This window comes from Nocardia sp. Root136 (assembly GCF_001427185.1).
GTDB lineage: Bacteria > Actinomycetota > Actinomycetes > Mycobacteriales > Mycobacteriaceae > Nocardia > Nocardia salmonicida.
Genome location: NZ_LMFE01000007.1, coordinates 574,708 through 631,843 on the forward strand (window position 1 = coordinate 574,708; position 57,136 = coordinate 631,843).

48 protein-coding genes, 5 tRNA genes and 1 pseudogene (2 of these 54 running past the window's edge) are annotated in these 57,136 nt (G+C 67.6%); 26 read left to right on the forward strand and 28 right to left on the reverse strand.

Annotation, left to right across the window (positions count from 1 at the left end; all coding sequences use genetic code 11):
• On the reverse strand, positions 1–66 hold the start of the coding sequence (hrpB, locus tag ASD42_RS19620; protein ID WP_056818660.1) for an ATP-dependent helicase HrpB. 2,424 nt of this gene lie to the left of the window's left edge; only the first 66 of its 2,490 coding nucleotides appear in the window; the start codon lies at positions 64–66; the stop codon falls past the left edge of the window.
• A 165-nt stretch (positions 67–231) separates the two neighbouring features.
• On the opposite strand from hrpB, the gene ASD42_RS19625 reads away from it, so the two are divergent.
• On the forward strand, positions 232–849 hold the full coding sequence (locus ASD42_RS19625; protein WP_056818661.1) for a LysE family translocator: 618 nt from the start codon (positions 232–234) through the stop codon (positions 847–849).
• Positions 850–900: 51 nt separating this feature from the next.
• Here ASD42_RS19625 and ASD42_RS19630 read toward each other — a convergent pair whose 3' ends face one another.
• Positions 901–1,989, reverse strand: a complete 1,089-nt coding sequence (locus ASD42_RS19630) for a 3-deoxy-7-phosphoheptulonate synthase (RefSeq protein WP_056818663.1) — start codon at positions 1,987–1,989, stop codon at positions 901–903.
• 267 nt (positions 1,990–2,256) lie between these two features.
• Here ASD42_RS19630 and ASD42_RS19635 point away from each other — a divergent pair, with 267 nt between their 5' ends.
• Positions 2,257–2,454, forward strand: a complete 198-nt coding sequence (locus tag ASD42_RS19635) for a hypothetical protein (protein WP_056818665.1) — start codon at positions 2,257–2,259, stop codon at positions 2,452–2,454.
• Here ASD42_RS19635 and ASD42_RS19640 read toward each other — a convergent pair.
• The 3 genes from ASD42_RS19640 to ASD42_RS19650 form a co-directional block, all read right to left on the reverse strand.
• Positions 2,442–2,912: a carboxymuconolactone decarboxylase family protein gene (locus tag ASD42_RS19640; protein ID WP_056818667.1), complete on the reverse strand. Its 471-nt coding sequence runs from the start codon at positions 2,910–2,912 to the stop codon at positions 2,442–2,444. The genes ASD42_RS19635 and ASD42_RS19640 overlap by 13 nt on opposite strands.
• An 81-nt stretch (positions 2,913–2,993) precedes the next feature.
• Positions 2,994–3,857 (reverse strand): oxidoreductase, encoded by an 864-nt coding sequence (locus ASD42_RS19645; RefSeq protein ID WP_056818669.1) that lies wholly within the window; start codon positions 3,855–3,857, stop codon positions 2,994–2,996.
• Between the two features lie 73 nt (positions 3,858–3,930).
• Positions 3,931–7,830 (reverse strand): non-ribosomal peptide synthetase, encoded by a 3,900-nt coding sequence (locus tag ASD42_RS19650; RefSeq protein WP_056818671.1) that lies wholly within the window; start codon positions 7,828–7,830, stop codon positions 3,931–3,933.
• 125 nt (positions 7,831–7,955) lie between these two features.
• Here ASD42_RS19650 and ASD42_RS19655 point away from each other — a divergent pair, with 125 nt between their 5' ends.
• Positions 7,956–9,620: a (2,3-dihydroxybenzoyl)adenylate synthase gene (locus ASD42_RS19655; RefSeq protein WP_056818673.1), complete on the forward strand. Its 1,665-nt coding sequence runs from the start codon at positions 7,956–7,958 to the stop codon at positions 9,618–9,620.
• 131 nt (positions 9,621–9,751) lie between these two features.
• Here ASD42_RS19655 and ASD42_RS19660 read toward each other — a convergent pair whose 3' ends face one another.
• The gene (locus ASD42_RS19660) at positions 9,752–11,017 is read right to left on the reverse strand and encodes a salicylate synthase (protein ID WP_413232934.1); all 1,266 of its coding nucleotides are present in this window, start codon (positions 11,015–11,017) and stop codon (positions 9,752–9,754) included.
• 280 nt (positions 11,018–11,297) lie between these two features.
• On the opposite strand from ASD42_RS19660, the gene ASD42_RS19665 reads away from it, so the two are divergent.
• Complete coding sequence (locus tag ASD42_RS19665) at positions 11,298–13,715, forward strand: glycerol-3-phosphate 1-O-acyltransferase (protein WP_056818677.1); 2,418 nt, start codon at positions 11,298–11,300, stop codon at positions 13,713–13,715.
• On the forward strand, positions 13,715–15,124 hold the full coding sequence (locus ASD42_RS19670; RefSeq protein WP_056818679.1) for an HAD-IB family hydrolase: 1,410 nt from the start codon (positions 13,715–13,717) through the stop codon (positions 15,122–15,124). Before ASD42_RS19665 ends, ASD42_RS19670 begins: the two co-directional genes overlap by 1 nt.
• A gap of 34 nt (positions 15,125–15,158) precedes the next feature.
• On the opposite strand, the gene ASD42_RS19675 is transcribed toward ASD42_RS19670, so the two are convergent.
• The 3 genes from ASD42_RS19675 to ASD42_RS19685 all read right to left on the reverse strand — a co-directional run bounded on the left by ASD42_RS19675 (position 15,159) and on the right by ASD42_RS19685 (position 17,540).
• Positions 15,159–16,355, reverse strand: a complete 1,197-nt coding sequence (locus tag ASD42_RS19675; RefSeq protein WP_056818681.1) for a Dyp-type peroxidase — start codon at positions 16,353–16,355, stop codon at positions 15,159–15,161.
• A complete protein-coding gene (locus ASD42_RS19680; RefSeq protein ID WP_056818682.1) occupies positions 16,348–16,896 on the reverse strand; it encodes a copper chaperone PCu(A)C in 549 nt (182 codons plus the stop codon). Before ASD42_RS19680 ends, ASD42_RS19675 begins: the two co-directional genes overlap by 8 nt.
• A gap of 95 nt (positions 16,897–16,991) precedes the next feature.
• Positions 16,992–17,540, reverse strand: coding sequence for a hypothetical protein (locus ASD42_RS19685; RefSeq protein ID WP_063893677.1), 549 nt, complete (start codon positions 17,538–17,540; stop codon positions 16,992–16,994).
• Between the two features lie 153 nt (positions 17,541–17,693).
• On the opposite strand from ASD42_RS19685, the gene ASD42_RS19690 reads away from it, so the two are divergent.
• Positions 17,694–18,128, forward strand: a complete 435-nt coding sequence (locus ASD42_RS19690) for a DUF6069 family protein (protein ID WP_056819313.1) — start codon at positions 17,694–17,696, stop codon at positions 18,126–18,128.
• 60 nt (positions 18,129–18,188) lie between these two features.
• Here the strand turns inward: ASD42_RS19690 and ASD42_RS19695 are convergent, their stop codons facing one another.
• Entirely contained in the window at positions 18,189–18,908 is a 720-nt protein-coding gene (locus ASD42_RS19695; protein ID WP_228536832.1) for a polyprenol monophosphomannose synthase, read from the reverse strand.
• A 123-nt stretch (positions 18,909–19,031) separates the two neighbouring features.
• Positions 19,032–19,718 carry a GAP family protein gene (locus ASD42_RS19700; protein WP_056818688.1) on the reverse strand — a complete coding sequence of 229 codons (687 nt, stop codon included), beginning with the start codon at positions 19,716–19,718 and terminating at the stop codon, positions 19,032–19,034.
• Between the two features lie 211 nt (positions 19,719–19,929).
• Here ASD42_RS19700 and ASD42_RS34460 point away from each other — a divergent pair, with 211 nt between their 5' ends.
• The 3 genes from ASD42_RS34460 to ASD42_RS19715 are packed head-to-tail and all read left to right on the forward strand — an operon-like array spanning position 19,930 to position 22,577.
• A complete protein-coding gene (locus tag ASD42_RS34460; protein ID WP_131816668.1) occupies positions 19,930–20,247 on the forward strand; it encodes a hypothetical protein in 318 nt (105 codons plus the stop codon).
• The gene (locus ASD42_RS19710) at positions 20,247–21,542 is read left to right on the forward strand and encodes a hypothetical protein (RefSeq protein ID WP_056818691.1); all 1,296 of its coding nucleotides are present in this window, start codon (positions 20,247–20,249) and stop codon (positions 21,540–21,542) included. Before ASD42_RS34460 ends, ASD42_RS19710 begins: the two co-directional genes overlap by 1 nt.
• A gap of 9 nt (positions 21,543–21,551) precedes the next feature.
• Entirely contained in the window at positions 21,552–22,577 is a 1,026-nt protein-coding gene (locus ASD42_RS19715; RefSeq protein ID WP_056818693.1) for a hypothetical protein, read from the forward strand.
• Between the two features lie 58 nt (positions 22,578–22,635).
• Here ASD42_RS19715 and ASD42_RS19720 read toward each other — a convergent pair.
• A tRNA-Asp gene (locus ASD42_RS19720) sits at positions 22,636–22,712 on the reverse strand.
• 346 nt (positions 22,713–23,058) lie between these two features.
• On the opposite strand from ASD42_RS19720, the pseudogene ASD42_RS19725 reads away from it, so the two are divergent.
• From ASD42_RS19725 to ASD42_RS19745, 5 genes and pseudogenes are all read left to right on the forward strand, one after another.
• Positions 23,059–26,275 (forward strand): annotated as a pseudogene (locus ASD42_RS19725) (carboxyl transferase domain-containing protein).
• A 228-nt stretch (positions 26,276–26,503) separates the two neighbouring features.
• Entirely contained in the window at positions 26,504–27,325 is an 822-nt protein-coding gene (locus ASD42_RS19730; RefSeq protein WP_056818694.1) for an SDR family oxidoreductase, read from the forward strand.
• 15 nt (positions 27,326–27,340) lie between these two features.
• On the forward strand, positions 27,341–28,555 hold the full coding sequence (locus ASD42_RS19735) for an acyl-CoA dehydrogenase family protein (protein ID WP_056818695.1): 1,215 nt from the start codon (positions 27,341–27,343) through the stop codon (positions 28,553–28,555).
• A 32-nt stretch (positions 28,556–28,587) separates the two neighbouring features.
• The gene (locus tag ASD42_RS19740; protein ID WP_056818697.1) at positions 28,588–29,571 is read left to right on the forward strand and encodes an NADPH:quinone oxidoreductase family protein; all 984 of its coding nucleotides are present in this window, start codon (positions 28,588–28,590) and stop codon (positions 29,569–29,571) included.
• 21 nt (positions 29,572–29,592) lie between these two features.
• Positions 29,593–30,282 carry a TetR/AcrR family transcriptional regulator gene (locus ASD42_RS19745; RefSeq protein WP_056818699.1) on the forward strand — a complete coding sequence of 230 codons (690 nt, stop codon included), beginning with the start codon at positions 29,593–29,595 and terminating at the stop codon, positions 30,280–30,282.
• Positions 30,283–30,347: 65 nt separating this feature from the next.
• On the opposite strand, the gene ASD42_RS19750 is transcribed toward ASD42_RS19745, so the two are convergent.
• From ASD42_RS19750 to ASD42_RS19765, 4 genes are all read right to left on the reverse strand, one after another.
• Positions 30,348–30,421: transfer RNA gene (locus tag ASD42_RS19750), tRNA-Phe, on the reverse strand.
• A gap of 30 nt (positions 30,422–30,451) precedes the next feature.
• Positions 30,452–30,525: transfer RNA gene (locus ASD42_RS19755), tRNA-Asp, on the reverse strand.
• Positions 30,526–30,565: 40 nt separating this feature from the next.
• A tRNA-Glu gene (locus tag ASD42_RS19760) sits at positions 30,566–30,638 on the reverse strand.
• A 91-nt stretch (positions 30,639–30,729) separates the two neighbouring features.
• The gene (locus tag ASD42_RS19765; protein ID WP_056818701.1) at positions 30,730–31,401 is read right to left on the reverse strand and encodes a TetR family transcriptional regulator; all 672 of its coding nucleotides are present in this window, start codon (positions 31,399–31,401) and stop codon (positions 30,730–30,732) included.
• 730 nt (positions 31,402–32,131) lie between these two features.
• Between ASD42_RS19765 and ASD42_RS19770 the strand changes: the two genes are divergently transcribed.
• From ASD42_RS19770 to ASD42_RS19780, 3 genes are all read left to right on the forward strand, one after another.
• Positions 32,132–32,207 (forward strand) — tRNA-Lys (locus ASD42_RS19770).
• 138 nt (positions 32,208–32,345) lie between these two features.
• A complete protein-coding gene (locus tag ASD42_RS19775; RefSeq protein ID WP_056818703.1) occupies positions 32,346–32,939 on the forward strand; it encodes a DUF937 domain-containing protein in 594 nt (197 codons plus the stop codon).
• A 230-nt stretch (positions 32,940–33,169) separates the two neighbouring features.
• Entirely contained in the window at positions 33,170–34,126 is a 957-nt protein-coding gene (locus ASD42_RS19780; RefSeq protein WP_056818704.1) for an acyl-ACP desaturase, read from the forward strand.
• A gap of 62 nt (positions 34,127–34,188) precedes the next feature.
• Here ASD42_RS19780 and ASD42_RS19785 read toward each other — a convergent pair whose 3' ends face one another.
• Positions 34,189–34,770: a hypothetical protein gene (locus ASD42_RS19785; protein WP_056818706.1), complete on the reverse strand. Its 582-nt coding sequence runs from the start codon at positions 34,768–34,770 to the stop codon at positions 34,189–34,191.
• Positions 34,771–34,973: 203 nt separating this feature from the next.
• Between ASD42_RS19785 and dusB the strand changes: the two genes are divergently transcribed.
• The 3 genes from dusB to phoU all read left to right on the forward strand — a co-directional run bounded on the left by dusB (position 34,974) and on the right by phoU (position 39,201).
• Positions 34,974–36,128, forward strand: a complete 1,155-nt coding sequence (gene dusB / locus ASD42_RS19790) for a tRNA dihydrouridine synthase DusB (RefSeq protein WP_056818708.1) — start codon at positions 34,974–34,976, stop codon at positions 36,126–36,128.
• A gap of 245 nt (positions 36,129–36,373) precedes the next feature.
• Complete coding sequence (locus tag ASD42_RS19795; RefSeq protein WP_056818709.1) at positions 36,374–38,449, forward strand: LCP family protein; 2,076 nt, start codon at positions 36,374–36,376, stop codon at positions 38,447–38,449.
• A gap of 86 nt (positions 38,450–38,535) precedes the next feature.
• Positions 38,536–39,201: a phosphate signaling complex protein PhoU gene (gene phoU / locus ASD42_RS19800; protein ID WP_056818711.1), complete on the forward strand. Its 666-nt coding sequence runs from the start codon at positions 38,536–38,538 to the stop codon at positions 39,199–39,201.
• A 114-nt stretch (positions 39,202–39,315) separates the two neighbouring features.
• Here phoU and pstB read toward each other — a convergent pair whose 3' ends face one another.
• The 6 genes from pstB to ASD42_RS19830 form a co-directional block, all read right to left on the reverse strand.
• Positions 39,316–40,092 (reverse strand): phosphate ABC transporter ATP-binding protein PstB, encoded by a 777-nt coding sequence (pstB, locus tag ASD42_RS19805; RefSeq protein WP_056818713.1) that lies wholly within the window; start codon positions 40,090–40,092, stop codon positions 39,316–39,318.
• Positions 40,093–40,111: 19 nt separating this feature from the next.
• Positions 40,112–41,017 (reverse strand): phosphate ABC transporter permease PstA, encoded by a 906-nt coding sequence (gene pstA / locus ASD42_RS19810; RefSeq protein ID WP_056818714.1) that lies wholly within the window; start codon positions 41,015–41,017, stop codon positions 40,112–40,114.
• On the reverse strand, positions 41,017–41,988 hold the full coding sequence (gene pstC / locus ASD42_RS19815) for a phosphate ABC transporter permease subunit PstC (protein ID WP_056818716.1): 972 nt from the start codon (positions 41,986–41,988) through the stop codon (positions 41,017–41,019). Before pstC ends, pstA begins: the two co-directional genes overlap by 1 nt.
• A 91-nt stretch (positions 41,989–42,079) precedes the next feature.
• Positions 42,080–43,195 carry a phosphate ABC transporter substrate-binding protein PstS gene (gene pstS / locus ASD42_RS19820; protein WP_156677509.1) on the reverse strand — a complete coding sequence of 372 codons (1,116 nt, stop codon included), beginning with the start codon at positions 43,193–43,195 and terminating at the stop codon, positions 42,080–42,082.
• Between the two features lie 296 nt (positions 43,196–43,491).
• Positions 43,492–44,400 carry a mycothiol synthase gene (gene mshD / locus ASD42_RS19825; protein ID WP_056818718.1) on the reverse strand — a complete coding sequence of 303 codons (909 nt, stop codon included), beginning with the start codon at positions 44,398–44,400 and terminating at the stop codon, positions 43,492–43,494.
• A 53-nt stretch (positions 44,401–44,453) separates the two neighbouring features.
• A complete protein-coding gene (locus tag ASD42_RS19830; protein WP_056818720.1) occupies positions 44,454–45,215 on the reverse strand; it encodes a winged helix-turn-helix transcriptional regulator in 762 nt (253 codons plus the stop codon).
• A 200-nt stretch (positions 45,216–45,415) separates the two neighbouring features.
• Here ASD42_RS19830 and ASD42_RS19835 point away from each other — a divergent pair, with 200 nt between their 5' ends.
• From ASD42_RS19835 to ASD42_RS19860, 6 genes are all read left to right on the forward strand, one after another.
• Positions 45,416–46,264, forward strand: a complete 849-nt coding sequence (locus ASD42_RS19835) for an LmeA family phospholipid-binding protein (RefSeq protein WP_056818722.1) — start codon at positions 45,416–45,418, stop codon at positions 46,262–46,264.
• Positions 46,261–46,695 (forward strand): thioredoxin family protein, encoded by a 435-nt coding sequence (locus tag ASD42_RS19840; protein ID WP_056818723.1) that lies wholly within the window; start codon positions 46,261–46,263, stop codon positions 46,693–46,695. The genes ASD42_RS19835 and ASD42_RS19840 overlap by 4 nt, the downstream gene beginning before the upstream one ends.
• Positions 46,696–46,974: 279 nt before the next feature.
• Positions 46,975–47,517, forward strand: coding sequence for a DUF4395 domain-containing protein (locus tag ASD42_RS19845; RefSeq protein WP_235569712.1), 543 nt, complete (start codon positions 46,975–46,977; stop codon positions 47,515–47,517).
• 29 nt (positions 47,518–47,546) lie between these two features.
• Entirely contained in the window at positions 47,547–48,380 is an 834-nt protein-coding gene (locus ASD42_RS19850) for a sulfurtransferase (RefSeq protein ID WP_056818725.1), read from the forward strand.
• 5 nt (positions 48,381–48,385) lie between these two features.
• A complete protein-coding gene (locus ASD42_RS19855) occupies positions 48,386–48,691 on the forward strand; it encodes a DUF1416 domain-containing protein (protein ID WP_056818727.1) in 306 nt (101 codons plus the stop codon).
• A 179-nt stretch (positions 48,692–48,870) separates the two neighbouring features.
• Positions 48,871–49,563, forward strand: a complete 693-nt coding sequence (locus ASD42_RS19860; RefSeq protein WP_056818730.1) for an FABP family protein — start codon at positions 48,871–48,873, stop codon at positions 49,561–49,563.
• 293 nt (positions 49,564–49,856) lie between these two features.
• Here the strand turns inward: ASD42_RS19860 and cydC are convergent, their stop codons facing one another.
• From cydC to ASD42_RS19885, 5 genes are all read right to left on the reverse strand, one after another.
• Entirely contained in the window at positions 49,857–51,590 is a 1,734-nt protein-coding gene (cydC, locus tag ASD42_RS19865) for a thiol reductant ABC exporter subunit CydC (RefSeq protein ID WP_156677510.1), read from the reverse strand.
• Positions 51,587–53,590, reverse strand: coding sequence for a thiol reductant ABC exporter subunit CydD (cydD, locus tag ASD42_RS19870; RefSeq protein WP_063893678.1), 2,004 nt, complete (start codon positions 53,588–53,590; stop codon positions 51,587–51,589). Before cydD ends, cydC begins: the two co-directional genes overlap by 4 nt.
• Before the next feature lie 129 nt (positions 53,591–53,719).
• Positions 53,720–54,748 carry a cytochrome d ubiquinol oxidase subunit II gene (gene cydB / locus ASD42_RS19875; protein ID WP_056818732.1) on the reverse strand — a complete coding sequence of 343 codons (1,029 nt, stop codon included), beginning with the start codon at positions 54,746–54,748 and terminating at the stop codon, positions 53,720–53,722.
• A gap of 9 nt (positions 54,749–54,757) precedes the next feature.
• A complete protein-coding gene (locus ASD42_RS19880) occupies positions 54,758–56,212 on the reverse strand; it encodes a cytochrome ubiquinol oxidase subunit I (RefSeq protein WP_056818734.1) in 1,455 nt (484 codons plus the stop codon).
• A gap of 135 nt (positions 56,213–56,347) precedes the next feature.
• Positions 56,348–57,136: the 3' portion of an aminodeoxychorismate lyase gene (locus ASD42_RS19885; protein ID WP_056818736.1), read on the reverse strand. 117 nt of this gene lie beyond the right edge of the window; the window shows 789 of its 906 coding nt (coding positions 118–906); its start codon lies off the right edge, out of view; the stop codon is at positions 56,348–56,350.

Here is a 57,136-nt window from a genome sequence, read left to right on the forward strand (position 1 = left end):
CAACGTCGCGGTGATCCGCTCCAGCTCCGGTCGCACCGGAAGGTCGGGAAGTTCGGGAAGCTTCATCACCGACCAGTCTGCCGCTCCGCCGGCCCGGCGCTTCCACCGCCCGACGACCCGTCATCACGCGGCCGACCGTGTCATCGGGGTGCGACACGGTACGACGGCCCCGTGACGAACCGACGCCGCGGGGTATTTCCCGGCGGTCGATCGGCAGTTACGCTGCGGGAGATGAGCATCGAGTTCGCGTTGACCACGCTTGTCATCGTCGCCACGCCGGGGACGGGCGCCCTTTTCACGCTCGCGGCCGGGCTTTCCCGGGGAACGAAGGCGAGCGTGATCGCCGCTTTCGGGTGCACAGTGGCGATCGTTCCGCACATGCTCGCGGCGATCACGGGGCTGGCCGCGCTGTTGAACACCAGCGCGGTCGCGTTCCAGACCTTGAAGTATCTCGGTGTCGCGTATCTGCTCTACATGGCGTGGAATACGTTGCGGGACAAGGGCGCGCTCGCGATTCCGGCGGAAAGCACCGAGGTGGAGCCTTCGGCGCGACAGGTCGTCACCTCGGCGGTGCTGCTGAATATCCTGAACCCGAAGGTGACGATCTTCTTCTTCGCGTTCCTGCCACAGTTCGTGCCGACCGGCGCGCCGAACGCGCTGGGCCGCATGCTCGAGCTCAGTGGGTTGTTCATGCTGGTCACGTTCGTAGTGTTCGCGGGTTACGGAGCCGTCGCCGCCGCGATGCGCACCTATGTGCTGTCGCGCCCGGTGGTGGTCCGGTGGATGCGGCGGGTGTTCGGCGTCTCCTTCGTCGCTCTCGCGGGGCGACTCGCGGTGCAGAACCAGTAGACACAGCAGTGCGGGCCCCGGAATCCGAGGCCCGCACTGTCGATCGAAGAACTAGCCCCGGCGCGCGGCCACGGCGTCTGCCAACCGGTCGAGCTGGGTGGCGGTGGTGTTCCAGTCGATGCACGCGTCGGTGATGGACTGGCCGTAGGTCAGATCGTCGGCCTTGCCGAGGGTCAGATCCTGGCGGCCCGCCACGAGGAACGACTCCAGCATCACGCCGACCACGCCCTGCTCGCCCGCGGCGATCCGGTCGGCGATGTCGGTGACGACGTCGACCTGCTTGTTGTGGTCCTTGTTGCTGTTGCCGTGGCTGGCGTCGACGACCAGGCGCTGAGCCAGCGACGACTTCTCCAGCCGCAGCTTGGCCTCGGCGCAGGAGGCGGCGTCGAAGTTGGTGCCGTTGCTGCCGCCGCGCAGGATGACGTGGCAGTCGGGGTTGCCCGAGGTGCGGATCAGCGCGGAGCGGCCGTCGAGGTCGGTGCCGGGGAAGACGTGGCTGGCGGCGGCGGCGCGCACACCGTCGACCGCGACCTGCACGTCACCGTCGGTGCCGTTCTTGATGCCCACCGGCATCGACAGCGCCGAGGACAGCTGCCGGTGCACCTGGCTCGCGGCGGTGCGAGCACCGATCGCGCCGTAGGAGACCAGGTCGGCGATGTACTGCGGGGTGATGGGGTCGAGGAACTCGCACGCGACCGGCAGGCCGAGGGCGGTGATGTCGACGAGCACCTTGCGGCCGATGCCGAGGCCGGTGTTCACGTCGAACGAGCCGTCCAGGTGCGGATCGTTGATCAGACCCTTCCAGCCCAGCGTGGTGCGCGGCTTCTCGAAGTACACGCGCATCACGATGTGCAGCCGGTCGCTGAGCTCGGCGGCCTTCTCGGCCAGCTTGCGAGCGTATTCCAGCGCGGCGGCGGGGTCGTGCACCGAGCACGGGCCGACGATCACCATGAGGCGGTCGTCGTCGCCGTTGAGCACGTCGACGGTGGCCTTGCGGCCCGAACGTACGGTGTCGGCGAGGGCATCGGTGATCTGGTGAACCATGCGGACCTCGGCGGGCGAGCGCAGCGGGCTCACGCTGAGGGTGCGCTGGTCGTCGAGATCAGAATGCCGCGAGTCGACATCGGCTGCGGTGGTCATGAGATGTGGGTCCTTTGCGTTAAGAGGCCGACCCACGGAAATCGCTACCGTCGAGCCGGGCGTTATCCGGCTCGAGGTGGAGGAAGTCAGCGCGCAGGGTCGCAGACCGGCCCACCCAGGGCCGGATAGCTAAACCAGAAATATGCGCGCTGCATGGGATGGACTGTACCACCGGTAAAACGTCGAAAGGCCTGCCACGGTTGCCGGGAGTGTGGACCGTCACATCGCGGCACCCGCCCGCGCCGACGAGAAAGTCATCGACTGCACATGACGGTGACCAACGGACTCGCCGACGTCGGCGCCGAGCTGATCGGCAAGGCGGTCGACGCGGGCGTGCGGCGCATCACAGTCCCGAGTCGTACACGGTCGACCCGACGGTGGAGCAGGTGCTCGGCCGACCCGCGCGCACCTTCGCGCAGTGGGCGGCCGAGCACGGGCACCGATTCCGTTGATCAGCTCCACTGACCGGGGACGTAGTCACCGGCGGGAGTGTGGGCGATGGCGTTGAGACGGTTCCAGGCGTTGATGATCGCGATGGCACCGATCAGGGCGGCGATCTGGTCGTCGTCGTAGTGCTTGCGGACCTGGGCGAAGGTGTCGTCGCTGACGTGGCCGCCGTCGGCGGTGCGGGTCGCTTCCTCGGTGAGGGCGAGGGCGGCCCGTTCCGGCTCGGTGAAGACATTGGCCTCTCGCCAGGCGGCGACCAGGTTGATCCGCACCGCGGACTCACCGGCGTGGGCGGCGTCCTTGGTGTGCATGTCGACGCAGTAGCTGCACCCGTTGATCTGCGAGGCCCGGATCTTCACCAGTTCATAAGTGGACTTGGGCAGCGGCGAATCGTCGATGACCTTGCCCGCCATGATCATTCGCTTGCTGAAGCTCGCGGCGATGGCGTTGCCGTAGAGGTTGAAGCGCGCTTCCATGATGACTCCTTCGTCGTGGGGTTCACAAGGACGACGAGGTAGCCGTTCACGGTGTGACGTCGTGTGACGTCTATCACGCAATCAGATCAGGCCACAGAGCTTCTCGGAGAGCTCCCACAGTTCGGCCGCGACCTTGCGATTGCGCGCCGTGGGCGCGCTGCCCGCACGGGCGGGGTTGCCGCGCAGGCCGAGGAAACCGTCGGGGCCGTAGAACGTGCCCGCCTTCACCGCGGCGGTGGCGGCGAACAGCGTGGGCAGCGCGCCCTGGTGGGCGTCCTGGGCGAGCATGCGATTGCCCAGCCACATGACCGCGTCCTGGACGGTCTCGGTGTGCGACATGAGTTCGGTCGCGGCGTAACCGGGGTGGGCGGCCACCGAGATCACCGCGGCGCCCTCACCGGCCAGGCGACGCTGCAGCTCGAACGCGAACATCAGGTTGGCCAGCTTGGATTGGCCGTAGGCGAGCCATCGGTCGTAGTGGCGCTGCTCCCAGTTGGGGTCGGCCAGATCGATCTTGCCGATGCGGTGCGCCACGCTCGACACCGTCACCACCCGATCGGTGATGCGGTCGAGCAGCAGGTTGGTGAGCGCGAAGTGACCGAGATGGTTGGTGCCGAACTGCATCTCGAAACCGTCGGCGGTGCGGCGCAGCGGTAGCGCCATCACACCCGCGTTGTTGATCAGCACGTCGACGCGTTCGATCGAATCAGTGAAGGCGCGCACCGAATTCAGGTTCGCCAGGTCGAGTTCACGGACTTCGGTCTCGCCGCGCATCCCCGCGGCTACCCGCTCGGCCTTGGCCGTATCGCGACAGGCCAGGACCACTCGCGCACCCGCTGCCGCCAGCGCCCGCGCGGTGGCGGCGCCGAGACCACTGTTGGCACCGGTGACGATGATCGTGCGACCGCTCTGGTCGGGCAGGTCGGCGACAGTCCACTTACTCACTGGCGGAAGTCTAGCGACGCAGGGGAAATGCGCGAATCGGCAAGAGCCGGTGCGTAGTTCGCGTCTGCCCTCGTCACGACTGGGCCAGGACCTCTTCGTCGGTCATCGCGGCGACTTCGAGATACATCGCGGCGACCAGTTCGAGTCGGCCCGCGTCGCCGGAGTCCTTTTCCCGGTCCGACATGCGCGCCGCGAGCCCCTCGATGGTGCGGGCGGTGAACAGGTCGGCCACGACGGTGTCGGGGGCGTCGAGCCATTCGCGGATGCGGGCCACGGCGGTGGTGGCGAGCACCGAATCGCCGCCGAGGGCGAAGAAGTCGTCGGTGACGCCGATGCGCTCGGTGGCGAGCACCTCCGCGACGACCGCGACGAGCGCCCGTTCGAGATCGGTTCGCGGCTCGACGAATTCGTCTGCGCCCTCGTGCTTTTCGAGCACCGCGCGGATGGCCTTGCGGTCCGGCTTGGCGTTCGGGGTGAGGGGCAGTTCGGGGAGCAGTTCCAGGCGCGTCGGCACCATGTAGGACGGGACGAGCTCAGCGGTCGCGGCGAGCACCGCCTCGACGTGCAGGGTTTCGCCCGGGCTCGGCACCACCAGGGCGACCAGCTTCGGCGCCGCCGTCCCGACCACCGCGGCCACGGCGTGGCGGACACCGGGGACCGAGCGCAGGGCGCTCTCCACCTCACCGAGTTCGACGCGGTAGCCACGGATCTTGACCTGATGGTCGGCGCGGCCGAGGAATTCCAGACCGCCGTCGGGCAGGTAGCGGGCCAGGTCACCGGTGCGGTACCAGCGCAGACCCTCGTGGGCGACGAAACGGTCGGCGGTGCGCTCCGGGTCGTTGCGGTAGCCGGCGGCCACGCCGTCGCCACCGATCCAGAGTTCGCCGCTCACCCAATCGGGGCAGTCGTTGCCCGCCGGGCCGACGACGCGGCACTGCACGTTGCGCAACGGGGTGCCGTAGGGGACGGCAGCCCATTCGACAGGGACCTGGGCGTCCACGACCTCGCAGATGGTGGAGTGGATCGCGGTTTCGGTGGCGCCGCCGAGACCGGCGAAACGGCTGTTCGGGGCCACCGCGGCGAGACGTGCGGGGAGGGCGACGTCAACCCAGTCGCCGCCGAGGATCACCGTGCGAAGTGAGGCAAGGGGCTCGGTCAGCGTGGCGGTAGCGGACCCGGTGCGGAGGTCGGCGAGCTGCGACGACCCCGGCGCGGCGGTGAGCAGCATGTCGAGCAGGCTCGGGACGCAGTTGAGCAGCGAAATCTGCTGGCGGCGAACGAGTTCGACCCAGACCGCAGGGTCGCTGCGCTGCGCGTCGTCGACGGTGACCACCGCGCCACCGACGGCGAGCAGGCCGAAGATATCGTAGACGGAGAGGTCGAATTCGAGGGCCGAGAGGGCCAGCGCCCGGTCGGCGGGGCCGAGGTCGAATCGCTCGTTGAGGTCGTCGATGGTGTTCATCGCGGCGCGATGCGGCACCTCGACGCCCTTGGGCTTGCCGGTGGAGCCGGAGGTGAACAGCACGTAGGCGATGTTCTCCGGATCGCCGAAGACGGGGCGCGCAAACGGTTCCGCGTGCGCGCGAGCCTCGGCGAGGTCGATCGCGCGCACGTCGGGAATCTGCGTACCGCCGACCGTGAGCACGGCGACAGCGTCTGCGGTGCTGAGGATTTCGGCGCGACGAGCGGCAGGCTGATCGAACCCGATCGGCACGTACACCGCACCCGCCGCGAGCACACCGAGCACCGCGACGATCTGGTCGGGACCCTTCGGAAGCTGCACCGCGACCGAATCACCTGGCGCCACACCGGCTTCCCGGAGCGCACCGGCCACCGCCAGCGCGTCGGCCGCCAGCTCGCCATAGGTCAGCTGCCCGGCGGGCTCCCAGAGCACCGCGGGCGCGGACGGAGTCGTCGCCGCGTTCGCGAAGAAGCCGGTATGCAGCAGCCCGCCACTCACCGGCCCCGCGGTGGCGTTGACGCGCGCCCGAGTAGCGGCCTGCTCCAACGGAATCCGCACTCCGGCTTCGGCCTGCCATCCCGCTCCCCCGGCAAACCTAGTGCGTCCGACCGAAACCGCAGCCCCGTCAGCGGGCACCACGGGCGACGTCGCCGAGCTCACCTCGGTCGGCGCGGCCTCGACTGCCTTCGGCTGCGCACTGCCTGCATCCGACGAATTCGCCGATGCCTCGGCGAGCTCGGAAGGTCGGCCACCGAGGCGTTCGATCGCTTCGATGTAGCGGGCGAACATGGCGTCGACCATGCCTGGGGGGAAGGCGGTTTCGCGGATGTCCCAGTTCAGCAGCAGACCCCCGCGGACCTCGGTGATCTGGGCGTCGAGCAGGACCTGCGGGCCCTGGGAGATGATCCAGACGGGGTCGCCGAAGGTGTCGGTGACGATGTCGGGGAAGAGTTCGCCGAGATTGAGGGCGCTGGTGTACACGATGGGAGCCAGCACCGGTTCGCCGCGATGACGCCCGAGGTCGCGCAGGACTTCCAGGCCCGAGTACGCGGAGTGCGCGCCCGCTTCGTGGAGGCGCTGCTGGAGCGCGCGCGCACGATCGGCGACAGTGGCCGGCTCGGTGACGTCGACTTCCAGCAGGACCGAGGAGGTGAAGTCGCCGACGACGCCGTCGACCTGCGGGTGCACCGGTTCACGGTGGAACAGGGGCAGATTCAGCAGAAAGCGGCGCTGGGCCGACCAGCCGCCGATGGTTTCGGCGAACACCGAGGCCAGCGCCATCGCCGGGGTGATCCCCCGGGCGTGGGCCGCGTCGAAGACCTGCGCTTTGGCCTGCGGGGAAAGCCAGCGGTGCAGACGGATGGTGCGGTTGGGCTCCGAGATATGCTGGGCCAGCGGCAGTTCCGGCGCACCCGGCAGCTCGCTCAGGCGGTCCTGCCACCAGGCACGATCACGGGCCCGCTCATCGGCGAGGGCGCTCGGGAGACCGGCGGCGGTGTCCTGCTGCTGCGCTGCGGCATTGTCCGAAACCTGGGTCGCGGCGCCGTCGCGCCGGTGCTCGGCCAGGTACTGACGGAAGGTGTAGTCCTGCGGCGGCAGTGGTTCGCCGTGGTAGAGCCGGGCGAGGTCGGTGATGAGGATGCGGTAGCTCATCGCGTCGGCGGCGAGCATATCGACATCCAGGTGCAGGCGGGTGCGCCCGTCGGCGAGGCGGGTGAGCGCGATATCGATCACCTGCCCGTCCTCCACCGCCATCCGCTGGTGCGTGCGCGCCCCGCGCAGCTCCGCGAGCCGCTGCTCGGCCTCGTCGGCGGACGCCTCGCGCAGATCGGTCACGCCGAACACCGCGCGGCCGGGCCGGTCGAGAGTCTGCTGGGTGCCGTCGGGCAGGAACCGGGTGCGCAGCATGGGATGGCGCGACAGCAGTTGTTCGACAGCCCGCTCGAGCCGCTCCGGATACACATCGGCACCGTCGAATTCGACGTAGAGATGCGCCGCGACACCGCCGAGCTCCTGCGCATCGGACCGCCCGATCCAATACGCGTGCTGCATAGGCGCGAGGGCGAACGGCGTCCCGTCGTCGGGAACGATCACGGATTCGTCTGCGGCAGAACCGAAGTTGTCGAAACCTCCCGATCCAGCCGGGTTGTCGACCGGCGTGGCGGAGTCGGCCGAACCGGGCTCACCCGGTTCGAGAGCGGCGTCATCGGCGGCTTGGTCGGCCACCATCGACCTACCGTCGCTTGCCGCGAGGTCATCGGGGTCGGCGCCGTTGAGGAGGGCGTACCAGGCGTCGACGGTGGGGTGGGCGGCCAGCAGAGCGAAGTTCACGGCGATGCCGCGTTTGCGCCAGGCGCCGGCGAGCTTCATCGTGCGAATGGAGTCGAGGCCGAGCTGGATCAGATCGTCGGCCTCGGCGACAGCATCGGGGGTGAGATCGAGGTGACGGGCGATCGCGGCGCGGATCTCGGCGCGGTCGATCCCGGCGCCGCCTGCGGGTGCTTTCTCCATCTGCCGATCACTCCTTGCTCGCCGCCCGTCCCGGACGGATTCGGTACTGCCCGGCGGCAGCCTACTCCATTGAGATAGGGTTGCCTAACCTTTGCAAGTGTAGCGAGACTCGAGTGAGGCAGTACGTGACGTCGACATCGGCAACCGGCCACCGCGAGGGCTACGTCCCATTTCCCGAAGCCGACGCCAAGGAGTACCGGGCCGCAGGCTACTGGGCCGGGCGCACACTCGGTGATCTCCTGCGCGACACCGCGCGCAGCCAGCCGCAGCGGCCCGCCGTGCTCAGCGACGCCGGTACGCAGACCTACGCCGAACTCGACGCCGCCGCCGACCGGATGGCGCACGGGTTGCTCGCCCTCGGGATCAATCCCGGTGACCGTGTGATCGTGCAGCTGCCGAACATTCCCGAATTCGCGACGGCCCTGTTCGGTGTGCTGCGCGCCGGGATCATCCCCGTTCTCACCCTGCCCGCACACCGCCGCGTCGAGATCGAGCACCTGGCCGCGCTGTCCGAAGCGGTCGCCTATCTCGTCCCCGACCAGCTCGGCGACTTCGACTACCGCGAGCTGGCCACGACCGTGCGCCAAGCGGTGCCGAGTCTGCGCCACGTGCTGGTCGCCGGTGATCCGGGCACCGGGACGTCGGAAGCCGACGGAAGTACCGCCGGGTTCGTGGCCCTCGATTCGGTTGCTCGCGAAGGTGATTCGCTGCCCACGGTCGACCCGTCCGATATCGCGGTGATGCTGGTCTCCGGCGGCACCACCGGCCTGCCGAAGCTGATCGCCCGCACCCACGACGACTACGTCTACAACGCGACCGCCAGCGCGCGGGTCTGCGAGCTCGGCCCCGAGGACGTCTACCTCGCCACCCTGCCCGCGGCCCACAACTTTCCGCTGGCCTGTCCCGGCATCCTCGGCACCGTCGCGACCGGCGGCGCCATCGCCTTCACCCTCGACCCGAGCCCCGAGGCCGCCTTCGCCGCGATCGAGAAGCACGGGGTGAGCGTCACCGGCGTCGTCCCGCCGCTGGCCCAGCTGTGGAGCGCGGCAGTGGATTGGGAAGGGGCCGACCTGAGTTCGCTGCGCCTGTTGCAGGTGGGCGGGGCGCGGCTGGCCGAGGTGAACGCCCGCGATGTCGAGCCCGCGTTGCAGTGCACCTTGCAGCAGGTGTTCGGGATGGCCGAGGGGCTGCTCAACTACACCCGTCTCGACGACGACAAAGAGCTGGTGTGCACCACCCAGGGCCGACCGCTCTCCCCCGCCGACGAACTGCGCGTCGTCGACGCCGACGGCAACGACGTCGCCCCGGGCGAAGAAGGCGAACTACTCACCCGCGGCCCCTACACCCTGCGCGGGTATTATCGTGCGCCCGAGCACAATTCGCGCGCCTTCACCGCCGACGGCTTCTACCGCAGCGGCGATCTCGTCCGGCAACTACCCAGCGGCCACCTGGTCGTGAGCGGCCGGATCAAGGATGTGATCAACCGCGGTGGCGAGAACATCTCCTGCGACGAACTCGAGGAGCACCTGCTCGCCCACCCCGCGGTCCGCCACGCCGCCGCGGTCGGCCTGCCCGATGCCGCACTCGGCGAAAAGGCCTGTGTCGTCCTGGTTGTCACCGGCGAACTGCCCACCCTCGGCGAGATCAAGACCTTCCTCACCGAACGCGGCCTGGCCACCTACAAGCTCCCCGACCTCGTCCGCCAGGCGGATTCATTGCCGATCACCGCGGTCGGCAAGATCGACAAAAAGGCGCTGATCCGCCTCTCCGCGACTTATGGCCAGACCTAGGCGCCGGGCCGGTTCGCGTTGGCGGCCAGACAAAGGATGCGCCTCGGTCAGCCCGTTCCCGGTGAGTTACCCATGTTCTCGCGACACCAGTTGTCCCGGAGTGCCTCTCCGGCGGAAGCCGCGGGGTGTGGTCAAGCCTTGTATGCCTTGACCACGTAAGGCGCTACGCTGCCCAGCTTTTCGCAGGTCTCCTCGAACTCACGCTCGGGGCGCGACTGTCCCACGATTCCCGCACCGGCGCGCAACCACGCGCCTTCGCCGGTCTGGTAGATCGCGCGAAGCACCAACGTCGCCTCGAGCGCGCCGGTCGGCGAAACACAGACCACCGCACCGGAATACAGCCCACGCGGATCGTGATCATTGCGGAATACCGAGTCGACGCCGGCCCGCTTGGGGATGCCGGACGCGGTCACCGACGGGAACAGCACCTCGAGCGCGTCCCACGCGGTGCGGTCGGCGGCGAGGGTGCCGCGCACGGTGGATGCCAGGTGCTGCACGCTGCCGCGCTCGCGCACCGCCATGAAATCGGAGACCGCGGGCGTGCCGGGTACGGCCACCTCCGCGATCTCGGCGAAGGAGGTCTGCACCGAAATCGCGTGCTCGACGATCTCCTTCGGGTCGGCCAGCAGTTCGGCGCGGGCGGCGCCGTCGGCCTCGGCACCGAGTCCGAACGCGCGCGTACCGGCCAGCGGTTCGGTGGTGACGACTCGATCGTCGTCGACCGACGCCACCAACTCGGGACTGAACCCGGCCGCCTCGAGCCCGCCCAGTCGCAGCAGGAACGAGCGGGCGGGGGTGTTGTTGGCCCGGCCGAGGCGATAGGTCGCGGGCACGTCCACCGCGAACGGCAGCTCGACCTTGCGCGACAGAATCACCTTCTGATAGCTGCCGGAGCGGATTTCGGCGACCGCCGTGGCGACCCGTTCCTCGTAGTTCGTCGGGTCGACCCGCACATCGACCGGTGTCGGGGCAGGCAGGTCGACACCCTGCGAGCCGGAGATCAGATCGTGGATATCGCACGCCTCGTTCGGGGTGGCGCCGCTGATCCGCACGCCGGTGGCATCGATGCGCACCTCGATCCGCGGAATCATCAGGTGCGCCAACGAGGTCAGCGGATTGAGATGGTGGGTCGCCGCGAGCGAGTAGGCGCAGAATTCGAAGCCGATCCAGCCATAGGCGTTGCGGCCGTCGATCGGCAGGGTCGCCAGTGCGGTGTCGATAGCGGTGGCGGGGCTGCCGGACCATGCGCGAGCGGTGGTCTCACCACCCCAGATGGTGCGCAGTTCACCGGCGTCGAGTTCCACGCTACCGAGCGGATCGGCGGCGAACACCCACACACCGGGCTGCTCGTACATCACGTACTCACCGAACCGATCAGAGACGGCCAGACGTGACATCGCTGCCGCCGGGTCGGTCACGTGCTCCACCCGTACGGGCTGTTCCGTCGACGACAACGATCCTCCAAGGTAAAGCTGACCTAACTTTTCTTGGTTAGGTTAGCATTACCTCGCCGTTTAGCCAGACCCATACTGGGTATTGTTCGCCACTGCCGCACCACGCCGGGCAAACCTCCAGCACTGTAGCTCGCGCCCGACATCGGCCGCTCCGTACACGCCGCGCAACGCGCTGTAGCCCAAGTTCGATGCGCCGAACCAGATCTGCGGCTTGAATGGAGTAATGATCGACAAAGGTGGGCGGCGCGGCCCGCAGGCAGACTCGGTGGTCGCCCTGGTCGACGCGGCCTCCGCCGTCGAACGCGAAGTGATCGGCGACTGGATAGCCCAGGGTGGTCTCGACAGGGAGATCGACTCCACGGCCCCGGTGACCCAGCTCGACCTCGACGCGAAGGCCATCACCAAACGCCTCGTCGGCAGGCAGGACGACCCGCTGGTCGTGCCGGTCCGGGTGCTGTGGCTGCCGCCCGAACGCGACGGTGTGCGCCGGGTGACCTTCGCCGACCTGGTGATGCTCACCAACCCGCGCAAACCCAACCGGCTCGTCCAGCGCAGGCTGCTGCGCACCGAACCGGACCGCCACCGCGTGCTCGTCGGCGCGCCCGCTCGGCTCAGCGCGCTGCGCACCAACAACCCCGAGGCCGCGGCGCTGCTGCGCGCGGGCTCGGCCGACCCGTTCGCGCGCGCGGTGGTGCGCGCCGCGGTGGTGGCGCTCGAACGCGCCGAACGCACCGTCATCGGCGATCGGTACAAGGTGCCCCAGCTGGTAGCCGAGGAGATCCTCGATTCCCCCGAATTCCAGCGCAAGCTCGACTACATCGCCGACGAGATCGGCTCCGAACCCGACCAGGTGTATCGCAACGCGGAGAAGGCGCTGCGCGAGTTGGTCGCCGCGCAGAGCAGGCTGGTCTCGGACCTGTTCACCCAGGCGATGCGACCGGTGCACGCCTCGACGTGGAAGGTCGACACCGATCTGCGCGGCCTCGACGCGTTGCGCAAGCTCAACCGCAAGCACCCGCTGGTTTTCCTGCCCTCGCACCGCTCCTATGTCGACGCGTTCGTGCTCGGCGACGTGTTGGCGCGCAATGATTTTCCGCCCAACCACGTGATCGGCGGCGCGAACCTCAACTTCTGGCCGATGGGTCCGATCGCGCGGCGCACCGGCACGGTGTTCATCCGGCGCAGCTTCGGCGACGACGAGGTCTACAAGGCGGTCGTCGAGGAGTATTTCGCCTACCTGCTGGCCAAGCGCTTCAATATGGAGTGGTACTTCGAGGGCGGGCGCACCAGGACGGGCAAACTGCGCCCACCGCGCTACGGCCTCCTCAATTACCTTGCCGCCGCGGTGCGTTCGCGTCGCGTCGACGATGTGATGCTCGTGCCGGTCTCGATCACCTATGAGCGACTCAACGAGCTCGGCGCGATAGCCATCGAACAGGCGGGCGGCAAGAAGAAGGCCGAGGGAATCGGCTGGCTGGCCAGATATGTGCGCAGTCAGCAGCATTCGGCCGGACGCGTGTATGTGCGCTTCGGCGAAGCCATTTCGGCCCGCGAGCGACTGGGGGTGCACGGCGATCCACTCGATCAGCGGCCGGTGACCATCCCGCTGCGCGACACCGAGACCGGTTCGGCCACCGTTCCCGACGAGAAGACGCTGGCCGACGCCGAGCACAAGGCGGTGCAGCGCTTGGCTTTCGACGTCGCGGTCGGGATCAACGAGGTCACCCCGATCACGGTCAACGCGCTGGTCACCCTGGCCCTGCTCGGCGTGCACGAACGAGCGCTCACGCTCGGCCAGGTGCGAACGGTGCTCGACCCGGTGCTCGGCTATATCGTCGGCCGCAAACTGCCCAGCGGCGAACTCACCACGCTGCGCGACGAACAGGGCCTGCGGGTGGTGCTCGAACAGCTCGCACTGGCGGGCGTTGTCACCGTGTATCGCGGTGGGCTGGAACCGGTGTACGCGATAGAACCCGGCGCGCACCTCGAGGCGGCGTTCTACCGCAACAGCGCGGTGCACTGGTTCGTCAACCGCGCCATCCTCGAACTCGCCGCCCTCACCGCGGTGGAGCAGCCGGGTGACGACCCGCTGCGGGCGGCGTGGAAAGCGGCGTTCGCGCTGCGCGATCTGCTCAAGTTCGAATTCTTCTTCCCGGAGCGGAAGGAGTTCGCCGACCAGATCATCGAGGAGGTGCGCATCATCGTGCCCGAATGGGACGAGCACACCCCCGACGATCGACTGGATCGCCAATTCCTCGGCGCTGTCACCGAATCCGGGTTCGTGATGGCCCATCGGGTGCTGCGTTCGTTCTTCGACGCGCAGTTGGTGGTCGCCGAGCGGCTGGTGGCCCGACCCGCCGACGCGACGATCGATCGCAAGGAATTCATCGACGAGTGCGTGGCGGTGGGCAAGCAGATGCTGTTGCAGCAGCGGTTGCACAGCCCGGAATCGGTATCGTCGGAACTGTTCACCAGCGCCTGGAAACTGGCCGACAACCACGGCCTCATCGCACCCGCGGCCGAGGGCGCCGAAGCCGAATTGATCGACAAGCGCCAGGAATTCGCCGATCAGCTGCGCGATCTGGGTGACCGGATCGCGCGGGCGGCCTCGCTCGATCCGTCGAACAGGAACACGAACTGATGAGCACACTCGCCGACGCCGTGGCCACGATCCGTTCGGGTCCGCAAGGTCCGCGGATCGCCGCGGTGTTCGATTTCGGCGGCACCGTTGTCGACGGTCTGCCGCGACGTCGACTGGCGGGCAAGGTGTTGCGGCGCGGTGAGGATCGCCTGGCCACCCTGCTCGGCGGTATCCAGCGCGGCGGCAACGACGGTGACTACGGACGATTCCTGCAAGCCGTCGAACGGACATGGGCGGGCGCGTCGGAGACCGAGCTGGACCAGCTCGGCCGCAAGGCTTTCAGCAAGGAGATCTACGGGCGGCTGTTCCCCGAGGCGTGGCACCTCGTGCGCGCCCACCAATTGGCCGGTCACACAGTGATATTGGTCAGCGAGCTCACACGATTCCAGGTGCGTCCCGTCGCCGAGCGGCTCGGCATCGACAACGTGTTGTGCACCGAACTCGCCGTCGAGGACGGCGTACTGACCGGCCGACCGGCGGGCGCGCCGCTGTGGCGTACCGGAAAGTCCACGGCAGTAACCCAATTCGCTCCGGATCTCGAGATCGGCTACGCCTACGCCGACAGCGTGACCGACCTGCCGCTGCTGGAACTCGCCCAGCGACCGACCGTGATCGACCCCGACCCGGCCCTCGCCGCGATCGCCGCCGACAACGGCTGGCCCGCACTGACCTTCCGCCTGCGTCGAGCCCCGCGCCCCCTCGACTACCTGCGCACCATCGTCGGATTCGCTGGACTCATCGGCGGCGCGCTGGTCGGCGTCCTTCGCAAGTCCTACACCGGCAAGCGGCAGACGATGGCCGACGCACTCATGCACGACGCCACCACCGCGACCCTGCGCGCCATCGACGTCCAACTGCGCGTGGTCGGAGCCGAGAACGCCCGCGCGCCGCGCCCCGCGGTATTCCTGTTCAACCACCAGAGCCAGTTCGACGTGATCATCGTCCCGAAAGTCCTCGACGGCGCGGTGACCGGCATCGGCAAGAAGGAGCTGCGCAGTCATCCGCTGTTCGGTCCGCTGATGCGGTTCGTCGGCGTCACCTTCATCGACCGAACCGACACCGAGCGCGCGAAAGCCGCTCTCGCCCCGGTGGTTTCGACCCTGCGCGACGGACTCTCCATCGCCGTCGCGCCCGAGGGAACTCGCTCGTTCACTCCGGGTGTCGGGCCCTTCAAGAAGGGCGCGTTCCATATCGCCATCCAGGCGGGCGTGCCGGTGATCCCGGTGGTGGTCCGCAACGCGGGCGAAATCGCCTGGCGGGATTCGCCTATCGCCCGCGCCGGCATCGTCGATGTGGCGGTGCTGGCGCCGATCGATGTCTCCGGCTGGGACCCCGCCGACATGGACGCCGAGGTGGAAGGCGTCCGGCAGCTGTTCGAGAACACGCTGCTGGACTGGCCACGAGCCTGAACCGGCCGGGCGCGAGGTGCGCCCGGCCGGAGGCTCAGCTCTCGAACAGCTGCTGCCCGAGATAGTGCCCCGGACCGGGGACACCGGGCGGGATCACGAACACGGCCGACCCGATGGGCGTGGTCCATTCGTTCAGCGCGTCGAATTCCGCCAGCCGCGCCTGCACCGGCAGGAACTGACGGTCGACATCGCGCTGATAGGCCACGAACAGCAGGCCCGAGTTCGACACCTGCCCCGGCGCCGGGTTCTCGTCGTAGTTGAACCCGCGGCGCAGGAACCGTTCACCGTCGTGGGTGTGCCTGGCCCGCGCGACGTGTGACGACGGCGGAATGACCGGGATGCCGTGGCGGTCCACCGCGGCGAGATCGGGCTCGTCGTGTTCGGCGATACCGGTCAGCGGCGCACCGTTGGCGACCCGGCGGCCGACGGTCAGTTCGCGACCGTCGGCGTCGAGTTCGTCCCAGGTGTCGAGGTCCATGGCGATCCGGCGCAGCACCAGGGAGGTGCCGCCGGSGAGCCACGGCATCGACGCGCCTTCGTCCCACACCAGTCGGTCGAAGTCGACCGTGCGCGGGGCGATGTTGACGGTGCCGTCGACCTGCCCCATGAGGTTGCGCATCGTCTGGCCGTTCGGCGCGTCCCGGAATCCGCGCTGCACCCACCGCACCGTCACCAGCGATTTCACATGCTTGGACAGCACCCGCACCGCGTGCGCGACCGTCGTCGCCTCCTCGGCGCAGACCTGGAGGACCAGGTCGGCGCCGGTGTAGACGGGGTCGAGCCGGTCGATGGGAAACGGCGGGAGCTGGCGCAGCCACTCCGGTCTCCGCTCGGTGAGCCCCGCGACGGTGAACAGGTCGGGTCCGAAGCCGACGGTGATCGTGAGACGGGCCGGTCTGGCGGCGAGCTCCGGTTCGGTATCGGCGAGCGCGGGCACGCCCGTGGTCAGTCGCGCCGCGTCGTCGGTCCAGATTCGGAGCAGCCCGATCACGTCCTCGCGACCGACGCCGGGCGCCAGGTCGAAGCCCGCGAAGGCCACGTGACCTGGTGGCATCGTCTCCACGCCCGCCTGATGAGCGCCGTAGAACGCGACGATGTCGAGCGCCTCGTCCCGAACGGCCTCCGGACGCACCAGCTCGGCCGTACCCCAGGCGATTCCGGCCGCGCCCGCCACCGCGGCTCCCCCGCCGAGCAACCGTCGGCGAGAGAGTCCGGGCCGCGAATCAGCCACCGTGCATCGGATTGTCGGTGCCCGGCGCGTAGTTCTCCTTGCCGCCGGCGAAATCACGCACCTGTGCGGTGACGACGGTGCTCGAGCCGTCGGCGAAGGTCAGCGTGAGCGAGGTTTCCGAGCCGGTCCGCAGCGGCTGCTTCAGGTCCATGAACATCAGGTGCTCGGCGCCCGGCTTCAACGTCACCTCGCCGTGGGCCGGGACGGTGATGCCACCGGCTTTCGGGCGCATGGTCTTCGCGCCGGTGCTGTCGGGCACCACCTCGTGGATCTCGACCCGCTCCGAGGCCGGGCTGGTGGCGGCTACCAGTGTCATCGGGGCGTCACCGGCATTGCGCAGGGTGCCGAAGGCGGCCGACATTCCGGACTCGGCGGCCTTGATCCACTGGTCGCTCATCGTGATCCGGTCCGCCATCGCCACGGACGAGGGCGGGGCAGGCTCGGAATCCGAGCAGGCGGTGGCGAACACGGCGAGAACGGCACAGGCGGCGGCAGCGCCGACACGGCGGGCACGCAGGTGGACATGCGGAAAGACGGACATGGGAGAACTCCGATCATCGGGGTGAGGTGTGCCCCGGACCGGCCTGTCCGCACGGCGAATCATCCACCGAGACAGTGGAATTCGTCGGGCTTGTCCTAAGTCGGAACGGGGTTGGATTCGGTCGCGCCCACCCAGGGCGGACCACGCAGCCCGATGTCCGGTCGTAGGAGGAGCTGCCGGAGCACCGCACGCTCGTCGGCGACGGGTAGCCGGACCGGGCGGTCGGGCGGGCACGTGACCCCGGCCAGCACGAGGACCAGCTGCCGCACGCTGGTGATCGCCCGGCGCACACCGACCTCGGCGGCGCGGATCGCGAGGGCGCCGACGGGGATCGCCACCAGGTGAGCGAGCACCATCGCGCCCGAAATGGTGTGGTGCTGGAAATGTCCCAACGACAGCGCGGTGTGCCCGACGCACTGGCCGACAGCCAGTACCACCATGGTCGACATCGCGCTGTTTCCTCGCGGCAGCGCGGTGACGACGACACCGATCAGGGCGCACGCGGCGAACAACAGCGCGAGGGCGGATCCGCCGGGAACGGCGGTAGCACCACCGAGTCCGTGCGCCAGAATCGCGACGGCGCCGGACGCGGAACCCACTGCCGCGCCGCGTAAGCGCGCGGTGTGATCCGTCGGAGAGCCCACGCCGCCATGCTACGACCTTCTGTCGTAGGCACGGGGCTCAGGGCCTGTGACCAGGGTCTCGACGATGCGGCGCAGTCCAATTCGACTGAGGGCTTGACATTAACAATGGTTCAGGTTTGATGCTTGTCTCACCACCGAATGAGGGAGAACATCATGAGCACCGTCACCGCCCCCACCACCTACACCGTCCCCGCACTGAACCGGCCCGTCGCCGTGCTGGGCGCCGCTGCCGTCGCCGTGGTGCTGAATCTGATCGTCTGGGCCATCGGCGCCGCCGCGGGCGGGTCGTTCACCACGATCGCCGACGGCAAGGTCACCGATGCCGCGCCCGGCGGGGTGATCTTGATGTCGGCCGTGCCGGTCCTGATCGGCCTGACCGTCGCAGTGCTGGTGTCCTACCTGTGGACCGGGGTGCTGCGGACGGCCGCCGTGGTCGGGTCGGCGCTGTCGATCGCGACCATCGGACTGACCGTGGCCGCCGACTTCGACACCGCCTCCACCATCGCCCTGTCGGTGATGCACGTGGTGCTGGTGCCGGTCATGGTGATCGCTCTGGAAGGCGTGCGTCGCGGCATCACCGCGAAGTGACCCGGACAAACAGCGAAGGCCCCGCCGAAACCATCGGCGGGGCCTTTCGCGTAACGAGTTCTAGACCGAGCGGCCGAACAGCAGCTTCCACGGCATGAGCGCCGACTCGAGCTGCACCTTCAGGCTCATCTTCGACGCACCGACGGTGCGCTCCTCGAAGCGGATCGGCACCTCGGCGATCGTGTAGCCCTTCTTGATCGCGCGGTAGTTCATCTCGACCTGGAACGAGTAGCCGTTGCTGCGGATCGAGGCGACGTCGATCGCGCGCAGGGTGTCGGCCTTCCAGGCCTTGAAACCGGCGGTCGCGTCCTTCACGCCGAGGCGCAGGATCAGGTTCACGTAGAAGTTTGCCCAGGCCGACAGGGCCTTGCGGTACCACTTCCACTCCGCGGCGGTCGAACCACCCGGCACGTAGCGCGACCCCAGCGCTACGCCGACATCGTCGGAGCTCAGCTTCTCGAGCATCGACGGGATCACCTCGGCGGGGTGCGACAGATCGGCGTCCATCTGGATCACCACATCGGCGCCCTCGTCGAGCGCCGCGGTGATGCCGGCGATGTAGGCGCGGCCGAGGCCGTCCTTCTCGGTGCGATGCAGCACGCTCACCACATTCGGCAGCTCGGCCGCCAGTTTGTCGGCGACGTCACCCGTGCCGTCGGGTGAATTATCGTCGACCACCAGCACGTGCAGATCGGACACCGGCAGAGCCGTCAGCCGCTCCACCGCCACCGGCAGATTTTCCCGCTCGTTGTAGGTCGGCACAACAACGGTAACCCTCAAGGGTCGCCCTCCCTGCTCACCTGGATAGCCCCGCGGCCCAGGATGCGGGCACGGGGCATGTCATCGATTCGTTATGACGGTACTCGATGGTCCTGACGCTTTCCTGAGTGGCCGTGCGGGCGCTCACCACAGTCGGCCCGCGTGGACCAGTGCGTCGACGATCAATCCCACGCCGAACACGACGAAAAGCACCCTGATCGCCGGCGGCCCGAAACGGGTGATGCCCCGCACGAGCAGGCGGTAGACCCGTCGCGCGCGCGGCGTTCGCCGCATGGCCAGAGCCAGCACGACCAGTGGCAGGACCAGGGCGACCGCGCAGTAGGCCGCCACGATCACCGGCCACGCCACCGGCAGCGGGCGCTGCGCGGACAGCACCGCGAGGGCCGCGAGATAGGGCACCGAGGTGGGCACCTTCGCCAGACCCAGCGTGAACCCGATCACCCCGAGCAGCCACGGATATCTGCGCACCGGCTCGATCCAGCGGCCGCCGGTGGACGTGGTGGTGTCGACCGGAAGCGCGGCGACCGCGATCAGCACCAGGCCGATCACCAACTCACCCCAGTAGCGCAGGGCGGGGGTCAGCTCGAAGTCGAACAGCCGAACCAGGAAGTCGATGCCGAGCACGGTGCACACGCCGAAGGCCACCGAGACCGCGAAGACGCCGCCGAGGAAACTGAGCACCCCCGTCATCGGCGAACGCCGGGTCAGCCTGGCGTCGGCGACCACGGCCGTGGTGATCGCCACCAGCAGCACGTCGAGCGCATCGAGCAGAGCGAACCCGAACAGGGCGAACAGTCGATACCCATCCATGTCGTGGCCGACCCTACTCGCCGGTCATGTTCGGTCACCGACCCGTCAGTCACACCAGCACCACACCGGCTTCGCGGTGAAAGTCCTTGACCTGCGTAGTCTCGAGATCGATCCGTCCATCTGGACGGGACCCTCCCGCAAACGGCGCTCGGTGGTTACGCTTTTGAGCACCGGCCGTGCCGGGATCCGCGATCGTGAAGGGGCAGACATCGTGGCAGAAATGTCTTTCGACCCGTCAGCGCTCGACGCTTATCAGCGTGCGGCAGCTCGGGTTTCCGAACTTCTTGGCACAGCGGCCGATGATACGACGACCGCGGCCGGGGTCGATCTGTCCGGGCTCGGCGTGCTCGGGCGTGAATTCGCCGCCGCCTGGACACAGGCAGCGGGCGAACACGCTTCGACGCTGAGTACCGCGGGCAACCTGGTCACCGCCTATCAGGGCATCCTGAATCGCTTCGGCGACAGCGTGACCGGGATCGACACCGGGCTGGCGGGCGATCTGCGCGCGGTCGAGAGCGAGGTGGCGTGATGCGTACCAAGTCGCTGGCCACCGAGACCACGTTGAGCACGATCACCCCCGCCGAGGCCGAGGCGAAGATCGCGCCGGTGATCGCGCTGCTCGAAGTGCCGTTGCTCGAGTTGCGTAGATCGTTGGGCAGTAATACTTCCGCCGATCCCGATGCCTCGGTGGTCGCCGCGCTGACGTCGGCCTCCGCCGCGACGACAGCTACCGAGGACCCGCATCGGCTGGGGCTGTACGCCCTCGAGTCGACCGAGACCGCCGCTCCCGCCACACCCGCGCTGCGGCAGACCGCGACCGAGGTCTCGGCCGCGGCCGATCGTGGGACCCGATTGAGTTCCCTGCTCGGGCAGGCCCATTCGACGCAGTCGACCGCGGCGGCCAAGGTCGACGCGATCATCGCCGACTTCCGGGCCAAAGCGAAGAAGGCCGCGCCCGCGGTGAACGGCAACAACCTCGATGCCATCGTCGAACTCGCCGAAGAGGCCATCTCCGAAGCGGTCGGGGTGGTGGGTAATGCCAGCACCGAGATGGATCAGTACACCCGAGACACCAAGGGGCTCACCAGCGATCTCGGCGGGACCAACGGGGTGACCGTTCCCGTCGGCGCGACGGAGGTGGCGCCCGGCGTCTACGTACTCGGCACCGGCGGGTCCGATACGTCGTCCTGGGATGACGACTCGTCGTGGGATGACGAGGACGACAACATCGATCCGGCGACAGCGGCGCAGATCGCGTTGCAGGAGGCCTTGATCGACGGCGGGGTCTCCCTGGGAACGGCGGCGATCGATGCCGGTGTCACGTTCGGTACGCACCTGATCGACAAGATCGCCGAAGTCGCGATGCACGGACTCGACAAGGGTACCGAGCTGGCGACGACCGGAATCGACACTCTCGCCGCGAATGCCGCAGGCACCGAGGGCGCCACATCCACCACACCCGCGGGCACCACGCCCACCGCGCCGTCGACCAATGGCGGCGGGACCGGCACGAGCACCCTGTTCGGCGGATTGGGTGGCGGCACCAGCACCGGCGGCGGAGCCAACAGCGGCGGTGGCGGCGCGAACAACGACAGTGGCGCTTCGGCGAAACCGGAAGCACCGGCACCGGCCGCTCCGTTCCAGAATCAGACGCCGAAAGCCGAACAGCCCCAACAGGCTCCGAGCACGCCCGCGCCCGCGCAGCAGCCTATGCAAGGCGGCGTGGTGCCGCCCGGTGCTCGTCCTGCGCAGGATCAGGAGACCGAGAAACCCTCCGCCGCGCCTAAACACGGGCAACCGGGAGTCGTCCCGGCGCCGGCGTAGGACGACCGCATGGACAATCCGTTCGGTGCCTACTTCGCGTCGCCGGATGCCACGTCGCCCGGCCGCCGTCGCCCGCAGGGTAAACGGCGGCGCAGGCGACGGCGCGAGGCCGAGCCGCAGACGATCGGCACGAACCCGGAGACCTGGCCGCCACCCGACCCGGAACCGTTCGACGACGGCCCGTTCCAGCCCGCGCCCGTCGAACCGGTGTATCGAAATCCCGATGACGACGACGGGTTCACCGGCGACTGGAACGACTGGAACGACGCCGACGTGCCGGTCCAGCCGCAGCGCGGTGACGATGTCGACTGGAACGACTGGGCCACCGCCACCGCGACCGAACAGAGCGGCGACCATGTCGAGATACCGGTGTTGCCGCGCCTCAAGGACTTCGGCGGCGGCGGCCAGATCGCGCGGCGCCCCCGCAGGAACTTCGATGACGAACGCTACGACGAAAGCGGTGGCAAGGTGAAGGCCGCGGCCGCGATCAAAGGCATCATCGGAGCGGTGGTATTCGTCGTGCTTCTCGGCTTGGGCGCCACCATCTTCCTCGGCCCCGCCGACAAACCGACCACCACGGCACAGGCAGCTGCCTCCAACACGCGGGCAACGACGTCCACCGTGGTGCCCCCGCTTCCCGCACACGCCCTGTCGGGCTGCGAATCCTTCCGCACCCCCTCGATCACCATCAGCGCCGAACGTGGCGACACCGCCAGCCCCGAGGGCGCCATCCTCGGCTTCGAATACAGCTACTACGTCGACCGCGACGCCGCGAAGGCCCGCTCCTTCGTCACCGACAACGCCCATGTGGGCAACGCGTCGGCCTTGGCCGAGGGCATCGGCTCGCTGCCCCTCGATGTGAAGTACTGCGTCCACATCACCAAAGCCGACGCCGCCGACCCCACCATCTGGAACGTGACCATCCACCAGAAATGGCCGGGCGACGCCACCACCGAAAAGATCAACCAGGTCATGCGCACCACCGAGGTAGCGCCCGGTCGTCACCGCATCACCAGCATCGACCACCGCATCTGAGCAGGTCCTGGAACGCGAAAGTCCCCCACACCGGAATCGGTGTGGGGGACTTTCGCCGTGGCGACCCTGACGGGACTCGAACCCGCGACCTCCGCCGTGACAGGGCGGCGCGCTAACCAACTGCGCTACAGGGCCGTGCTTCCTTGCATCGGGGAGCGATATTACCCGGTGGGCACCGCTTTCGGTAACCGAACAGGTCAGGCGATGAATCGACCGTTGACACTGACGTCAACGTCAATAAGACTTGTGACGGTGACCACAAGCCAGGCGCAGGTCACCGTGCCCGCCGAGGTCATCGGGGCGACCACACGGGCGTTTCGCCGAAGCCGTGTTCGCCAACGGCGCGCTGGTGGCGCTGATCGAGCACCAGGCGGGGATCGATCCCGCGATCGGCGCACAGTCACATCGCCATCGCCGAACGACTGATCGGCTTCACCAGCGGGATCGTCGAACCCGCCGCCACCGAATCCGAGGACATCCAGTGAAACTGCTGATCGCCAATCGCGGCGAGATCGCCCTGCGCGTCATCCGCACGGCTACCGAACTCGGCATCGACACCGTGGCGGTCTACGCCGACGACGATGCCGACAACCCCGATGTGCACGCGGCGGGCGAGGCGATCGCGTTGGCGGGCACCGGCGCCACGCCCTACCTCGACCACTCCGCGATCCTGGCCGCCGCCAAGGAATCCGGCGCCGACTACATCCATCCCGGCTACGGATTCCTCAGCGAGAACGCCGCATTCGCCCGTGCCTGCGCGGCCGATGGCGTCACGTTCGTCGGGCCCGATCCCGCGGTGCTCGACCTGTTCGGTGACAAGTCCTCGGCTCGTGCGGCCGCCGTGGCCGCGGGCGTGCCCGTCTTGCCCGCCACCGAGGGACCGACCACCGCCGAGGAGGTTCACAGGTTCTTCGGTACGCACCCCGGCGCGATCATGATCAAGGCGCTGGCCGGGGGCGGCGGGCGTGGCATGCGGGTGGTGCGAACGGTCGAGGAGATCGACGACGCGTATCGGCAGTGCGGCGCGGAGGCGCAGCTCGGTTTCGGTAACCCCGCGGTGTTCGCCGAGCTGCTGCTCGAGAACGCCCGGCACATCGAAGTGCAGATCGTCGCCACGGGCGGCAGGGCGCTGGCGCTGGGAGACCGCGATTGCAGTGTGCAGCGCAGGCATCAGAAGCTCCTCGAAATCGCTCCCGCGCAGGGACTTTCGGAGACACTGCGGAGAGACCTCCACCTCGCGGCGGCCCGGCTGTGCGCCCATGTCGGGTATCGCGGACTGGCGACCGTCGAATTCCTGGTCTCCGACGCCGAGTTCGTGTTCCTCGAGGTCAATCCGCGAATCCAGGTGGAGCACACCGTGACCGAGGAGGTGACCGGGGTCGATCTGGTCGCCGTGCAGCTCGCGATCGCCCAGGGCGCGCACTTCGACGACCTGGGATTGCCGTGCGGAATCGTGTCCGACGGAACGGAATCCACCGGCGAACCGGCCGTCGCGGACGGCATCGCGATCCAAGCCAGAGTGAACATGGAGAGGATGGCGGCCGACGGTTCGGCGGTGCCGAGCGCGGGCACGCTGACTACCTTCGCACCGCCGACCGGGCCGGGCGTGCGGGTCGACACCTTCGGCCGCCCCGGGCTGACCCCGAGCCCGCGCTACGACTCGCTGCTGGCCAAGGTGATCACCCGAACTCGCGGACAGTCCTTCCCCGCCGCCGCCCGCAAGACCGCGACAGCGCTCGCCGAGTTCACCGTCACCGGCATCGGTACGAATATCTCGTTCCTGCGAGAGATCCTCGCCGACAGCACCTTCCAATCAGGCCAGGCCACCACCGGCTTTCTCACGGAGCGACTGACCGAACTGGTCGCGGCGGCACAGACCGATCAGCCCGAGGTCGCGGTCACCGCGGTCGAGCTGTATCCGGGGCAGGAAGCCGTGCGCGCGCAGCTCGCGGGCACGGTGGTCGAGGTGGCGGACGAGGGCGTCGACATCGGCGCCGGTGGCCAGCTCGTGGTGCTCGAGGCGATGAAGATGCAGCACGTGCTCGCCGCGCCGGATGCCGCCAGGGTCGTCCGGGTGCTCGTTCGCGCCGGGCGGGTCGTCGCGCCGGGCGATCCACTGGTCGTCATCACCCGCACCGGCGCCGACGAAACCGGCAGCGCGCACGCCGATCTCGATCCCGGCCGGGCCCGCGCCGATGTCGACGAGATCCGTGCCAGGCACCGGGTGACGCTCGACGAAGCCCGCCCGGCGGCCGTGCAGAAGCGGCACAGGATCGGCCGACGGCACCGCACGGGAGAACATCGCCGACCTCGTCGACGCGGGCAGCTTCGTCGAGTACGGCGCACTCACCTTCGCCGCCCAACGCACCAGACGCACCGAAGAAGACCTGATCGCCAACACCCCCGCCGACGGCCTGATCACCGGCCTGGCGACCATCGGCGCCGACCACTTCGACAACGCCGAGGCGGTGGTGATCTCCTACGACTACACCGTGCTCGCGGGCACCCAGGGCAAGAACAACCACGCCAAGACCGACCGCGCCTTCGAACTGGCCGAACGCAAACGGGTTCCGGTTGTGCTGTTCGCCGAGGGCGGTGGCGGCAGGCCGGGCGACACCGACTGGACCGGCATGGGCCTCGAGGTGACGACCTTCCGCGCGCTCGGCGCCCTGCGCGGCAAGGTGCCGCTGGTGACGATCGTGTCGGGCCGCTGCTTCGCGGGCAATGCCGCGCTGGCCGGCTCCTGTGACGTGATCATCGCGACGCCGGATGCCAATATCGGCATGGGCGGTCCGGCGATGATCGAGGGCGGCGGGCTCGGCGCCTACCGCCCGGAGGACATCGGCCCGATCGACGTGCAGCGACGCAACGGCGTCGTCGACCTGGTGGCCCGTGACGAGGCGCACGCGGTGGCGCTGGCCAAGCAGTACCTCGGCTACTTCCAGGGCGGGGTCGAGGATTTCGACGCACCGGACCCACGGCTGGCCCGCCATGTGGTGCCGGAGAACCGGTTACGCGCCTACGACATCCATCGCGCCATCGACGCGATCGTCGACGTCGGCTCGGTGCTAGAGCTGCGGCCGGACTACGGGGTCGGCGTCGTCACCGCGCTGGTGCGAGTGCACGGCGAACCGTTCGGCTTGATCGCCAACAGCAGCCATCATCTCGGCGGCGCGATCGACGCCGAGGCCGCCGACAAGATGGGCGATTTCCTCACCCTGTGCCAATCGTTCGGACTGCCGATCGTCTCCCTCTGCGACACACCGGGTTTCATGGTCGGACCGGAGGCCGAGAAGACCGCGACTGTACGCCGGTTCAGCAAGTTGTTCGTGCTCGGCGCACAGCTGAGCGTCCCGTTCGGCACCGTCATCCTGCGCAAGGGCTACGGACTCGGCGCGATGGCGATGACGGCGGGCCATTTCCGCGCGCCGAACTTCACCGTCGCCTGGCCCACCGGTGAGATCGGCCCGATGGGGTTGGAGGGCGCCGTTCGCCTCGGCTTCAGCAAAGAGCTCGCCGCCGTGGCTGATCCGGACGAGCGCGAGACCCTTTTCCAGCAGTTGCTCACCCTGGCCTACCAGCAGGGCAAGGCGCTCACCGCCGCCACGGGTTTCGAACTCGACGATGTGATCGACCCCGCCGACACCCGCGCGTGGATCGCGACCCTCGTCAACAGCCGGGCGCGCGCCGGATCCTGAGCAGCCGCCGGTAGCTGCATGTGATTGACATTACATTCTCTGTGAACGACACTGAGCAAGCGCTCACTTACTTGAAGTTGACGTCAAGTTCTAATAGATTCACCCCTGCGGATTCACCGAGGAGTCACCGATGATCGAACCCGGCCGACGAACAGGCGTCGACGTACCTGGTGGTGTCCATGGGCCTGATCACCGGGTACTGGCGGCTCCCCTTCGAAAGGACTTCTCGTGAGAGTTACCGACAAGGTGGCCATCGTGACCGGTGGCGGAGCGGGCATCGGCGCCGCGCTGGCGGCCGCACTCGCCGCGGCAGGCGCGAAGGTGGTGGTGTCCGACATCGACGAGACCGCCGCGCTGGCCGTGTCGGAGCAGATCAATGCCGACCACCCCGGCGCCGTCGTGGGTGTCGGCGCCGACGCCGCCGACACCGAGGCGATCAGAGGTCTGATCGCGGTGGCGCGGAATCACTTCGGGCCGGTCGACCTGTACTTCGCCAATGCGGGCATCGTCGGCGCCCCCGGGCTCGACGTCACCGACGACGACTGGAGCCGCGCCCTCGAGGTGAACCTGCGCGCCCATATCCGCGCCGCGCGACTGCTGGTGCCCGAGTGGGTCGAACGCGGTGCGGGCTACTTCATCAGTACCGCCTCCGCCGCGGGGCTGCTCACCCAGATCGGCTCGGCCACCTACTCGGTGAGCAAGCACGCCGCGGTCGGGTTCGCCGAGTGGCTCAGTGTCACCTACGGCGACCAGGGTGTTCGCGTCAGCTGCCTGTGCCCGATGGGCGTCAATACGAAACTGCTCTACGCGGGCCGGGATTCGGGCGAGGAAATCGGCGCCACCGCGACCCGCGCCGTCGTCTCGGCGGGCGATGTCCTCGAACCCGCCGCGGTGGCCGACATCGTGCTCGCGGCCGTCGACGCCGAGGAATTCCTGATCCTGCCGCATCCACAGGTGCTGGACATGTACCGCCACAAAGGCGCCGATTACGACCGCTGGCTGCGCGGCATGCGCCGCTACCAGTCGTCGTTGCTGGCCGAAACCCACTGAGCGAGAGAGCACGCCATGTCACTGTTCGATCTGAGCGATCGCGCGAAGAAGTATTCCGAAGAACTGCTCGACTTCATGGACGCCCACGTCTACCCGGCCGAGGCCGTGTACGACGTGCAGATGCGCGAATCCGGCGACCCCCATTTCCAGCCGCCCATCGTGGAAGAGCTCAAAGCCGAGGCCAAACGACGCGGACTGTGGAACCTCTTCCACCCGCACCCCGGCCGCGGCCCCGGCCTGACCAACCTCGAATACGCGCCGCTGGCCGAGATCATGGGCCGTAGCCATCTCGCGTCCGAGGCCTGCAACTGCAACGCCCCCGACACCGGCAACATGGAAGTGCTGGAGCTGTTCGGCACCGAGGAGCACAAAGAGAAGTACCTGAAGCCGCTGCTCGAGGGCACCATGGCCTCGGCCTTCGCGATGACCGAACCGCGAGTGGCCAGCTCCGATGCCACCAATATCGAACTGTCGATGGTGCGCGACGGCGAGGACTACGTGCTGAACGGCCGAAAGTGGTTCGCCACCAACGCCTTGCACAAGAACTGTCGCGTGATGATCGTGATGGGCAAGACCGATCCCACCGCGGCGCCGCACCGTCAGCAGACCATGATGGTGGTCCCGATCGACGCGCCGGGCGTCACGATCATCCGCGGGCTGCCGGTGTTCGGCTTCCAGGAACGCGAAGGCCACGCCGAGATCGACTTCGCCGACGTGCGGGTGCCCGTCACCGATGTGCTCAAGGGCGAGGGCGAGGGTTTCGCGATCAGCCAGGCCCGGCTCGGGCCAGGGCGCATCCACCACTGCATGCGCAGCATCGGCATGGCCGAGCGCGCACTGGAGATGATGTGCAAGCGCGCGCAGGCGCGGATCACCTTCGGCAAGCCGGTGGCCGAGAACGCCAATATCCAGGACTGGATCGCCGAGTCGCGCATCGACATCGAGATGATCCGGTTGCTCACGCTCAAGGCCGCCTATCTGATGGACACCGTCGGCAACAAGGCCGCGCGCACCGAGATCGCCGCGATCAAGGTGGCCGCGCCGAACATCGCGCTGAAGGTCGTGGACCGGGCCATTCAGGTGCACGGGGCGGGTGGCGTCACCGACGATTTCCCGCTCGCCGCCGCCTGGGCGCACCTGCGCACGCTCCGGCTCGCCGATGGACCCGACGAAGTGCACAAGCGGGCCATCGCACGTCAGGAACTGAACAAGTACAGGGAGTGCAACTGAGATGACCGGACTGGAACAGGAGCACTGATCACATGAAAGCCTGGCAGTTGGCCGAACTCGGCGAACCACGGGAAGTACTGCAGTTCAACGACATCGACGACCCGGCGGCGGGCGAGGGGCAGCTGCTGGTGCGCATTCTCGCGACGCCCGCCAACTTCCCCGATGTGCTGTTGTGCCGTGGGCAATATCAGATCAAGCCATCGCTGCCGTTCACCCCTGGCGTGGAACTGTGCGGCGAAGTGCTGGCGGTCGGTGCGGGTGTGGACCGGTTCGCGATCGGTGACCGGATCGTCGGCACCGCGAACCTGCCCGGCGGCGCGTTCGCCGAGCTGGCCGTACTCGATGCCGAAAACGCCTTCCCCGCACCGGAATCCCTCGACGATGCCGAGGCGTCGGCGCTGGTCATCGGCTATCAGACGAGCTGGTTCGCGCTGCACCGCCGGACTCGGCTGCAGCCCGGCGAGACGCTGCTGGTGCACGCCGCGGCGGGTGGCGTCGGCAGCTCCGCGGTGCAGTTGGGCAAGGCGGCGGGGGCACGGGTGATCGGCGTCGTCGGTGGGCCCGCGAAGGCAGACTACTGCCGCGAGCTCGGCGCCGACCTCGTGATCGACCGGCACACCGAGGATTTCGTGCCGCTCGTCAAGGAGTTCACCGGTGGCCGCGGCGCCGACGTGGTCTACGACCCGGTCGGCGGCGACGCCTACGCCAAGTCCACCAAGTGCATCGCCTTCGAAGGCCGCATCCTCGTGATCGGCTTCGCCGGCGGCACCATCCCCCAGCCCGCGCTCAATCACGCGCTGATCAAGAACTATTCGATCATCGGCCTGCACTGGGGTCTCTACAAGCAGTACAACCAGCAGGCGATCCACGACTGCCATGCCGAGCTGACCCGGCTCGCCGCGGCGGGCCAGGTGAAACCGCTGATCAGCGAGCGGCTCTCGTTCGCCGACATCCCAGCCGGACTCGGCCGCCTCGGCGACGGCGATACCGTCGGCCGCGTCGTGTTCCGCCCGTGAACGCCGGTATATAACTACACCATGGAACGATCCGCGGACCCCGACAGCGAGGGCGCGCTGCCCTCGATGGCACGCACCTCGCTGTTGCGCGACCTGCCTGCCACCCAGCGCGGACTGCGTACGCGGGACGCGCTGATCGCGGCGGGCCGGAAGGTGTTCGAGCGGATGGGATATCTCGACACCCGGCTCATCGACATCACCCAGGAAGCCCACTGCTCCTCGGGCACCTTCTACACCTACTTCGCGAGCAAAGAGGAGATCTTCGCCGCGATCCTCGAGCACGCCCAGGAAGACATGATGCATCCCGGGATGCCGCATGTAACGGGCGAGGACGATCCGGCCTCGATCATCGAAGCCGCCAACCTGGCCTACTTCGAGGCATACAAGCGCAATGCGAAGCTGATGGGCCTGCTCGAGCAGGTCGCCCAGATCGACCCCGAATTCAGCAAGCTGCGCCAGCACCGTGCCGATGCCTTCATCGGCCGCAATGCCCGCGGCATCGCCGATCTCCAGCGACGCGGCCTGGCAGACCCCGAGATCGATCCGATGCTCACCTCGCGCGCCCTCTCGGGCATGGTGAGCCGGATGGCCTTCAACTACTTCGTCATCGGCGACGGCGAGTTCGACGGCAGCCGGATTCCGATGGAAGAAGTTGTCCACACCCTGTCGCGCCTGTGGGCCAACGCCCTGCGGATGCCGGTCACGAGCTGACCGGCTCTCGCCGCCCACCAACGAAAAAATCCCCTCACCGCGTACTTCGGTGAGGGGATCGAAGGTGGCCAGAGCCGGGATCGAACCGGCGACCTACCGCTTTTCAGGCGGTCGCTCGTACCAACTGAGCTACCTGGCCGGAAGTACCGGATTGCTCTGGTACTACGTGCGACCCTGACGGGACTCGAACCCGCGACCTCCGCCGTGACAGGGCGGCGCGCTAACCAACTGCGCTACAGGGCCATGCATACCTGCAGTACTACTAGACACAGTCCGAAGACTGTACCCCCTACGGGATTCGAACCCGCGCTACCGCCTTGAAAGGGCGGCGTCCTAGGCCGCTAGACGAAGGGGGCTCGTTCCGAATCTCTCCGGGGCGGCTTCAACGTTTCCGTTGGGAGCTCGCATAGCTTATGACAGGTGTGCGCAGAGTTCCAAATCGCCTGGTCAGGCGCCCAAACCGAGGTCATCCAGGCGTGCTTGCTCCCGCCAGCCCTCGGTGCGGAAAGTCTGGATCCACAGCGGGGTCGCCATCGCCTCCACGATAACCTCCAGCACCTCGGCGAAGCGGGCACGCAAGTCGGCGGCGGAACCGTTGGAGATCGGGTCGACCAGATAGCGCTGTCCGGCCAGCGCCGCGGACAGGGTCCGAGTGAAGCGGTCGGGGTCGGCGTCTGCGCGCAGCTGTCCGTCGTCGATGGCACGGACCGCGAGCACTCGGGTGGCTCGGCCGACGATGCGTCCGCCGCCGTTGCCCGTGTCGCGATGGAAGTCGGGTTCGATCACGAGGCGGTACTCCGCTTGCACGATGGTGTCGTGCTCGAGGCGAAGGGCGATCTCGTCGACCATGCCGTGCAGCACATCAAGCGGACCGAGGTCGGCGCGCGCCAGCCAGCGCTCCGCGCAGATCCGGTACCGCTCGACCGCGGTCTCGAGCACCGCGCGCGCCAGATCTTCCTTGGAGTCGAAATGGAAGTACATCGCGCCCTTGGTGGCACGCGAACCTTCCAGAATGCGGTTGAGCGATGCCGCGGCATATCCACTCTTCCCGAACTCGACGGCCGCGGATTTGATTATTGCCGCGCGTGTCCGGCGCGCCCGCTCTTGCTGCCGTGCCATGCTCGAAACGCCTCCGAACCTTCTCGACGCCGGCGGTCGAATACAGACCGCTGGTGCGAATTGTGGTTTTAATTCAAACTTTCGGTATGAAAGACTCGCGGTGCCTCGCACAGCGGCCCCGCCACCGGTGAGAACCGCCTCCTCCTGCGGCGACGCCTACCCCTTTGCCGGGAGTTCGCGCACCCATCGCGATCACCTCGGCCTGCAATCTGTCGATGAATTACGAAACGCCGCACCCTGCACCGGAGCCACGGAAAACGCGGCACCGGTGATTGTTTCGAAATTCACCAGGCGATCACCGTACCCGCATTCCCGAGACGACACGCGGCGATTGGTGTACCTATCCGAACATCCGGTCCGGTTATCCACATCAGCAAACGAAGCGCAACCGGAATGGTTAGTCCGGGTACGAATTCCGTAGGCGCGCAGCCCAGTTGACCGGCTCATCGGCACCGCCGAAGTTCGCCGAACGGTCGCGAGACCGGCGCCCATCGTGGACCACTCCATCGCTCCTGCACCCCTGCTTGTCGAAAGATGTTGCGATACAACAGTATTCGACAACCATACGCAACCCATAGCGCGAACGATGCTGGGCACCAGGTGTTTACCGAGAATCGTCGCGGACGGCCCCGCTGTTACCGGCCACCACCAGCGGCGATCAGACGCCCGCAACGCGGCCGGGGACCACGGTTCGGCCCTTCGGCACCGTGTCCGCTAGACTCCGCTGCGCGCCCCTTTAGCTCAGTTGGTAGAGCTGGTGACTTTTAATCACTAGGTCGTAGGTTCGAGTCCTACAGGGGGCACCACCAACTCCCACCGTGACCATCGTCACGTGGCGACGCGCCAAACGCAGACGCCGCCGAAACCGCCGGGTTCTTGCATCGATGCACCTAATCTGAGCGCGACCCGGGCTCCCGGGCGCCCACAACCTCAGGCGGAGTGAGATGACTTCCTTCGACGATTTGCTCTCCCAAGTACCCATCGCCCAGATCGCCGACCAACTCGGCGTCGACCAGGCGACCGCGACGACGGCCGTGCAGGCCGCGCTGCCGACGCTGCTCGGCGGCCTCCAGGTCAATGCCGCCGAGCCGCAGGGCGCGGCCTCGCTGCTCGGCGCGCTCGACAATCACGGCGGCCTCGTCGAAGGTGACGGCGCGGTCGATCTCGGGCAGGTGGACGTCGGCGACGGCGAGAAGATCGTCGACAACGTCTTCGGCGACGAGAAGAACACTGTCATCAGCGCGCTCGGTGCGGGCGGCGGGACCGGCGGCAACGATCTGATCGGCAAGCTGCTGCCGATTCTGGCTCCAATCGTGCTCGCCTACTTGGCCAAGCAGCTCACCGGTGGCGGCGCCACGGCGCCGGCACCGCAGCAGACGCAGGCCTCCGGTGGCGGTCTCGGCGATCTGCTCGGCGGTCTACTCGGCGGCAGCAGCAATAGCGGCGGGCTCGGCGGAATGATCGGCGACGCCCTGTCGAAGAACGCGGGCGGTGCGCTGGGCAGCGTGCTCGGCGGCCTGCTCGGCGGCAAGCGCTGAGATGTTCATCTACGTGTAGTTAACGTCGCGGGGCCCGCAGCGATAGTCCCTATGCTGCGGGTCGAACGCCTAGACTCGTCAGCAAGACCATCGGATCTACTGACGAGTTGTGGCGTTGCTCAACATCGTCGGAAAACCGCTCTGTTGCGTTTCGCATCACACCTACGGTGCCGTAAGGTATGGCCGCATCGCGACGTTCGACCGCAAGCACGACAGCGAAGGGTTTTTACATGGCAAGGGATCTGACTCAACTCGAACTGCTCACGGAGTTGGAGCCGGTTGCCGAGGAAAACGTCAACCGGCACATGTCGCTGGCCAAAGAATGGCATCCGCACGACTACGTCCCGTGGGACGAGGGCCGCAACTTCGCCGCCATGGGCGGCATCGATTGGGATCCTGAGCAGTCCAAGCTCAGCGAGGTCGCCAAGGCGGCCATGATCACCAACCTGCTCACCGAGGACAATCTGCCGTCCTACCACCGTGAGATCGCGGAGAACTTCTCCCAGGACGGCGCCTGGGGCACCTGGGTCGGTCGCTGGACCGCCGAGGAGAACCGGCACGGCATCGTGATGCGCGACTACCTGGTTGTCACCCGCGGCGTGGATCCGGTCGCCCTCGAAGAGGCGCGCATGATCCACATGACCAACGGCTTCGCCTCCCCCACCGAGGTCGACGCCGGCTTCCTGCACTCGGTCGCCTACGTGACCTTCCAGGAACTGGCCACCCGGGTGAGCCACCGCAACACCGGCAGGGTGTGCGACGACCCGATCGCCGACCGCATGCTGCAGCGCGTCGCGGCCGACGAGAACCTGCACATGATCTTCTACCGCAACCTCTGCGGCGCGGCGATGGACCTGAGCCCCGACCAGACCATCGAGGCGATCTCGCTGATCGTCGAGAACTTCCAGATGCCCGGCGCCGGTATGCCGAACTTCCGTCGCAACGGCGTGCTGATGGCCAAGCACGGCATCTACGACCTGCGTCAGCACCTCGAAGAGGTCGTGCAGCCGGTGCTCAAGAAGTGGAACGTCTTCGATCGCACCGACTTCACCGCACGCGGCGAGGCCACCCGCGAGCGCCTGGCCGGCTTCCTGGACAAGCTGGGCGAGGACGTGCTGAAGTTCGAGGAACAGCGCGACCGGATGCTCGCTCGCGAGGCCAAGAAGCGCGAAATGGCCGTCGTCTAGGTTTCACCACGAAAGCGCCGCCCACCGGGTTTCCGGTAGGCGGCGCTTCTGTCTGTCCGGGGTTACTTGATCGGGAGGGCGCCGTCGGCACTGCCGACGTCGGTGATCTTCCAGTCCTTGCCCGCGTCGACGGTGATGTTGTAGGTCACCGTGTTGCGCAAGCCGTCGGGGTTCTGCGCGTTGGTGGTGCTCACGTCGACGAAGGCGGCCACCTTGTAGACCTCACCCTCCTGCGAGAGCACCTTGGCGGTGACCGGCGCCGCGGTGGAGGTCCACTTCAGCGGGATGATGATCTGCTCGAGCTTGTCGCCGGTGGCGTCGAACTTGTTCGACAGTTCGGGGGAGGTACCGGCCTTGAGCTTGGCGACCCAGGCGTCGACGTCCTGATAGTTCAGGGTGGCCGAGCCGACGGAGTAGTCGAGGGCGATCTGCTCGGCCTTCGCGTTGTCGGCGGCCTGTTCCTTCATGTCGGAGATCTCCGAGCGCGCCGAGCCGAGCAGCACGCCGAGCACGAGGGCGATGATCGCGAGGACGGCGATCACGGCGCCGCCCACCAGCGACGAGACGCGCACGGCGACCGTGCCCTTGGTGGGCGTGGCAGGGGATTTCGTCAGGTCGGTGGCGCCTTCGTTGCTTTCGGCCATGGGGTCTTCTCCGATTACGTGGGGACAGCGCACCGCCGGAGGCGACGATGCCAGCAGCGTAAGGCTACTGAGGTTTCGGAACCGTTCCGGACACGGCGTAGCAGGTAATCGGTGTCGGCGAGGTCGCAGTGGCGGCGATGACCCGGTGATAAGCGCTCGGACGCGAGATCGATCACATCGGGGCGGATGAGACAATCATTCGCGTGACTACCACGCTGCCCCAGGCGCCCACCGCGCTGCGGATCGGGCCCTACCCGGTCGACCCGCCGGTTGTGCTCGCGCCGATGGCCGGCATCACCAACCGCGCCTTCCGCAGGTTGTGCAGGGAGTTCGGTAGCTCTACCTCGATCTACGTGTGCGAGATGATCACCGCACGCGCGGTGGTCGAGCGCAACGAGAAGACGCTGCACATGATGTCGTTCGACGACGACGAGCATCCGCGCTCGATGCAGCTCTACGGTGTGGATCCCAAGACGCTCGGCGAGGCGGTGCGGATCATCGTCGGCGAGGGCTGGGCCGACCACATCGACCTCAACCTCGGCTGCCCGGTGCGCAAGGTGACCAAGCTCGGTGGCGGTTCGGCGCTGCCGTACAAGCGCAGGCTGTTCGCCAATATCGTGCGCGAAATGGTGGCCGCGGCCGAACCGGCGGGCGTGCCGGTGACCTTCAAGTTCCGCATCGGCATCGACGACGACCACCACACCTACCTCCACACCGGCCGCATCGCCGAGGCCGAAGGCGCGGCTGCCGTGGCGCTGCACGCGCGCACCGCCGCCCAGCTGTACTCGGGCGCGGCCGACTGGTCGGCCATCGCACGGCTCAAGGAAACCGTCACTTCCATCCCGGTGCTCGGCAACGGCGACATCTTCACCGCCGACGACGCGCTGCGGATGATGAACGAGACCGGCTGCGACGGCGTGGTCGTCGGCCGCGGCTGCCTCGGTCGACCCTGGCTCTTCGCCGAACTCAGCGCGGCCCTACGCGGCGAACCGATCCCGGAGGGGCCCACGCTCGGCCGCGTCGGGGAGATCCTGGTGCGCCACGCCACCCTGCTCACCGAGCACGACGGTGAGGACAAGGCCATGCGCGATATTCGCAAGCACATGGCCTGGTACCTGATGGGTTTCCCGGTCGGCTCACAGCTGCGGCGCAGCTTCGCCACGGTGTCGAAGCTGTCGCAGATCGAGGATCTGGTCGGACAGCTCGACCCCACTGTGCCGTTCCCCACCGACGCGCTCGGCCCGCGCGGGCGGCAGGGTTCGCCGCAGACCAAGGTCGTGCTCCCCGAGGGCTGGCTCGACGACCCGGAAGACGACACCGTTCCGGCCGCGGCCGATGTGATGCACAGCGGCGGCTGATCAGGCGTCGATAACGGGTCGACATCAATTCGTAAGCCATCGCTGTTTCGGCCGACCGCACCCGCTCGAACAGGGCTTTCCTGAGCCTGGCGAACCTTCTCGATCAATTCGTCGGCGATTCCGGTGTGCACTGGAGTGGCCACTCGTGGCGGAATCGTTATCATTGCGGGATCGTTCGACTCTGGTTCGATCGGAGCCGGGCGATGACGCGCAGGCTGCGCCAGATAGAGGAGTGAGGTTCGTTGGTGGGTGACGATCGGCGCGGGCGTACGCCCCGGCCTGGAAATCGCGCCCCCTGGGAGCGTTATCCGACGGCCGAACCCCCCGAGCAACCGGATACCGGCTCTCGACGTTCCCGGCACGCGGACGCGACGCCCGACGCCGGGACCGCCGCGCCGCTGACGGTGGCCGATCTGGTCAACCGCGTCGACAGCGAACGCACCAGGCGCGGCCGACGGGTGCCCCCCGCAGAGAGCTCCGAGCCCGGCTCGCGCGCGGGCCGTCGAGCCCGCGAACAGGCGCCGCGTCCCACCCCACGTCCCGACATCGCACCCCGCACCGACGGCTCCCCCGTCGTCGACGACATCGCGGGTAAGCCACCGCACCGCGCCGAATCCCCCGCCGACCGCACCGCGACCACCGCGCTACCCGCCCAGGCGAAAGAGCAGGCACGCAAGGCTCCCCCAGCACGGCGCGTGGCCGCCGAATCGATCGATCCGCCCACGGATATCCTGCCCACGGTCGACACCGCGGAGCCCGAGCGCGCCAGGCCGGTGAAAACCGCCTCCGCCGCACCGCCGCGTCGTCCGGGCACCGAAGGTCGGCGTAACAAGCAGGCTCGGATGGCGGGCCGGGTCACGCTGACGTTCGTGGCGGTGCTCGCCCTCGTCATCACCGGCGGCGGCTGGAGCTACCTACAGGCCACCAACAGCAGCTTCACCCAGGTCGACGCGCTCGGCGGCGGCGCCTCCGGCGACGTGCTCGACGGCGATATGCAGCTCGGCGACGAGAACTACCTCATCGTCGGCACCGACACCAGAGCGGGCGTCAACGCCGACCTGGGCGCGGGCTCGGCCACCGACACCGAAGGCGCTCGCGCCGACACGGCGATGCTGGTGCACATCCCGAAGAACCGCTCGCGGGTAGTGGTCGTGTCGTTCCCGCGCGACCTCGACGTCACAAGGCCGCAGTGCGCCGGGTGGGACAACGAGAAGGCCACCTACACCGAGCAGAAGTTCCCCTCCGCCATCGGCGACAAGCTCAACGCGGTGTACGCCCTGGGCGGCCCGCGCTGCCTGGTGGACGTGGTCCGCAAGATGTCGGGCCTGACCATCGGTCACTTCATCGGCATCGACTTCGCCGGCTTCCAGGCCATGGTCGATCAGATCGGCGGCGTCGAGGTGTGCTCGACCAAACCGATCATCGACGGTGTGCTCGGTACGGTGCTCGAGAGCTCGGGCAAGCAGCGGGTCAACGGCGAAACCGCACTCAACTATGTCCGCGCCAGGCACGTGGTCGGCGAGGAACGCAGCGACTACGACCGGATCCACCGGCAGCAGCAGTTCCTCGCGGCGCTGTTGCGCGGCGCGTTGTCGGGCAAAGTACTGCTCGATCCAGCGAAGTTGCAGGGCTTCGTCGAGGCCTTCCGTCAGCACACCTTCGTCGACGGCGTCGGCACGCAGGATCTGATTCTGCTCGGCCGGTCGCTGCAGAAGGTCAACGCGGGCGCTGTCACCTTCATCACCGCGCCCACTGCCGGTACCACCGCCTACGGCAACGAGATTCCCCGTGAGTCCGACATCAAGGCGATCTTCCGCTCGATCATCGACGATCAGCCGCTGCCCGGTGAGGAAACCGCGCCGCCGGTGACGAGCTCGAGCGAGGCGCCGCCGACCCAGGCGCCCAAGCTCTTCGCCGTCAGTCCCGGCTCGGTCTCGCTGCGGATCTCGAACGGAACCGGCCGCACCGGCGTGGCGCAACAGGCCGCGAACAAGCTCTCCAACATGGGTTTCGGGATCTACAACGTCGGCAACTACCCCCAGGGCAGCGAATCCACCGTGGTCCGCTTCTCCACCGGCAACGAGGCCGCGGCCGCCACCGTCGCGAGTTCGATTCCCGGCGCGATGCTCGAACGCGCGGACGAACTCGACGGAATCATCGAGGTCATCCTGGGTTCGAACTACGCCGGACAGGTCCGCACCCCGGCCTCGGTCGGCACCGAAATCCCCGACGTGGGCACCGGCAAACCGATCACCGCGGCGCCGGTAACCCTGCCGTCCGACCTCGAACACATGAACGCGGCCGACACCAGCTGCGACTGACCACGCTGACCTGCCACGACACTGCCATGCGGCATTAACCCACTGTTGGGTGACAGGGATCCGGGTACCCACTAGGGTCAGCAATCATGCGTGTCATCTACAACGAGCAAATGGCCGACCTCGCCAACCTCCTCGGCGAGATGGCCGGTCTCGCTGGCCAGGCCATGGAACAGGCCACCCAATCACTGCTGCAGGCCGACCTCGGTCTGGCCGAGCAGGTCATCGGTGAGCAGGATCGGATCTCGGTGATGATCACCGAGGCCGAGGAGAAGGCCTTCGCGCTGCTCGCACTGCAGGCACCCGTCGCGGGCGACCTGCGTCAGGTCGTCAGCGCGATCCAGATCGTGGGCGACGTCAACCGGATGGGCGCGCTCGCGCTGCACGTCGCCAAGGTGACCCGCCGCCGCCACCCCGCTCACGCCCTGCCCGAGTCGGTCAACGGCTACTTCGCCGAGATGGGCCGCATCGCGGTCAACATGGGCGCGGGCGCCAAAGAGGTGCTGGAGACCCGCGACCCCGAGCGCGCCGCCCAGCTCAATCAGGACGACGAAGCGATGGACGACCTCCACCGCCACCTGTTCACCCTCCTGATGGACCGTGACTGGAAGTACGGCGTGGCCTCCGCCGTCGACGTGACGCTTCTTGGCCGCTACTACGAGCGCTTCGCCGACCACGCCGTGGAGATCGGCCGCCGCGTGATCTTCCTGGTGACCGGTGTCCTCCCGTCCGACGAGGACATCGAAACCAGCTGAGAGAACACGAGTCGGCCCCCGCTCACCGCGGGGGCTTTTTCGTGTCGGCTCCACAACGAGAAAAGCCCCGCACTCCGTCGAGAAGGAGTGCGGGGCTTTCCGTGGTGCTTCTTCTTACCCGAAGCGGCCGGAGATGTAGTCCTCCGTGGCGCGCTGGGTGGGGTTGGAGAAGATCTTCTCGGTGTCGTCGATCTCGATCAGGCGGCCGGGCTTGCCCTGGGCCTCGAGGTTGAAGAAACCGGTCTGGTCGCTCACCCGGGCGGCCTGCTGCATGTTGTGGGTGACGATGACGATCGTGAACTCTTTCTTGAGCTCGGTGATCAGGTCCTCGATCGCCAGGGTGGAGATCGGGTCGAGGGCCGAACACGGCTCGTCCATCAGCAGGACGTCGGGCGAGACCGCGATGGCGCGGGCGATGCACAGACGCTGCTGCTGACCACCGGAAAGGCTGCCACCGGGCTTGTCGAGCCGGTCCTTGACCTCGTTCCAGAGGTTGGCGCCCTTGAGCGAGCGCTCGGCGACCTCGTCGAGTTCCTTCTTGTTGCGCACGCCCTGCAGCTTCAGCCCGGCCACCACGTTGTCGCGAATCGACATGGTGGGGAACGGGTTCGGGCGCTGGAACACCATGCCGATGGTGCGGCGCACGCCGACCGGGTCGATCGAGGAGCTGTAGATGTCCTCGCCGTCGAGCAGCACGGCGCCTTCGACGCGGGCGTTGGGGGTCACCTCGTGCATGCGGTTGAGCGAGCGCAGCACGGTGGACTTGCCACAGCCGGAGGGACCGATGAAGGCGGTGACGCTGCGCGGCAGCACGGTCAGTTCCACATTCGCCACGGCGTGGAAGCTGCCGTAATAGATGTTGAGATCTTTGACGTCGATCCGCTTGGCCATCTGAGTATTCCGTTCGCTTCTATCGGTTCCGGGTGAGCAGCTTGTTGACGCCGGCGGCAGCCAGGTACAGCACCGCGATCATTAGGATCAGCGTGAGCGCCGCACCCCAGACACGTTCGCGGCCCGCGGCCTCCGGGTTGGCCAGCTCTTGGTAGATCAACAGCGGCAGCGAGGCCATGTTGCCGTCGAAGATGTTCTGGTTGATCGACTTCGAGTAACCGACCAACACGAGCACCGGCGCGGTCTCACCCATCACGCGAGCGAGCGAGAGCAGGATGCCGCTGATCATGCCGGGAGCCGCGGTGGGAATGACGATCCGCAGGATGGTCTTCCACTTCGGCACGCCGAGCGCGTAGGACGCCTCGCGCAGCTCATCGGGGACGAGCTTGAGCATCTCCTCGGTACTGCGCACGACGACGGGCAGCATCAGCAGCACCAGCGCCAGCGAGACGGCGAAGGAACTCTGCGGCATGCCGAACGTGGCGATCCACAGCGCGAAGATGAACAGCGCGGCGACGATCGAGGGCACACCGGCCAGGATGTCGACCATGAAGGTGGTGACTTTGGCGAGTCGACCGCGACCGTATTCGACCAGGTAGACCGCCGCCATGATGCCGAGCGGCACCGCGATGACGGAGGCGACCGCCGCCTGCACGATGGTGCCGTAGATGGCGTGGTAGACGCCACCGCCGGTCTGGTCGGGCAGGATGCCCTTCTGCGAGTTGAGCCACCAGTCGGCGGACATGATCGCGGTGATGCCCTTGCTGACCACCAGTCCGAGCACCCACACCAGCGGGATCAGCGCGATGACGAAGCAGAGCGTGACCAGGCCGGTGGCGATGTTGTTCTTGATCCGCCGTCCGGCGCTGACGTGACGGAATGTCGGCGCCTTGACCGGCTTGTCGAGGACAGTTGTCGGAGGCATCAGCCGTTCACCTTTCCACCGGAGGCCAGGCGGGCCAGCGCGTTGACGACGAAGGTCAGCGCGAAGAGAACGAAGCCGGCGGCGATATAGGCGCCGGTAGGCAGCGGTGAACTGAACTCCGAGGCCGCCGAGGCGATCTTGGAGGCGAAGGTGTAGCCGCCGTCGAACAGCGACCAATTACCCGCGTTGCTCGCGGTACGCAGCACGACGAGGACGGCGATCGTCTCACCGAGCGCACGACCGAGGCCGAGCATGGAGCCCGCGATCACACCGCTGCGGCCGTAGGGCAGCACGGTCATCCGTACGACTTCCCACTTGGTGGCGCCGAGCGCCTGCGCCGCTTCGATGTGCGCGCGCGGGGTGAGTGCGAACACTTCGCGGGCCACCGAGGTGATGATCGGCAGGATCATCACGGCCAGCACGACACCGGCGGTGAAAATGGTGCCGCCGCCCGCGATCGAGACATTGCCGTCGGAGAACAGGAAGAACCAGCTCAGGTTCTTGTTCAGGAATTCCTGCACCGGCGCGATCTGCGGCGCCAACACGAGGAAACCCCACAGGCCGAACACGATGGACGGCACTGCGGCAAGCAGGTCGACCAGCATGGTGAACGGCTTGCCGAGCCGCGACGGCGCGTAGTGCGTCAGGAACAGCGCGATGCCGACCCCGATCGGCACCGCCACGATGAGCGCGAACACCGAGCTCAAGACCGTGACCATGAACAGGTCGCGGATACCGAAGCGGAGGTTATTGGCATCGCCGGTCGAGAACTCGGTGCTGGTGAAGAAGTTGGCGTTGTTGGCCATGAGCGAGGGGACCGCGCGGATCAGCAGGAACAGCGCGATCAACGCGATGGCGGCCACGATCGTGGCGCCGGCCGCGGTGGCCGTCCACCGGAAGATCGTCTCGGCGTTCAGGCGGCCGGTACGACCCCCGTCAGGGGCCTTGTCGATTTTCGGTTCGGTCGGCATATTCGCAGTATCTCCGGCCGCCCGTGGGCTCGTCGAGTTCGACGAGCCCACTGCGGTCACCTCAGGGTGCATGGTCATGGCCAGGACGCGATCAGGAAATGGCGTTGATCGCGGTGGTCAGCTTGGTCTTGAACGCGTCGGGCAGCGGCACGTAGCCCGCCTCGGTCAGACCGTTCTGGCCGTTGGTGACGGCCGAGGTCAGGAAGGCCTTGACGGCCTTGCTGGTCTCGGCGTCGGCGTACTTGGAGCACACGACCTCGTAGGTGGCCATGACGATCGGGTACGAGCCCGCGACGGTCGGCTTGTAGAACGAGCTGGTGTCGAGGACCAGGTCGTTGCCCTCGCCCTTGACCTTCACGCCGTCGATGGCCTTGGCGGCCGACTCGGCCGACAGCTTGACCGGGTCCTTGCTCGCGGAGGTGACGATCTGCGCGATGGACAGGTTCTGCGCCTTGGCGAAGGACCACTCGTTGTAGGTGATCGAGTTCTTCGTGCTCTTGATGGCCGCCGAGGTGCCCTCGTTGCCCTTGGCGCCTTCACCGACGCCACCGTTGAAGGACTTGCCGCCGCCCTTGCCCCACGCGCCGTCCGAGGCCGCGTCGAGGTAGAGCTGGAAGTTGTCGGTGGTGCCCGACTCGTCGGAGCGGAAGATCACGGCGATCTTCTCCGAGGGGAGCTTGGCGTTCGGGTTGAGCGCCTTGATCTCGGGGGCATCCCAGGTGGCGACGGAGCCGTTGAACACCTTGGCGGCGGTCGGGCCGTCGAGCACCAGGTCGGTGACGCCGTCGACGTTGTAGGTCACCGCGATCGGGCCGAAGACGGTCGGCAGGTTCCACGCGGGGGCGCCACAACGCTCCGCGGCCTTGGCCGGCTCTTCCTTCTTGGAGCTCAGCGCCGAGTCGGAGCCGCCGAAATCGGTCTGGCCGCCGATGAACTCGTTGACGCCCGCGCCCGAGCCGCTCGAGGTGTAGTTCAGGGTGTAGCCGTCGCAGTTGTTCTCGTAGGCCGCGACGAAACGCTCCATGGCGTTCTTCTGCGAGGAAGCGCCCGACGCCTTGAGCGCCTTCTTGCCACCACAGGCAACGCTGGTGTTGGCGGCGTTGCTGCTGTCGCCACCGGCGCTGTTGTCATCACTGCCACAGGCGGCCAGGGTCATGGCGCCCACGGCGAAGACGCCGACCAGGGCACTGGTGCGCTTGAAGTTCACTTTTCCTCCGACAATGCTGGGTGTCTCACTCGGTCCCTCACCGGCCCGAGCGAGGCTGGGGGTGCAGGCGATCCCCGGAGGAATGCGCGCACCAGGCGACGACTGTGCCGCCCAGAAGTAACCTAGGGTCGCCCGGTTGACAGTGGGCCCGACGTGGGTTAACGGAAAATGAACAGCCCGGCGCGATCGATGCGGCGAATGTGACGTTAGCCCCAGTTTTACTCGCACGTACCCGGTCATCCGCGCAATATTCTCTTCGCGCACCAGAATTCACCTCGCGTGTGAGGCGAATCGCATCACGGCAGCGAGTACGCCACGTCGATATGGGCCGGGGCGAATCCGAGCTTGGAGTAGGTGTGCACCGCGGCCGTGTTGTCGGCTTCGGTATAGAGCAGGACTTCCGAGGATCCGGTCGCGCGCAGGTGCCGCAGACCGGCCAGGGTCAGCAGTCGGCCGAGGCCACGCCCTTGCGCGGCCGGGTCGACCCCGACCACGTACACCTCACCGGCGGGGGCGGCGTCGGGGTGCTGTTTGGTCCAGTGGAAACCGAGCAGGCGGCTCGGATCGGCGGCGTCGAAAGCCAGAAAGAGACCGGCCGGTTCGAACCAGGATTCCGCGCGTCGAGCGGCGATCTCACGCTCGGTCCAGCCGCCCTGTTCGGGATGCCAGGCGAAAGCCGCGTTGTTCACCCGCAGGATTTCGAGGTCGTCGACCTGGCCCGCGTAGGTACGCAGGATGAGGTCTTCGGGGACCTCCAGCTCGGGTAGCTCCGGGGTAGCCAGTGATCGGCGCATCTGCCACAGCTCGCGGGCGGTGCTCAGCCCGAGGCCGGTCGCCAGCGCCTTGGCCGCGGGCAGGTCGCCGTGCGCCCATACCCTGGCGCCCGCGCCACCTTCGGCCAGCGCGGCGCGCACCAGCTCCGTACCGATACCGGCGCCACGCGCGGTCGGGTCTACGGCGACCTCGGCCATTGCGGGGTGTTCGTCATGTGCCGCAACAAGATTCGCGTAGCCGACCAGCTCACCGGCGCGGACCGCGAGCACATGCCTGGTCGAGGGGTCGACTTCGGCGAGGGAGAGCACCGCCTGCTCGGAGACCGGGGCAACGCCGTCGACCTCAGCCGCGCGTTCGAGCAGTGCGCGCACCGTGTTCACGGTGCCGGGCTCGACCTGATCGGTCCAGGTCAGGGTTGCTGTGTCCGACATCGCGTCCTCTCGAAGCGTGGCACGGTCACCGTATTGCGCCGCGCCGACGAGCGCTACTGCGCGGAGCCGTTCACCGGGGCGAAGGAGTCGTCGCCGTCGATGTCCTCGTCGACGAAGGTCACCACCTCGCCCTTGGCGGCGGCTGTTCGAGCCGGGCGCACGGCCTTGTAGCCGACATTGCGCACGGTGCCGATCAGCGACTCGTACTCGGTGCCGAGCTTGGCGCGCAGGCGTCGCACGTGCACGTCGACGGTGCGGGTGCCACCGAAGAAGTCGTAGCCCCAGACCTCTTGCAGCAGTTGGGCACGGGTGAACACCCGGCCCGCGTGCTGAGCGAGATACTTGAGCAGCTCGAATTCCTTGTAGGTGAGGTCGAGCGGGCGACCACGCAGCCGCGCGGTGTAGGTGCCCTCGTCGATCACCAGCTCACCCAGGGTGATCTTGCCGGTGTTCTCCGGGCTGGCGACCCCGCCGTTGCGTCCGACCAGCAGCCGCAGGCGCGCATCGAGCTCGGCCGGGCCGGTGCCGGGCAACAGGATGTCGTCCAGGCCCCAGTCCGCGTTGACGGCCACCAGGCCGCCCTCGGTCAGGACCGCGACCACCGGCACCGAGGACCCGGTGCTGCCGAGCAGCCGGCACAGACCGCGCGCGGCGGCCAGGTCCGTTCTCGCGTCGACCAGCGCGACATCGGCACTACTCGCCTCCAGCAGGGACGACACCTCGGTCGGCGCGGGCCGGACGTTGTGCGCCAGTAGCGTCAACGACGGTAGGACCGCGTCGGGGTTGGGGTCGGAGGTCAGTAGGAGCAGCTCCATGGGGCTCTCCTCCTATCTCGTTGCTCCGCGGACGACAGCAGCCGCGTAGCTACGTCGCCGAAACACAGGTTAAGTCGTGTGCAACATTAGCGCCTCCGCAGCCACTACCTCGCAACACGGCGTCCGTTTTGTGTCCTTCGCTCTGGTCCTGGTCGCGGGCGGGGCCCGCGACCCGCGGCGCCAGCCGCTAGTGTCACATCATGCGCAAGCTGATCATCGGGCTTCTCTGCCTGGCCGGTTTGGCGGTGGTCATCGATTTCGGCGCCGCCGCCTATTCGGAGTACCACGTCTCCCGTCAACTGCGGGCAGGCGCGGATCTCTCGGCTGACCCGGAAGTGACGTTCCATGGATTTCCGTTCACGGCGCAGGCGATGAGCGGCCGCTACGACGACGTGACCATCCGCGCCCGCGGCGTGCGCCCCGACATCCCCGGCGAGGTCGGCATCGAGGCCAAGCTGCAGGGCTTGCACGCCCCTGCGAGCGAGTTGCTCGACGGCGCGGCGCGCAAGGTGCAGGTCGACCGGATCGACGCGTTGATGCGGTTCGAGCCCACCGAGCTCGGCAAACTCTTCGGCATCCCGGACCTGCAGGTTCACACTCCGCCCGCCGACAAGTCCGACGGCACAGGCGGCTCCGGCGGGTCAGGTATGACGACCGCGGGCGTCCTCGTCCTGAAGGGCACCCTGCCGACCACGGCGAACGGGCGCGTCCTCCCCGTCGGTGTCACCCCGTCCAGTTCCGCGACGCGCGTGCCGGTGCAGATCCAGGCCGACCTGTTGCTCGAGGGCGACAAGGTCCGCATCCAAGCGACCGGTTTCTACACCGACACCACCAGCACCGCCGACACGACTGCCGCGGTGACCACCGATTCGAAGATCCCCGAGACCGATCACGCCGCTGTCCTCGCTCGCTTCAGCCGTACGATCGATATCAAGGAGTTGCCGTTCGGTGTCGCACCGACCGAGGTGTCGGCGCTCGGCGGCCAGATCGTCGTCGAGGGTGTCGGCCGCAACGTCACCATCGACCTGGACCGATTGCAGCAACCATGATCGAGATCGTCATTCTGGCCGTCGTCATCGCGGCCGCCGTCGCGGTCGGCTTCGCGCTGTCGCGTAAGCAGGGGCAGGTTCGTCCCGCCTCCCTCGACCCCGAGACCCAACAGCGCGCGCTGCTGCTCGACGCCGCCGGTGTGACCGGCGAGGCCCCCGCGGTGCTGCATTTCTCCGCCGACTGGTGCGGCCCGTGTGACGCGGTCCGCCGGGTCGTGGCGGGCGTCACCGCCGAACTGGCGGAATCCCCGAATGCCCCGCGCGACATCGAGATCGATATCGATGCCGATCCCGCGCTCGCCCGCGAGCTCAATGTCCTCTCCCTGCCGACGACCTTCGTCTTCGACGCCGAGGGCAAGGAACGCTTCCGCATCTCCGGCGTCCCGAAGGCGGGCGACCTGCGTACCGCCCTCGAGCCCCTGACTGTGTGATCAAGCCCCATATCCAGGGGGGCCGAGACATTCTCCGGGGAGACCGGGTAAACTACTTCTCGTGCAAACCGACCACGAGCTGATGCTCACCCGACGCCGCACAGTTGACCTGTGTCGCCTCGGTGGTTGTTGCTGCCTGTGCTGCTGAACGATCGGCTCGTTCTCTCCCGAGATTTCTGACGTCGATCTATGCCCGCCGCGCGAGTGATCCTCTCGGATCCCCCGGCGAACAGGTAGATCCCCCTGGAAGTGCTCATCTGAAGCGCAGGAGTTCGCACAATGACCGATTCTGATTCCCTACCTCGCGTAGACGTCCGAGGGCCGCGTTTCGTGGCCTGGATCACCACCGGCGTCCTCGTCCTGGTGCTCCTCGTCAGCGCCTTCTCGACCACCGCCGCCGCGATCCTGATCGGCCTCCAGGCCGTCGTATTCGCGATCGGCGCGGCCGTCGGCCCTGCCAAGCACCCTTACGGCCGGATCTACGCCGCGTTCGTCGCGCCGCGTAACGGTCCGCCCACCGAGACCGAGCCCGTGCCGCCGCTGCGTTTCGCGCAAGCGCTCGGCTTCGTGTTCGCCGGTCTCTCCCTGCTGGGCTTCGCGCTCGGCTCCTCGATCGTCGGCGCGGTGTTCGCCGGCTTCGCCCTGTTCGCGGCGTTCTTGAACGCGGCGTTCGGGGTCTGCCTGGGTTGCCAGATCTATCCGCTGGTAGCTCGCTTCCGCCGGTCAGCTCCACACATCGGCGGAACTGGCCGCCCCTCCGTGGTTACGCAGGCTGCCTCCTCCGGGCCTGATGCCAACTCCGCCGCTCCGGCACCGAACTGACCCCCTTGCACGTCTCTGAAAGGAACAACATGGCTCGCTCCGATGTCCTGGTCTCCGTTGACTGGGCCGAAGAGAACCTCAACGCCCCCGGCGTCGTCTTCGTCGAGGTCGACGAGGACACCTCCGCCTACGAGGGTGGCCACATCGAAGGCGCCATCCGCCTGGACTGGAAGACCGACCTGCAGGATCAGGTCCGTCGCGACTTCGTGAACCAGGAGCAGTTCTCCGACCTGCTCTCGGCGCGTGGCATCGGCAACGATGACACCGTGGTGCTCTACGGCGGCAACAACAACTGGTTCGCGGCCTACGCCTACTGGTACTTCAAGCTCTACGGCCACAACGACGTCAAGCTGCTCGACGGCGGCCGTAAGAAGTGGGAGCTCGACGGTCGTCCGCTCTCGCGTGACGCGGTCTCGCGCCCGGCCACCCAGTACAAGGCCGCCGCTCCCGACCTGAGCATCCGCGCGTTCCGTGACGAGGTCATCGCGGCCATCGGCACCAAGAACCTGGTCGACGTGCGCAGCCCCGACGAGTTCTCGGGCAAGATCCTCGCCCCCGCGCACCTGCCGCAGGAGCAGAGCCAGCGTCCCGGCCACATCCCGGGCGCGATCAACGTGCCGTGGAGCAAGGCCGCGAACGAGGACGGCACCTTCCGCAGCGACGCCGACCTGGCCGAGCTGTACAAGGACGCGGGCCTGGACGGCGAGAAGGAAACCATCGCCTACTGCCGCATCGGCGAGCGTTCCTCGCACACCTGGTTCGTGCTGCAGGAGCTGCTCGGCCACCAGAACGTCAAGAACTACGACGGCAGCTGGACCGAATACGGTTCCCTCGTCGGAGCGCCTATCGAGTTGGGAGCGTAATCAATATGTGTGCAGCACCTACCCAGGGTCAGGCCATCCCGGCCGGCGTCGATGTGGAGAAGGAAACGGTCATCACCGGCCGTGTCCTGAGCACCGACGGCCAGCCCGTCGGCGGCGCGTTCGTGCGTCTGCTCGACGGCAACGGTGACTTCACCGCCGAGGTCGTCGCCTCCGGCACCGGTGATTTCCGCTTCTTCGCCGCGCCGGGTTCGTGGACCCTGCGCGCGCTGTCCTCGTCGGGCAACGGCTCCGCCGAGATCAGCCCCGAGGGCGCGGGCATCCACGCCGTGGATGTCGCGGTCGCGAAGTAAGAAGCTCACAACGGCCCTGGTAGTTCCTGTGCGGGAACTACCAGGGCCGTTTTCGTATCCGTTGCCGGGAGTAGCTAGACTCCGATTGTGGTCATTTTCTTCGAGGTACTCCTTGTTGCCGTGTCGATTCTCATCGGCTGGTTCGGCCTTTACGTCCTCTACCGCCTCTTCACCGAGTCATGAGCGGGCTCGCTGGCGAAGGTAACGAACCGGCCGAGCGAGCGAGCAACGAGCAAGGCGCTCCGGCCGAGCGTCGTAGTGGCGACGAGGCAGTGAATGTCGCGGCTGAACGGGCCAAAGAGACCGGCGCCCGAAACATTTCGGTGCTGCCTGGTCTTCCGCTGCCCGAGGACACGGCCAATCTGCGCCTCGGCCCCGATCTGAACCACGCCATGCTCGCCCTGCTGCCGCTGGTCGGCGTGTGGCGCGGCGAGGGCGAAGGCAACCACCCCGCCGAGGGCGACTACCGGTTCGGCCAGCAGATCATCGTCTCCCACGACGGCGGCGACTACCTGGCCTGGGAATCGCAGACCTGGAAACTCGACGCCGAGGGCAAATACACCGGCCCCGACCTGCGCGAGAGCGGCTACTGGCGGGTCGGCGGCGAGGGCGCCGACGAGATGCTCGAACTCCTGCTCACCCACAGCAACGGCGTCATCGAGCTGTACTACGGCCAGGCCCGCAACCATGCCTCCTGGGAGCTCGCGACCGACGTCTCCATCCGCAGCACCTCCGGCGTGGTGGTCGGCGGCGCGAAGCGCCTCTACGGCATCGTCGAGAACGGCGACCTCGCCTACGTGGAAGAACGCGTAGACCCCGACGGCGCTCTCGTCCCCCGCCTGTCGGCACGGCTGGTCCGCTACATCGGCTGAGATTCAGTTTTCGTTCTGACATGGAGCGACCCCCGAGCCGTTCCGCCACGTTCTCTGAACGCGGTGGTCCCGGTTGGATCGTCCGGGGGCTCGGGGGTCGGGTGACTGCCTGGGATTCGCTCAGCGCACCGCTGGGGAATCTCCCGCAGTGGAGCTGCTAGCGGGCAGCCACCTCACGCATCCGATGAACATACATTCTTCAGACCACCTCCTCTCTTGTGTACTGATGAATTTAGCCGCGCTCGGCGCGGTCGGCAATGGAATTAATTGTGATGCTGACCTGGGTGTATGCGTCAGGTCGCCGAGGATGTCGCGGCACGGGGATGTTCGATGTGGCAGGTGCCGGTCGCATCGACGGTGACGACGGTGTCGGCTCCGTGCCCACGCGGAAGTTGGTGGGTGACAACGACGACGGTGCGATCGGGGCCGACGAGACCGCTGTCCGCATCGAGGAGCTCGCGCAGGAGTTGATCGCCTTCGGCGGCGGCCAGGTGTTCGGTCGGCTCGTCGAGGAGCAGCGTGTGCGCGGGGGCGACGAGGGCGCGGGCCAGCAGGATGCGGCGGCGTTGTCCACCGGATACGGCGGCCGCACCCGCGGTGAGCGAGGTATGCAGACCGTCCGGCAGCGAATCGAGCCACGGGCCGAGACCGACTGTGCGCATCGCGCTTTCGGCCTCGTCGAGGGTGAGGTCACCGCGCGCCACTCGCAGGTTCTCCAGAATCGAGGTGCCGAACAGGTGCGCGTCCTCCGCGAAGAACGTGACCCCGTCCCGAGGCGCATCGAACAGGCCGGCCCACGCCATCAGCAGCGTCGTCTTCCCCGCCCCACTCGGTCCGACAACGACCACCCGCGCCCCAGTCGGCATCGGGATCCGCCTGGCCGTGGCCACCGGTCCCTCGTCAGCGACCACCGACCGCGCGCGTTCTCGAATCCCCACAACTCCCCGGTCGACGTCAGCCGGAGCAGCCTCGACCGCTGCCCACTCGCGGCGCTCACTCTCGGCGCCGCCAGTGCCGTGGGTTCCTACCGAGATGCCGCGGAGGCGATGCAGGGCCGCACGGGAAGTGGTGAGGGTGGTCGCGGCGGCGGGAAGCGCACCCACGGCTTCGAAGGCGGACAGCGGGACCAGCACCAGGATCGTCAAAGCCATCGGGGTCATGCCGCCAGGGAGCCCGCCGGTCGGCCCGTAGGCGGCGATGCCGACCAGCAGCGCACCGAACGCGCTGACCCCGATCGACAGCGGAGTGGCCGCGGCCGCCCACGCGCTCCGCGAGGCAGCCGAATCCTCGGCGATCACCGCACGCTGAGAAGCCTTGTCCGCCACCGCGAGGGCCGCATCCAGCCGCCCCGCGACACGGAGCTCGGCAGCATGATCGAGCACGGTGAGCCCCTCGGCGGTGAACTCGGCCCGATCGACCCGCACCGCCCGCTCGGCCTCTCGCGCGGCCACCGCCGACATCCACGGCGCGAGAATCCCCGAAACCCCCAGCGCGACAGCAAGGATCACCGCCGCCAACGGCGAGATCGTCGCGATCAGCCCCACGGCGGCCAGCGACAACACCACGGCGACGGCCACCGGCACCAGCACCCGAACAACCACCGCCCCGAGATCGTCGATATCAGCACCGATCCGGACGAGCACATCCCCGCGCCGCACCACACGACCCGAGCCCGATGGCAGGTCAGCGCGGCTCCGGTCTCGCCACCACCAGACGTCCGACTGTGCCAACGTGCGATACACCGAGGTCCGGGCCGTTGTCATCGCCCGCAGCGCCACATCGTGGGTGGCCAGTCGCTCCAGATACCGGCACACACCTCGCGAGATACCGAGCGCCCGCACCGCGACCACCGCGACGCTCAGATCCAGCACCGGCGGCATCTGCCAGGCCCGCGCGATCAACCACGCGGCGAGCGCGGCCAACCCGAGCCCACTGCCCAACGCCGCCACGCCCCAGGCGATCGCCACCGCGACCCGCGCGGGCGACAACGCGAGCAGCCGCCACATCTCCCGCAGATCGCCGATCATGAGACCTCCACTCCGTACACGCGACCGGCCGACTCCCCGGCGGTACCCACCTCGCGACGTGGCTGCGAGTCGGCGCCAGACGGGGGTTCGCTCGCTGCCACAGGATCTGAGGCGTCGACCGTGCGGGCAGAAGTCGGCCGGATGGTATCGGTGCCAGGTGCGGAGTTGCTCGTAGCCACCGAATCCGGCGCGACGACGGAAGGCGTGTGCCCCGCGACGACCTCGATCACCACATCGCCCGCTGCCAGCACGGTCGGACGGTGGGCGACGACCACGACGGTCGCGCCGGCGGCGGCGTATTCGCGCAGGGTGGTGAGCACGCGCTGCTCGCTCTCGGGGTCGAGATGGGCGGTGGGTTCGTCGAGGAGCAGGATCGGGCGGTGGGCGGCCAGAACGCGGGTGAGGGCGAGGCGTTGGCGTTGGCCGAGGGACAGGCCGGTGCCGTTCTGACCGACGACGGTGTTCCAGCCGTCGGGGAGCTCGGCCAGCACGGTCTCGAATCCCGTTGCGGCACTGACGGCTCGAAGATCATCGACGGTCGGGTCCGGGATGGCCCCGAGCAACTCGACATTCTCGCGCAAGGTACCGGGAACCAGCACCGGCCGCTGTGGCAACCAGGCGATCCGACTCCACCAACTGTCGAGGTCGAGTTCACGAACATCGGTGCCGTCGACGAAGACCGCGCCTTCATCGGGTGCGATCAGCCCCAGAATCGCTTGCACCGTGGTGGATTTCCCGCACCCGTTCGGCCCGGTCAAGACGGTCACCAGTCCGGGCTCGAGCACGGCCGTCAGTTGATCGGGCGCGGTGCCCGCTCTGGTGGCAACACTCAATCCGCGCAAGGTGATTCGCGCGGGCCCATCACCCGCATCGGCACCTGAACGCGTTGGGGCACCGTCGCCCGTTCCCTTCGATCCCGAATCCCCACTGCTCCCGCCACGGCCAGACCCCCCACCCTCCCCGCGCGCTGCCCCCGCGCCGGATGCGACGACATCACCCCACGCGGCGCGCCGGGACACGGGTTCGATCCGCCGGCGCGCATCCGGTTCGAGCACCGCGAAAGCCCGGTCAGCTGCGGCCATTCCGTCCTGCGCCGCATGGAACTTCTCCCCCACCTGCCGCAGCGGCCAGTACACCTCCGGCGCGAGAATCAACGCCACCAGCCCGCTGTACAACGCCATCTCCCCGAACACCAACCGCAGCCCGATCGCCACCGCGATCAGCGCGACACTCAGCGTCGCGAGACTTTCCAGCACCATCGAGGACAGGAAGGCGATCCGCAGCGCGCGCATGGTCCGCTGTCGCAGCGAATCGCCGAGGGCCTGCACCTGATTCACCATCGAAGGACCGTCCGCCCCCTCGCGGCCGAGGGCGCGCAGGGTGGGCATGCCCGCGAAAAGGTCCAGAATCTGGTCCGACAACCGGGTGGTCGCCGCCAGCGTCGCCTCGGCTCGCCCCTGGGTGAGCAGCCCGATCAGCACCATGAACACCGGGATCAACGGCACGGTGATCACCGCGATCAACGCCGAGGTCGGATCGTGCAGGGCGATGACCACCAACACCACCGGCGGCACCAGACAGGCCAGCAACAGCGCGGGCAGATAACCGGTGAACCACCCACGCAACCCGCTGAGACCGTTGCCGACGACGACCGCGATCTCCGTTCGCCGCACGTCCAGCTCCCGCGGCGGCAGTTCGGCGCCTGCCCGCAGCACCGCCGTCTCCAGCTCCGCGACCACCGCGCTGCCTGCTCGATGAGCCAGCCGCGCCTGCCACCAACTCGCCAGCCCCCGCACCGCGACGGCTGCCGCGAGTACAGCCAATTCCGTGGTCCACGCACCGAACTCACGCTTGCTCGGATCCGTGATGACCCCGGCGAGCACTCGTCCCAACACGATGGCGATCACCACGATCGTCGCCGTGATCACCAACGCCAGCGCGACAGCGATCACCAGATGCGGCCGCGCCGACCGCGCGTACCGCCACAGCCGCGGATCCACCGGTCCGCGCCTCGACCGTGTCGGCGTCCCCTCGCCCGGCCCCGGTCCATCCTGCGACAAGCTCTCCGACACCACAGCGTCCGACCTTTCGCGAGCGACACTTTCCCGAGGCAGGGCCGACGCCATCGGTCAGCCCTTACCGCTGCGCGGCAAACCCACCGGCGGCGGAATCTGTTCGACCCGAATCCGCTGCCGGAATACCCAATAGGTCCATCCCTGATAAATCAGCACCACCGGCGTCGCGATCACCGCCGCCCAGCTCATCACCTTCAACGTATACGGCGTCGACGACGCGTTGTAGATGGTGAGGTCGTAGAGCGGGCTGATGGTCGAGGGCAGCACATTCGGAAACATCGACCCGACGATCAACACCGTCACCGAGACAACGGTAAGTGTCGTGCCGACAAAGGCCCATCCATCACGTCCCGCGATATTCGTCACCGCGGCGAGCACGAGTCCGAGCACAGCAGTCACCAGAACGATCCAGGTCCACCCGGCGCCGTAGGCGAGCTGAGTCCACAATCCGAATCCGCCGACCACTACCACGGTGGGAATCAGCAGCGACTTGGCAATCCGCACAGCGTCGGTCCGAACCTCACCGGCGGTCTTGAGCATCAGGAACACCGCACCGTGCAGCGCGAACAGCACAGCGGTAGTCAACCCACCGAGCAACGCGTACGGGCTGAGCAGATCCCCCACCGATCCGACCATCTGCTTCTCCGCGTTCAACGGCACGCCACGCACCATATTCGCGAACACCCAGCCCCAGGCCAGCGCCGGAATCCACGACCCGATACCGATCCCGATATCGCACCAGGCCCGCCATCGCGGATCATTGATCTTGCCCCGGTATTCGATCGCGCACACCCGCAGGATCAACGCGACCAGCAGGAGCAGCAGCGCCAGATAGAACCCCGAGAACATGCTGGCGTACCACTCGGGAAACGCCGCGAACAGCGCACCGGCCGCGGTGATCAGCCACACCTCGTTGCCGTCCCAGACCGGCCCGATCGTATTGAGCACCACGCGCCTGCGCGTATCGGACCCCTTACCGAGAATCGGCATCAACATGCCCACCCCGAAGTCGAATCCCTCCAGCACGAAGTAGCCGGTGAACAGCACGCCGATCAAGAGGAACCAGAACTGTTGCAGACCCATCGTCGGCTCCTAGTACGCGAAGGAAAGTTGGGGAGTATCCGAGTCGGTCGAACTCTCGGCGTGCGTCTGTGTGTCCGGCCCCGCCACGACATACCGGCGCATCAGGTAGAACCACACCAGCGCGAGCGCACCGTAGAGCAGGGTGAACACGACCAGCGAGAACAGCACGGTCGTGGCATCGTGTTCGGAGACCGCCTGCTGCACCGTCATTCGAATGTTCGGGTCGCCGGTCGGATTGGGCGCCACCGCCCACGGCTGACGCCCCATCTCGGTGAATACCCACCCGGCGGCATTGGCCAGGAACGGCGTGGGGATCGCGAGCAGGCTCAGCCAGGAGAACCATCGCTGATTCGGCACCCGGCCACCGCGCGTCATCCAGAACCCGGCCAACAGCAGCAGCACCGACCCACCTGCCAGCCCGATCATGGCGCGGAAGGACCAGTAGGTGACGAACAGGTTGGGCCGGTAGTCGCCGGGCCCGTAGGCGACGTTGTAGGTCTTCTGTAGATCGACCACACCGTCGAGCGTCACCCCACTGAACTCACCCTTGGCGAGGTAGGGCAGTACGTAGGGCACCTCGAGCACGTGGATCACGCTGTCGCAATTGTTGTGTGTGCCCACGGTGAGAACGGAGAAGTCGGGATCGGTCGCCGTGTGGCACAACGATTCCGCCGATGCCATCTTCATCGGCTGCTGCTCGAACATCAGCTTGCCCTGAATATCACCGGTGAAGATCAAGGCGACGCCGGAGAGCGCGACCACCACGAGGGCGAACCGCCCTACCGGCCGCCACATTGTTTGCGCCTCTTCGAGTTTCGCCGGATCGGCACTGCGCGCGTGCCGCACCATCCACCAACCCGCGATGCCCGCCACGAATGTTCCCGCAGTGAGAAAGGCGCCCGCCACCACATGCGGAAACGCGGCCAGGGCCGTGTTGTTGGTCAACAGCGCCCAAATACTTTCCAGCTCAGCACGTCCGGTCTCCGGGTTGTACCGAGCGCCCACCGGATGCTGCATGAACGAATTGGCCGCGATGATGAAGAAGGCCGAAGCGTTCACCCCGATGGCAACGATCCAGATCGTCGCCAGATGCACCAGTCGAGGCAGCCGGGTCCACCCGAAGATCCACAACCCGATGAATGTCGACTCCATGAAGAAGGCGATCAGCGCTTCCAACGCCAGTGGCGCACCGAAGACGTCGCCGATGAAGCGGGAGTATTCGCTCCAGTTCATTCCGAACTGGAATTCCTGCACGATGCCCGTCGCGACCCCGAGGGCGAAGTTGATCAGGAACAGCTTGCCGAAGAATTTGGTGAGCCGGTACCAGCGCTCGTTGCCCGTGACCACCCAGGCGGTCTGCATCATCGCGATCAGCGGAGCAAGTCCGATGGTCAGCGGGACGAACAGAAAGTGGTAGACGGTCGTGATCCCGAACTGCCACCGGGAGACATCAAGGGTGTCCATCCGACCTCCACCGATCTACTACGACAACTTGTAGTAGAGCGTACGCCGGGATTCACCCTGTTCGAGCGTGACAACCGCCACGGCACGCGGAAACCGTTCCCGCAGGGGCACGCCCACCCGTGCCCCACACAGGGATCACCAGTCCCCGATGGTCCCCGGCCGTTCGATGCCGAGATCGACCATGTCGATGATCTCCTGGGCATTGTCGGGCGCCGACATGCGTACGCCGTCGAGCTGGTTCACTCGCGCGGCAAGGGTGATGCTCGACAGCAGCCAGATGCTGTCACAGTCGAAGAGGTCCGCGGTGAACAGCGTCTGGTACTTGCACTCCCACCCGGCCTTCTCCGCCACGTTGAACAGCGCACGCTGGGTGACGCCGGGCAGCACGCCGCTCTTGGCGGGCACGGTGATCAGTTGCTTGCCGCGGGCGATCACCACCGACGAGCGCGGCCCCTCGAGGACCTTGTGTTCGGTGCTGTGGAAGATCACGTCCTCGGCGCCCATGCGCCGCGCGAACCGCAGCGCGGCCATATTGGTCGCGTACGACAGCGTCTTCGCGCCGAGCAGCTGCCACGGCGCCGCCTGCGCGAGGTCGACCGAGATGCCGCGCGCCAGCGACATCACCTTCACGCCCTCGGCGCGCGCCGTCTCGACCCGCGCGGGCACCGGGGAGACGAGCACATACGCGGTGGGCTGCGGGTCCTCCGGCGCCAGTTCCGAGCGCGGTGCGTCGAATTCCGAGTCGCGACCGCGCGTGTAGATCAGCCGCAACATTCCTTCCTCTTCCGATCCCCATTCCTTCACAGCCAGCTCTACCGCGGTGCGCCATCTCGACAGTCCCGGCTCCGGTAGTTCCAGTGCCTGCGCTGAACGACGCAGCCGCGCCAGGTGGAATTCCAGCGCGGTGGCCGTGCCGCCGCGCAC

What these genes read in the sequence shown, in the direction of transcription:
- ASD42_RS19625 (WP_056818661.1), top strand. Translation starts at nt 232, where the DNA reads ATGAGCATCGAGTTCGCGTTGACCACGCTTGTCATCGTCGCCACGCCG.
- ASD42_RS19630 (WP_056818663.1), bottom strand. Translation starts at nt 1,989, where the DNA reads ATGACCACCGCAGCCGATGTCGACTCGCGGCATTCTGATCTCGACGAC.
- ASD42_RS19635 (WP_056818665.1), top strand. Translation starts at nt 2,257, where the DNA reads ATGACGGTGACCAACGGACTCGCCGACGTCGGCGCCGAGCTGATCGGC.
- ASD42_RS19640 (WP_056818667.1), bottom strand. Translation starts at nt 2,912, where the DNA reads ATGGAAGCGCGCTTCAACCTCTACGGCAACGCCATCGCCGCGAGCTTC.
- ASD42_RS19650 (WP_056818671.1), bottom strand. Translation starts at nt 7,830, where the DNA reads ATGGAGAAAGCACCCGCAGGCGGCGCCGGGATCGACCGCGCCGAGATC.
- ASD42_RS19660 (WP_413232934.1), bottom strand. Translation starts at nt 11,017, where the DNA reads ATGTCACGTCTGGCCGTCTCTGATCGGTTCGGTGAGTACGTGATGTAC.
- ASD42_RS19665 (WP_056818677.1), top strand. Translation starts at nt 11,298, where the DNA reads ATGATCGACAAAGGTGGGCGGCGCGGCCCGCAGGCAGACTCGGTGGTC.
- ASD42_RS19670 (WP_056818679.1), top strand. Translation starts at nt 13,715, where the DNA reads ATGAGCACACTCGCCGACGCCGTGGCCACGATCCGTTCGGGTCCGCAA.
- ASD42_RS19680 (WP_056818682.1), bottom strand. Translation starts at nt 16,896, where the DNA reads ATGTCCGTCTTTCCGCATGTCCACCTGCGTGCCCGCCGTGTCGGCGCT.
- ASD42_RS19690 (WP_056819313.1), top strand. Translation starts at nt 17,694, where the DNA reads ATGAGCACCGTCACCGCCCCCACCACCTACACCGTCCCCGCACTGAAC.
- ASD42_RS19700 (WP_056818688.1), bottom strand. Translation starts at nt 19,718, where the DNA reads ATGGATGGGTATCGACTGTTCGCCCTGTTCGGGTTCGCTCTGCTCGAT.
- ASD42_RS19710 (WP_056818691.1), top strand. Translation starts at nt 20,247, where the DNA reads ATGCGTACCAAGTCGCTGGCCACCGAGACCACGTTGAGCACGATCACC.
- ASD42_RS19715 (WP_056818693.1), top strand. Translation starts at nt 21,552, where the DNA reads ATGGACAATCCGTTCGGTGCCTACTTCGCGTCGCCGGATGCCACGTCG.
- ASD42_RS19735 (WP_056818695.1), top strand. Translation starts at nt 27,341, where the DNA reads ATGTCACTGTTCGATCTGAGCGATCGCGCGAAGAAGTATTCCGAAGAA.
- ASD42_RS19740 (WP_056818697.1), top strand. Translation starts at nt 28,588, where the DNA reads ATGAAAGCCTGGCAGTTGGCCGAACTCGGCGAACCACGGGAAGTACTG.
- ASD42_RS19745 (WP_056818699.1), top strand. Translation starts at nt 29,593, where the DNA reads ATGGAACGATCCGCGGACCCCGACAGCGAGGGCGCGCTGCCCTCGATG.
- ASD42_RS19765 (WP_056818701.1), bottom strand. Translation starts at nt 31,401, where the DNA reads ATGGCACGGCAGCAAGAGCGGGCGCGCCGGACACGCGCGGCAATAATC.
- ASD42_RS19775 (WP_056818703.1), top strand. Translation starts at nt 32,346, where the DNA reads ATGACTTCCTTCGACGATTTGCTCTCCCAAGTACCCATCGCCCAGATC.
- ASD42_RS19780 (WP_056818704.1), top strand. Translation starts at nt 33,170, where the DNA reads ATGGCAAGGGATCTGACTCAACTCGAACTGCTCACGGAGTTGGAGCCG.
- ASD42_RS19785 (WP_056818706.1), bottom strand. Translation starts at nt 34,770, where the DNA reads ATGGCCGAAAGCAACGAAGGCGCCACCGACCTGACGAAATCCCCTGCC.
- phoU (WP_056818711.1), top strand. Translation starts at nt 38,536, where the DNA reads ATGCGTGTCATCTACAACGAGCAAATGGCCGACCTCGCCAACCTCCTC.
- pstB (WP_056818713.1), bottom strand. Translation starts at nt 40,092, where the DNA reads ATGGCCAAGCGGATCGACGTCAAAGATCTCAACATCTATTACGGCAGC.
- pstA (WP_056818714.1), bottom strand. Translation starts at nt 41,017, where the DNA reads ATGCCTCCGACAACTGTCCTCGACAAGCCGGTCAAGGCGCCGACATTC.
- pstC (WP_056818716.1), bottom strand. Translation starts at nt 41,988, where the DNA reads ATGCCGACCGAACCGAAAATCGACAAGGCCCCTGACGGGGGTCGTACC.
- mshD (WP_056818718.1), bottom strand. Translation starts at nt 44,400, where the DNA reads ATGTCGGACACAGCAACCCTGACCTGGACCGATCAGGTCGAGCCCGGC.
- ASD42_RS19830 (WP_056818720.1), bottom strand. Translation starts at nt 45,215, where the DNA reads ATGGAGCTGCTCCTACTGACCTCCGACCCCAACCCCGACGCGGTCCTA.
- ASD42_RS19835 (WP_056818722.1), top strand. Translation starts at nt 45,416, where the DNA reads ATGCGCAAGCTGATCATCGGGCTTCTCTGCCTGGCCGGTTTGGCGGTG.
- ASD42_RS19840 (WP_056818723.1), top strand. Translation starts at nt 46,261, where the DNA reads ATGATCGAGATCGTCATTCTGGCCGTCGTCATCGCGGCCGCCGTCGCG.
- ASD42_RS19845 (WP_235569712.1), top strand. Translation starts at nt 46,975, where the DNA reads ATGACCGATTCTGATTCCCTACCTCGCGTAGACGTCCGAGGGCCGCGT.
- ASD42_RS19850 (WP_056818725.1), top strand. Translation starts at nt 47,547, where the DNA reads ATGGCTCGCTCCGATGTCCTGGTCTCCGTTGACTGGGCCGAAGAGAAC.
- ASD42_RS19855 (WP_056818727.1), top strand. Translation starts at nt 48,386, where the DNA reads ATGTGTGCAGCACCTACCCAGGGTCAGGCCATCCCGGCCGGCGTCGAT.
- ASD42_RS19860 (WP_056818730.1), top strand. Translation starts at nt 48,871, where the DNA reads ATGAGCGGGCTCGCTGGCGAAGGTAACGAACCGGCCGAGCGAGCGAGC.
- cydC (WP_156677510.1), bottom strand. Translation starts at nt 51,590, where the DNA reads ATGATCGGCGATCTGCGGGAGATGTGGCGGCTGCTCGCGTTGTCGCCC.
- cydB (WP_056818732.1), bottom strand. Translation starts at nt 54,748, where the DNA reads ATGGGTCTGCAACAGTTCTGGTTCCTCTTGATCGGCGTGCTGTTCACC.
- ASD42_RS19880 (WP_056818734.1), bottom strand. Translation starts at nt 56,212, where the DNA reads ATGGACACCCTTGATGTCTCCCGGTGGCAGTTCGGGATCACGACCGTC.